The sequence below is a fragment of the Maribellus mangrovi genome (assembly GCF_037646455.1).
In the GTDB taxonomy this organism is placed as follows: domain Bacteria; phylum Bacteroidota; class Bacteroidia; order Bacteroidales; family Prolixibacteraceae; genus Draconibacterium; species Draconibacterium mangrovi_A.
On the sequence record NZ_JBBIXN010000008.1, the window covers coordinates 115,343 to 173,013 of the forward strand.

The 57,671-nt window shown below is 41.7% G+C and carries 45 protein-coding genes, 1 tRNA gene and 1 riboswitch (2 of these 47 running past the window's edge); of the genes, 18 read left to right on the top strand and 28 right to left on the bottom strand.

The annotated features are described in order from the left end of the window. Both WFY05_RS21135 and WFY05_RS21140 read right to left on the bottom strand, forming a co-directional pair. Positions 1–1,291: the 5' portion of an ABC transporter permease gene (locus WFY05_RS21135; protein ID WP_340114929.1), read on the bottom strand. Its footprint begins 1,052 nt before the window's first position; the window shows 1,291 of its 2,343 coding nt (coding positions 1–1,291); it begins with the start codon at positions 1,289–1,291; its stop codon lies off the left edge, out of view. A gap of 22 nt (positions 1,292–1,313) precedes the next feature. Next, complete coding sequence (locus tag WFY05_RS21140; RefSeq protein WP_340114931.1) at positions 1,314–3,689, bottom strand: ABC transporter permease; 2,376 nt, start codon at positions 3,687–3,689, stop codon at positions 1,314–1,316. Between the two features lie 290 nt (positions 3,690–3,979). Here WFY05_RS21140 and WFY05_RS21145 point away from each other — a divergent pair, with 290 nt between their 5' ends. Then, entirely contained in the window at positions 3,980–4,795 is an 816-nt protein-coding gene (locus WFY05_RS21145) for an SGNH/GDSL hydrolase family protein (RefSeq protein WP_340114932.1), read from the top strand. 2 nt (positions 4,796–4,797) lie between these two features. Here WFY05_RS21145 and WFY05_RS21150 read toward each other — a convergent pair whose 3' ends face one another. From WFY05_RS21150 to WFY05_RS21195, 10 genes are all read right to left on the bottom strand, one after another. Continuing rightward, positions 4,798–5,799 (bottom strand): DUF4097 family beta strand repeat-containing protein, encoded by a 1,002-nt coding sequence (locus WFY05_RS21150; RefSeq protein WP_340114933.1) that lies wholly within the window; start codon positions 5,797–5,799, stop codon positions 4,798–4,800. Positions 5,800–6,079: 280 nt separating this feature from the next. Continuing rightward, positions 6,080–8,482: an ABC transporter permease gene (locus tag WFY05_RS21155; protein WP_340114934.1), complete on the bottom strand. Its 2,403-nt coding sequence runs from the start codon at positions 8,480–8,482 to the stop codon at positions 6,080–6,082. A gap of 148 nt (positions 8,483–8,630) precedes the next feature. After that, positions 8,631–11,024 (bottom strand): ABC transporter permease, encoded by a 2,394-nt coding sequence (locus tag WFY05_RS21160; protein WP_340114935.1) that lies wholly within the window; start codon positions 11,022–11,024, stop codon positions 8,631–8,633. Positions 11,025–11,089: 65 nt separating this feature from the next. After that, positions 11,090–13,411, bottom strand: a complete 2,322-nt coding sequence (locus WFY05_RS21165) for an ABC transporter permease (RefSeq protein ID WP_340114936.1) — start codon at positions 13,409–13,411, stop codon at positions 11,090–11,092. Between the two features lie 17 nt (positions 13,412–13,428). Next, on the bottom strand, positions 13,429–15,777 hold the full coding sequence (locus WFY05_RS21170) for an FtsX-like permease family protein (RefSeq protein ID WP_340114937.1): 2,349 nt from the start codon (positions 15,775–15,777) through the stop codon (positions 13,429–13,431). Positions 15,778–15,861: 84 nt separating this feature from the next. Continuing rightward, the gene (locus WFY05_RS21175) at positions 15,862–16,560 is read right to left on the bottom strand and encodes an ABC transporter ATP-binding protein (protein ID WP_340114938.1); all 699 of its coding nucleotides are present in this window, start codon (positions 16,558–16,560) and stop codon (positions 15,862–15,864) included. A 142-nt stretch (positions 16,561–16,702) separates the two neighbouring features. Beyond that, positions 16,703–17,953, bottom strand: a complete 1,251-nt coding sequence (locus WFY05_RS21180; RefSeq protein ID WP_340114939.1) for an efflux RND transporter periplasmic adaptor subunit — start codon at positions 17,951–17,953, stop codon at positions 16,703–16,705. Positions 17,954–18,089: 136 nt separating this feature from the next. Continuing rightward, entirely contained in the window at positions 18,090–19,451 is a 1,362-nt protein-coding gene (locus tag WFY05_RS21185; protein WP_340114940.1) for a TolC family protein, read from the bottom strand. A gap of 141 nt (positions 19,452–19,592) precedes the next feature. After that, positions 19,593–22,022: an ABC transporter permease gene (locus WFY05_RS21190; protein ID WP_340114941.1), complete on the bottom strand. Its 2,430-nt coding sequence runs from the start codon at positions 22,020–22,022 to the stop codon at positions 19,593–19,595. Positions 22,023–22,254: 232 nt separating this feature from the next. Continuing rightward, the gene (locus WFY05_RS21195; protein WP_340114942.1) at positions 22,255–22,650 is read right to left on the bottom strand and encodes a hypothetical protein; all 396 of its coding nucleotides are present in this window, start codon (positions 22,648–22,650) and stop codon (positions 22,255–22,257) included. A gap of 258 nt (positions 22,651–22,908) precedes the next feature. Here WFY05_RS21195 and WFY05_RS21200 point away from each other — a divergent pair, with 258 nt between their 5' ends. Together WFY05_RS21200 and WFY05_RS21205 are read left to right on the top strand one after the other, a co-directional pair. Then, positions 22,909–24,273, top strand: coding sequence for a sigma-54-dependent transcriptional regulator (locus WFY05_RS21200; RefSeq protein WP_340114943.1), 1,365 nt, complete (start codon positions 22,909–22,911; stop codon positions 24,271–24,273). After that, entirely contained in the window at positions 24,270–25,622 is a 1,353-nt protein-coding gene (locus WFY05_RS21205; protein ID WP_340114944.1) for a sensor histidine kinase, read from the top strand. The genes WFY05_RS21200 and WFY05_RS21205 overlap by 4 nt, the downstream gene beginning before the upstream one ends. Positions 25,623–25,695: 73 nt before the next feature. Here WFY05_RS21205 and WFY05_RS21210 read toward each other — a convergent pair. Next, positions 25,696–25,770, bottom strand: a tRNA-Val gene (locus WFY05_RS21210). 99 nt (positions 25,771–25,869) lie between these two features. Then, complete coding sequence (locus tag WFY05_RS21215) at positions 25,870–27,165, bottom strand: bifunctional folylpolyglutamate synthase/dihydrofolate synthase (RefSeq protein ID WP_340114945.1); 1,296 nt, start codon at positions 27,163–27,165, stop codon at positions 25,870–25,872. 101 nt (positions 27,166–27,266) lie between these two features. Between WFY05_RS21215 and WFY05_RS21220 the strand changes: the two genes are divergently transcribed. The 7 genes from WFY05_RS21220 (at position 27,267) to WFY05_RS21250 (ending at position 35,589) form a co-directional block, all read left to right on the top strand. After that, a complete protein-coding gene (locus WFY05_RS21220) occupies positions 27,267–28,601 on the top strand; it encodes a PhoH family protein (RefSeq protein WP_340114946.1) in 1,335 nt (444 codons plus the stop codon). Between the two features lie 175 nt (positions 28,602–28,776). Further along, positions 28,777–30,081: a tRNA (N(6)-L-threonylcarbamoyladenosine(37)-C(2))-methylthiotransferase MtaB gene (mtaB, locus tag WFY05_RS21225; RefSeq protein ID WP_340114947.1), complete on the top strand. Its 1,305-nt coding sequence runs from the start codon at positions 28,777–28,779 to the stop codon at positions 30,079–30,081. 33 nt (positions 30,082–30,114) lie between these two features. Beyond that, on the top strand, positions 30,115–30,915 hold the full coding sequence (locus tag WFY05_RS21230; protein ID WP_340114948.1) for an inositol monophosphatase family protein: 801 nt from the start codon (positions 30,115–30,117) through the stop codon (positions 30,913–30,915). A gap of 34 nt (positions 30,916–30,949) precedes the next feature. Next, complete coding sequence (locus tag WFY05_RS21235) at positions 30,950–31,426, top strand: hypothetical protein (protein ID WP_340114949.1); 477 nt, start codon at positions 30,950–30,952, stop codon at positions 31,424–31,426. A gap of 6 nt (positions 31,427–31,432) precedes the next feature. Further along, positions 31,433–32,473 carry a glycosyltransferase family 2 protein gene (locus tag WFY05_RS21240; protein ID WP_340114950.1) on the top strand — a complete coding sequence of 347 codons (1,041 nt, stop codon included), beginning with the start codon at positions 31,433–31,435 and terminating at the stop codon, positions 32,471–32,473. Position 32,474: 1 nt separating this feature from the next. Beyond that, positions 32,475–32,900: an acyl-CoA thioesterase gene (locus tag WFY05_RS21245; protein WP_340114951.1), complete on the top strand. Its 426-nt coding sequence runs from the start codon at positions 32,475–32,477 to the stop codon at positions 32,898–32,900. Between the two features lie 70 nt (positions 32,901–32,970). Beyond that, a riboswitch (TPP riboswitch) is annotated at positions 32,971–33,068 on the top strand. Positions 33,069–33,108: 40 nt separating this feature from the next. Next, positions 33,109–35,589: a TonB-dependent receptor gene (locus WFY05_RS21250; RefSeq protein WP_340114952.1), complete on the top strand. Its 2,481-nt coding sequence runs from the start codon at positions 33,109–33,111 to the stop codon at positions 35,587–35,589. Between the two features lie 146 nt (positions 35,590–35,735). Here WFY05_RS21250 and WFY05_RS21255 read toward each other — a convergent pair whose 3' ends face one another. The 7 genes from WFY05_RS21255 to WFY05_RS21285 form a co-directional block, all read right to left on the bottom strand. After that, complete coding sequence (locus WFY05_RS21255) at positions 35,736–36,863, bottom strand: chorismate transformation FkbO/Hyg5 family protein (RefSeq protein WP_340114953.1); 1,128 nt, start codon at positions 36,861–36,863, stop codon at positions 35,736–35,738. Between the two features lie 80 nt (positions 36,864–36,943). Then, positions 36,944–37,624, bottom strand: a complete 681-nt coding sequence (gene deoC, locus WFY05_RS21260; protein ID WP_340114954.1) for a deoxyribose-phosphate aldolase — start codon at positions 37,622–37,624, stop codon at positions 36,944–36,946. Position 37,625: 1 nt separating this feature from the next. After that, the gene (locus WFY05_RS21265) at positions 37,626–37,850 is read right to left on the bottom strand and encodes a putative signal transducing protein (RefSeq protein WP_340114955.1); all 225 of its coding nucleotides are present in this window, start codon (positions 37,848–37,850) and stop codon (positions 37,626–37,628) included. An 18-nt stretch (positions 37,851–37,868) separates the two neighbouring features. Beyond that, positions 37,869–38,069 carry an exodeoxyribonuclease VII small subunit gene (gene xseB / locus WFY05_RS21270; RefSeq protein WP_340114956.1) on the bottom strand — a complete coding sequence of 67 codons (201 nt, stop codon included), beginning with the start codon at positions 38,067–38,069 and terminating at the stop codon, positions 37,869–37,871. Beyond that, positions 38,059–39,504, bottom strand: a complete 1,446-nt coding sequence (xseA, locus tag WFY05_RS21275) for an exodeoxyribonuclease VII large subunit (protein ID WP_340114957.1) — start codon at positions 39,502–39,504, stop codon at positions 38,059–38,061. The genes xseB and xseA overlap by 11 nt, the downstream gene beginning before the upstream one ends. Then, positions 39,505–41,139 carry a S8 family serine peptidase gene (locus WFY05_RS21280; protein ID WP_340114958.1) on the bottom strand — a complete coding sequence of 545 codons (1,635 nt, stop codon included), beginning with the start codon at positions 41,137–41,139 and terminating at the stop codon, positions 39,505–39,507. Positions 41,140–41,190: 51 nt separating this feature from the next. Next, positions 41,191–41,982, bottom strand: a complete 792-nt coding sequence (locus WFY05_RS21285) for a toxin-antitoxin system YwqK family antitoxin (RefSeq protein ID WP_340114959.1) — start codon at positions 41,980–41,982, stop codon at positions 41,191–41,193. Between the two features lie 367 nt (positions 41,983–42,349). Between WFY05_RS21285 and WFY05_RS21290 the strand changes: the two genes are divergently transcribed. The 5 genes from WFY05_RS21290 to WFY05_RS21310 all read left to right on the top strand — a co-directional run bounded on the left by WFY05_RS21290 (position 42,350) and on the right by WFY05_RS21310 (position 46,574). After that, positions 42,350–42,886, top strand: a complete 537-nt coding sequence (locus tag WFY05_RS21290; protein WP_340114960.1) for a YceI family protein — start codon at positions 42,350–42,352, stop codon at positions 42,884–42,886. 48 nt (positions 42,887–42,934) lie between these two features. Beyond that, complete coding sequence (gene ygiD / locus WFY05_RS21295; RefSeq protein WP_340114961.1) at positions 42,935–43,825, top strand: 4,5-DOPA-extradiol-dioxygenase; 891 nt, start codon at positions 42,935–42,937, stop codon at positions 43,823–43,825. Between the two features lie 155 nt (positions 43,826–43,980). After that, a complete protein-coding gene (locus WFY05_RS21300) occupies positions 43,981–44,574 on the top strand; it encodes a hypothetical protein (RefSeq protein ID WP_340114962.1) in 594 nt (197 codons plus the stop codon). A 157-nt stretch (positions 44,575–44,731) separates the two neighbouring features. Then, entirely contained in the window at positions 44,732–45,328 is a 597-nt protein-coding gene (locus WFY05_RS21305) for a MarC family protein (RefSeq protein WP_340114963.1), read from the top strand. Between the two features lie 223 nt (positions 45,329–45,551). Then, entirely contained in the window at positions 45,552–46,574 is a 1,023-nt protein-coding gene (locus WFY05_RS21310) for a zinc-dependent alcohol dehydrogenase family protein (protein ID WP_340114964.1), read from the top strand. A 122-nt stretch (positions 46,575–46,696) separates the two neighbouring features. On the opposite strand, the gene WFY05_RS21315 is transcribed toward WFY05_RS21310, so the two are convergent. Both WFY05_RS21315 and WFY05_RS21320 read right to left on the bottom strand, forming a co-directional pair. Continuing rightward, a complete protein-coding gene (locus WFY05_RS21315) occupies positions 46,697–47,209 on the bottom strand; it encodes an aminoacyl-tRNA deacylase (RefSeq protein WP_340114965.1) in 513 nt (170 codons plus the stop codon). 244 nt (positions 47,210–47,453) lie between these two features. Then, positions 47,454–47,909, bottom strand: coding sequence for a Dps family protein (locus tag WFY05_RS21320; protein WP_340114966.1), 456 nt, complete (start codon positions 47,907–47,909; stop codon positions 47,454–47,456). Positions 47,910–48,014: 105 nt separating this feature from the next. On the opposite strand from WFY05_RS21320, the gene WFY05_RS21325 reads away from it, so the two are divergent. Next, positions 48,015–48,956 carry a LysR family transcriptional regulator gene (locus tag WFY05_RS21325; protein ID WP_340114967.1) on the top strand — a complete coding sequence of 314 codons (942 nt, stop codon included), beginning with the start codon at positions 48,015–48,017 and terminating at the stop codon, positions 48,954–48,956. Positions 48,957–49,024: 68 nt separating this feature from the next. Here the strand turns inward: WFY05_RS21325 and WFY05_RS21330 are convergent, their stop codons facing one another. The 3 genes from WFY05_RS21330 to WFY05_RS21340 form a co-directional block, all read right to left on the bottom strand. Next, complete coding sequence (locus tag WFY05_RS21330; RefSeq protein ID WP_340114968.1) at positions 49,025–49,384, bottom strand: twin-arginine translocation signal domain-containing protein; 360 nt, start codon at positions 49,382–49,384, stop codon at positions 49,025–49,027. A gap of 122 nt (positions 49,385–49,506) precedes the next feature. Beyond that, positions 49,507–51,435, bottom strand: a complete 1,929-nt coding sequence (dnaK, locus tag WFY05_RS21335; RefSeq protein ID WP_340114969.1) for a molecular chaperone DnaK — start codon at positions 51,433–51,435, stop codon at positions 49,507–49,509. A gap of 273 nt (positions 51,436–51,708) precedes the next feature. Then, a complete protein-coding gene (locus tag WFY05_RS21340) occupies positions 51,709–52,971 on the bottom strand; it encodes a hypothetical protein (RefSeq protein ID WP_340114970.1) in 1,263 nt (420 codons plus the stop codon). 276 nt (positions 52,972–53,247) lie between these two features. On the opposite strand from WFY05_RS21340, the gene panB reads away from it, so the two are divergent. Then, entirely contained in the window at positions 53,248–54,063 is an 816-nt protein-coding gene (gene panB / locus WFY05_RS21345; protein ID WP_340114971.1) for a 3-methyl-2-oxobutanoate hydroxymethyltransferase, read from the top strand. A 75-nt stretch (positions 54,064–54,138) separates the two neighbouring features. After that, positions 54,139–54,849 (top strand): RluA family pseudouridine synthase, encoded by a 711-nt coding sequence (locus tag WFY05_RS21350; protein ID WP_340114972.1) that lies wholly within the window; start codon positions 54,139–54,141, stop codon positions 54,847–54,849. Positions 54,850–54,934: 85 nt separating this feature from the next. Here the strand turns inward: WFY05_RS21350 and WFY05_RS21355 are convergent, their stop codons facing one another. Continuing rightward, a complete protein-coding gene (locus tag WFY05_RS21355) occupies positions 54,935–55,417 on the bottom strand; it encodes a cytidine deaminase (protein WP_340114973.1) in 483 nt (160 codons plus the stop codon). Between the two features lie 117 nt (positions 55,418–55,534). Beyond that, positions 55,535–57,671 carry the 3' portion of a pectinesterase family protein gene (locus WFY05_RS21360; protein ID WP_340114974.1) on the bottom strand. It continues 3,374 nt past the right edge of the window, so only the last 2,137 of its 5,511 coding nucleotides appear in the window; its start codon lies off the right edge, out of view; its stop codon occupies positions 55,535–55,537.

Consider the following 57,671-nt stretch of genomic DNA (forward strand, 5'->3'; position numbering starts at 1 on the left):
AGACACTTGAGGTTAACAGCACAACAGAAAGTATAAACTGAAGATAAACCATAGCAGTTAATCCACGTACTTTCCCTTTGTTAAAAGAACCTCTACCTTTTAACACATTTACGGGCTTTAAACGCGAAATAAATAAGGCAGGGTAGCTTCCACCTATAAATCCGGTTACTACAACCGTTGCCAATAAAAACAGCACAAACAAAGGATTTTGCAGCAACTGAAGATCGATGTTTCGGTTTACAACGGTATTAAATAACGGCAGTAAAAGGTAGGCCAGAAACACAGCAAATGCCAGTGAAATAAGAGCAATTAAAATCGCCTCGGTAAGAAACTGCACCCGTAGAATGTTCCGGTTGCTACCCGACACTTTGCGAATACCAATTTCAACAGCCCGCATGGTAGAAAACGATGTGGTAAGATTCATAAAACTTACGCAGGCCAACAAAAGCGTTAAAATACCAATGAATGAGAAAAAGTAAATGATCGAACCACGATCATCGCGCACATATTCTTTCAAATGTAAGTTGCTTAATGGTTGCAAATATGCGAGCCGTTTCGATTCTTTATCGTATCGCATAATCACATCTTCTATTTTCTCATTCACAGTGCCAGCCGAAACACCGGATTTTAACAGCACAAAAATTTCGAACGAACTATTGTACCAGTTATCGTTGTAATTTTTTAACAGGTTAGCATTCGATCGAAAATAGGTGGCTGCAAGTGACGACTGCTCAGGAATATCCTGCATAATCCCGGTAACATGAAGTTCCTGTTTTTCTTCATCCAGAATAATTTTGCCCATCGCATCCTGACCGGGAAAATATCGTTCGGCCATCGTTTCACTCAGTACGATTGAATTGGGATCATCGAGCACATCCGCCTTATTTCCCCGAATCAACTTAAACGAGAAAAAATCAAAAATTTCAGAGGGCACAATCAGTCCTGTTTGTTCCTTAAAAACGCGCTCCTCATCGGGCGATAAATACTCGTTCCATATTTCGTTGGTAGCGATGGCATTCTCAACTTCAGGAACATTATCGCGGATGTATTTTGCCATCGGAACAACGGTTTGCCCGCTTTCATCTACTCTGTCGTTTATTTTATAGGATTGAACACGATAAATCCGGTCGAAATTGACGTTGAACTTATCGTAGTCCTTTTCGTACTGAACATAGCGTGCCACCAAAATAAAAGCTGCCAGTCCAACCGATAGGCACAAAATCTGAATAGCAGAAAGTGTTTTCCGTCTTCTGATATTTCGCCAGGCTATTAATATAAAATGTTTAATCATGGTCTTTATTTCTGTTTTCAGCTTACTCGTATCTTAAAGACTCAACCGGGTTTCGTGTGGCCGCCCGCCAGCTGTGCCAGGTTACTGTTATCAGTGCAATTAACAAAGCCAATACTCCTGCCAGTGCAAAAATCCACCAACTCATATTGGTTTTGTAGGCAAAGTTTTCGAGCCACTTGTTCATGGCATAAAATGCAAGTGGAGTTGCAATAACAAATGCAAAACCCACCCATTTTACAAAGTTCTGGTTTAACAAGCCCAATATTTCCGAAACTGTAGCACCGTTCACTTTTCGAATGCCGATTTCTTTGGTTCGCTGCTGCGAAATAAACAAGGCTAACGCACTGATTCCGATAATACTGATGAGTACCCCGATGGTTGAAAATGCAAAAAGGATGCGACTCAAAATAGTTTCCGCTTTGTATTGCTGAGCAATTTTTTCATCGATAAAAAAGTAGTCAAGTTCCTGACTGGGGTAATATTCATTCCAGGTGTTTTTTATTGCTTCCATGCCGGAATGCAGGTTGTTAATTCGTACGTGCGTAAAACGTGCCCGGTGTCCGCCTTCATCAAGCCAAAAAGCAAAATCTCCAATGCTTTCATGCGCCGAACTGTAATTAAAATCTTCAGCAACTCCGATATAATTAATACGTGTTTGTCCGGGCTCCAACGGCTGTGCATTTGAATAGGCCAAAAGATTTTCCATGCTGCCGTGTTTCTCCATCAATCGCTGGAACAAATGATTGTTGATCACCATTCCGCGCACGGTATCGGCATCCGGTTCTATCCAGTTACGAATGAGTTTTATATTCATGGTTTTGAGGTAGTCGTAATTGGCAAAAACAAATTCAGCAGTTCCTTCAATTCCCAATCCACTGAGCCGCATTCCCTGTGCAGGATAACCAAAATGTTGCGCCGTCATTCCTACCGAAACCACCTGGCTTTGTTTTTCCAATTCGCGGGCAAAAACAGCCGGATCTTTCGAGAAATCTTTCAGGTAGAGGACAACCACATTTTCCTTATTAAAACCGAGTGGTTTATTCAAAACAAAACTGATCTGCTTATTCACCAGCAACGTTCCTGAAATAAGGATAATAACAATTGTTACCTGCACAACGAGCAAAGATTTCAGCACATAACTGCCGGAAAAATTGTTGCGCCCCGACAAAATATCGATGGCCGAACTGCGCGCCAATAAAAATACCGCCACAAAAAAGGCAGTGATCAATAGACAGGTGACCAAAACCCCAATTATGGTGAGGTATACAACCGGCTCTGAAAAATAAATAGCGAATTCGATCTCAAATAAACGGTTGATCATTGGCTTTAAACTTTCAATCGCCAGTAATGAAATGCCAATAGCCAGCACACAAACCAAAAACACTTCCAGTAAAACCTGCTTAACCAACTGGCGTTTCGTTGCTCCTATCGATTTCTTTAGGCCCAGCTCTTTTGAACGTTTTATCAATTTAGCGATAGAAAGGTTAGTAAAATTCAACAAAGAAATGGTAAGAATGACAAATGAAATGAGGATAAACAGTCCAATATTTATCTTGCTTGAACTTTCGCGCAACTCAAAACGGTAATCCGATTTTAAGTGAATATTGTCCATGGGGAATAAGGCGAAACCATATTCCTGCGGGCCGGGTGTTGTTTTCAGACTGCTGTTATCGTAAAAGGCTGTCACTTTATCAGCGACCAGCTTTGGATCTGCATCTTTTTGAAGTTTGAAATAGTTATACGTCCATTGTATTTTTCGGGCGGGTAACGAAGCAAAACGTTCCTGCAATCCCCCCTTTTGAGAGATCAACAATTCGTACCTGAAATGAGTTTTAGGATGTGTATTTCTTACCACTCCACGAATCTCGTAATCGCCTAAATCTCTTGTATACTGGAGCGCTTCAATTTTTATGGTTTGCCCAACAGGATTTAAGTTTCTGTAGTATTTTCGAGCAAAATCCTCAGTTACAAAAACCGTATTTGGTCTCGAAATTTCTGACAAATTTCCCACTACCGGCTCCACCTCAAATAGCTCCATAAAAGCCTCATCAACCGACATAATATTCTTTTGTGTAAAGGACGTTTCGCCCATTTTTATGGTTCCCTCCTCGCAGTGCGAAAACTGGGTAGCCAACTTTACTTCAGGAATTTCTACTGAAGCCGCATAAACAATTCCCATACTACGCGCCCATACAGCATTATCTAGCCCTTCGGGAACCGAAGTTACTCGGTATATATTCTGGTGCCCGGTAAAATGTTTATCAAAACTTTTTTCGTTTGAAACATGAATAAACAAAACCAGAAATGACGAAATACCAATCACCAATCCAAAGATGTTGATCAGCGAAAAAGCCTTGTCTTTAAAAAGGCGCCGTATCGTAATTTTAAGGTTGTACATTTACTGGTTTTTAAGTGTCCGCTTTTTACCGGTAATTTTGTTTATTAGCCTATTAACCAACTTCGTGCCTGAATTACTACACGCTGTTGTATAGACACTTAACAAAGTTATGATTTTTATTGTGTCAATTTTTTTGACAAAAACTGTATAATTTCTTACCACATTAAAAATCAACGAGGAAGCTGGAACATTTGTAAAAATCAGATATTTACTACCCTGAGCAACTTTTGCGATACACAAATTAGTTTACTTTTATATCCACAAAATCAAATTCAGTTAAAATCTTTACGATGAAAACTTTAACCGTTACCATCCTTTTATTTTCAGCATTTCTATCGTCAGCTTACGGGCAAGAGATCAACTTTAAGGATTCTCAATGGAAAAACAAAAAGGTAGCTTTTTTAGGAGATTCGATGACGCAAAAATGGGAACGAGACAATACATCACGAACGGTTTACTGGGAATACCTGACAGAAATGCTGGGCATTGAACCGTATGTGTATGGAATTAGCGGAAACCAGTGGACAGGCATTTATGGACAGGCCTTGAAACTAAAAGAGGAACACGGATCGGATGTGGATGCCATCCTGATTTTTGCGGGCACTAACGATTACAACCATAACACTCCTATGGGAAGTTTTTACACCGAAACAGCCAAAGAAACCAATTTTAACGGGACAATGATTACCCGAAAATACCGGACGCTGAATGAAGATGATGTTACTTTTTGCGGTCGGATCAACAAAGTAATGGCCTTTTTAAAAGCCAATTATCCCGACCAGCAGATTATTATAATGACGCCTATTCACCGTGGTTTTGCAACCTTTAACGAAATGAATGTTCAGCCGGAAGAAAGTTTTTCCAACGATCTTGGTTTTTACATTGATGACTACGTTACGACCTTAAAAGAAGCGGCTTCAGTTTGGGCTGTTCCACTCATAGACCTTTATTCTATAAGTGGACTTTATCCAATGGAAGATTCGAATGTAAAGTATTTTATGAACGGCCAAACCGACCGTTTACATCCTAATTCAATGGGGAATTTCCGCCTGGCAAAAACAATTCAGTACCAGTTAATGAGCCTGCCGGCAACGTTTGTTGAATGATGCTAATCCTCGTAACTGATATTAACATTGCCTCCTGAAGCGTGGGCATAAACGGGGATTCCACCTCCGTTCATCTTGCCTTTTACCCGGTCTTTTTCAGAAGTACCCGTAAAGTTATGCAGATCAATATTCACTCTTCCTGAACGCAAATCAAGATCGAGTCCCAAATTTTCGCCGCCATGAATAACGGCAGAAACTCCTCCACCGCTGGATTGCAGGTATAACTCATCGCTTAAATTGCTAATATTAACCTTAACAGATCCGCCACTCGATTTGGCTTTAACCATTCCCGCTTCACCCTGCACATAAACACCGCCACCACTGCTACTTGCATCCACGTCGCCATTAATCTCTTCCAATTTTACACTGCCACCCGAACTGCGCGCATACACACTTCCTTTGGCTTTTTCAAGCGTTACACCACCGCCACTCGAACTCAGTTTAATATCTCCCTTATGTTTGTACACGTGAACACCACCTCCCGATGAGCTTGCTTTTGTTGTCCCACCGGTATTTTCCAGTTTTACTCCACCGCCGCTGCTTGAAAAATCATGCGTTCCTTTCACTCCTGAAATTTTCAGGCCGCCACCACTTGACGAAACATCACACGACATTTCTTCGGGCACAATTATGGTGAGTGAAATACCTACATTGTTTCTCCAGAAATTCATTCGCCCCTTGCGTTTAACAACCGCGGTAATAGTCGATCCGCTTTTTGAGAAATCGATATCAAAATCGTCTAAAACCTCATCCAACGAATTATCGGACGGGGATAGTACACTTCCGTTTTTTCGTACAAATGCCTGAATTATAACCTGCGACTGATCGTGTGTTTGCACTGTCACGCCACCCCCCGACGATGAAGCATTGAGTTTTCCCGGCTGGCTTAAATCAAAGGTTTTTGTTATGGTTGGCTGGCCGTCTTTTGCAAATCCATTCAACGAAAGCACAGCGGTTAGTACTGCAATTATCGCAAATAATTTGAGGTTCTTTTGAGTTTTCATGATTAGTTTGATTTAATTGTTTAATGTGATTATTAGTTATAAGACGACTTTCTCTCGGAATAGTTACTATTATTTTATTCGGTACCCCTAAATCCCCTGAAGGGGACTTATTTGAGCCTATTCTTCAAAATAATTTTTTCCCGCGCCAGTAGCTTTTGTGGTTCTTTCCTTAGGGAGTCAGAGGGTGCAAAAGCGAATACTTTACTCATACCTCAGTGCTTCAACCGGATTACGTGTAGCAGCCCGCTCCCGAGTACTCGGGACCAGCTCACCGTTAACTTCATTCATATCTTAAACTTTCAACAGGATTCTTAACTGCAGCTTTATAACTTTGAAACGAAACGGTTAAAAGCGCAATTCCCAAAGCCAGCACTCCGGCCAGAGCAAATATCCACCAACTTAAAGTGGTTTTATAGGCAAAGTTTTCCAGCCATTTATTCATGGCGTAGTACGCAACGGGTGTAGCGATCACAAAAGCGATGATTACCCATTTTACAAAGTCTTTGTTCAGCATTGTAAGTATTTCCGAAATTCTGGCGCCATTGACTTTACGGATGCCTATCTCTTTTATGCGTTTGCGGCTATCAAATAACGACAGAGCAAAAATGCCAAGACAGGAAATAAATATGGAGCTTCCGGCAAATAATGAAAACACCCGGCGGAACCGTACCTCGCTTTTGTACATTTCTCCAACGGCCGCATCCAAAAAGCTGATCTCAACCGGGTAATCGGGCGATATTGGCTCACTTACTGATCTAATTTTTTCGATTATTTTAATCAGATCTTCTGAAGGGTACGACTTTAAGTTAACCAGGAGATATAAGGACATAAACTCGTTGCGGGGACGATCGTTTGTAAGTACCAAAGGAACAATAGGCACATCAACCGCATTCAAATGAAAATCTTTCACAACCCCGATTATTTCATGATCAACACTACTGTAGTAAACTGTTTTACCGATCGGATTTTCAGAAAGTCCATGTTCCCTGACAAAGGTTTCATTTACCACAATCTTATTTCCTGATGCCGGATTATCAACCCTAAAAAAATCACCTTCAAGCAAATGAAGATTTAACACATCCAGAATACTTGCATCAGCATACATCCAGTGTACCTCAACTTTCTTGTTCGCATCACCTGCCCCACGTATTTCGCCACCATTTACATTAACTCCCGGCCTGCCCGGATAAAACCTTGTAAGCGAGGCATTGCTCACCTCCGGAAGGTTTAAAATCTGTTCCTTTAAGACATCGCTTTTTGAGTACAACTGGTTATTCAATTTAATGGCAATCCGGTTTTCGTCGTCGAAACCTACCGTTGAAAAACCAAATTTTATTTGTTTAAATACAAATAGTGTAAAAGCAATTAATAGAATAGCAATGGAAAACTGAACTGCTACATTTAGGCGTTGTAACGAAAATTTCCGCTTCCCTTTCGAAGTTATGTCTTTTATTAAATCGATTGATTTTACACTTGACTGCCGTATGGCCGGAACAACGCACACCAAAAATCCAATCAGAATTACTGAGAGCATGCTTGCCCCAATAAATAAAGGTGAAAGAAAGTTACTGACTTGAATGTCCAGTCCCATCAAATCAGAAATAAATGGTATTACAGCAATTGAAATAAGAAATGCGAGAATACTTGCCCCCAAAAAGACAAACTGCGCTTCAGCAATAATACCTGCAAAAATTTGCCTTCGGTTTGCTCCTATCAGTTTCTGCAAGCCGGTTTGTTTAGCGGTTTCCAAACGTTGCGAAGAAGAAATATTAATGTAATTGATGAGTGCAATAAACAGGATCAATCCGGCAACCACTAATAAAATAAAGAGTTGTGACCTGTTTCCTTGTTTTATGTATGGTAAGAATCCAAGCACTTTAGTTAATCCGCACACATGCAGATATACTTTTGAGATGGGCATTAATCTCATTGTTATGCGTTCGTGGTAGTCTTCGGGGAAAAGTGAAGTAATTTTGTCGGAAAGCTGTTCTGAATTGCTGTTCTTTTTAAGTTTCACGAAGGTTAAAAAATTTCGTTGTCCCCAATTGCTGTAATCCCCTTCGCTGTAATCGTAATTAACGATTTTTATGGTTGAAGACGGAGAAATAGCTTTTACGGACAAAAACGACTGGCTTTCGACAGGCTCAATAATTGCGGTAATAATTAAAGGGTATTTTTGATTCAGCAGAACTGTTTCTCCAACGGCTTTTGTGGTACCAAATATCTTTTCGGCTTCAGATTTTTCCAATACCAGCGACATCGGATCCCTCAACGCTTTTTCAAGATTCCCTTCCAAACATTTGTAGTTGAAAAAGTCGAAAAACGATTCATCGGCATAAACAAGGTCGGTTGTAATCGGATCGCGGCCTTCGGTATTAAAAGTTGCCGGCAGCCAGGAATTACGAATTCTGAGCGTATTCTGAACTTCGGCAACACTTAAATCAATATTTCCTTTCAAAACACCCGGTGTTAATCCACCGTAAGTATCAATTTGCTTTTCGTTGTACAAAAAATAAATTCGATCGCCGTCAATGTGGTGTGTATCTGCCGAAAATTCGGTGAAACAATAAACTGATAATATAAAAACCAATGTAAGGCTTACCGATAATCCGACAAAATTGATCAGGTAAGTTAAAGGCTTATTCCTGATGTTCCGAATTAATAATTTTATCGATTGTTTCATAACTCATTTTTTATTCGTTTTCAATTGTTTCTATCCCGACTATTCTGTTGGGATCTCCGCATTAAGAAACTATTCGTATCTTAATGCTTCGACAGGATTTCGGGTAGCCGCCCGCTCCCGAGTACTCAGTACCAGCTCGCCGTTAACTTCATTCATATCTTAAACTTTCTACAGGATTCTTAACTGCAGCTTTATAACTTTGAAACGAAACGGTCAAAAGCGCAATTCCCATGGCCAGCAACCCAGCCAGTGCAAATATCCACCAACTTAAAGTGGTTTTGTATACAAAATTCTCAAGCCATTTATTCATGGCGTAGTACGCAGTGGGTGTTGCAATTACAAAAGCAACTATAATCCATTTTAGAAAATCTTTATTGAGCATTCCCAGGATTTCCAACACATTCGCACCGTTCACTTTTCTGATCCCGATTTCCTTGGTTCGTTGCTGACTGATCAGCAGTGAAAGCCCCAGCAATCCCATTGAACAAATGAAAATTGATAAGAGTGTAAAAACTGATAGTAAGCGGGCCTGCAAAATCTCAGTTTTATAAACCTGCTTGTACATGGTACCCACATGTTCGTACGTGAAAGGGTAAGCGGGAAAAAACTTTGTCCAAACGGTTTGCATGTCCCCGATGGCTTCATCTTTCATGCCCGGGTGGTAAGCAACCACAAAATTGATCAGCCACAATTTTTCGCGTTTAAAAAATACCAACGGCCTTACCTTCTTTTTTATATTCGAGAGGTGAAAATCTTTAACAACACCCTTAATTATCCCTTTTGGAATGGTAATGCCCTGAACGGGAGAAATGAGCTGAAATTCTTTACCAACAATCAAATCCGGATCGGCGAATCGCAATTGATGCATTGCCGCTTCATTGATGATATATTCTCCTGAACCTTCATTATCTGCGTTATTCTCAGAAAAATTAGTACCACTTAAAAATGTCAGGTTAAAAAGCGAAGCAAATGAATAATCGCAGGGAAAAACACCCAATCTTTCCTGTGAATTTTCCTCTTGATCATATCCTTCCAGTTCAAAAGAGAACATGTCGTTGGCTTCTCCGCCGGGAGCTTCCATCATGGCCGACACCGATTCGATGGAATTGTATTTTAAAAGTTCAGTTTTGAAAACATCAAACTTTTGCTGAACACTGGCATGTACCGATTCGAAACAAACGATGTTGTCTTCCTGTACACCCAGCGAGCTTTTCATGGCAAAATTGGTCTGCTTCGTGATAATCAGAACAGCAACAATCAGTGCAATGGCAAAAGTGTATTGAAATATGATGATTCCTTTGTTTACTGAAATGCTGTTCGAGAAAAGTGGTTTTGAATTTCGTAGTGATGAAAATAACCGCCCAAAATTCTGTTTCAAGACAGGCTGCAAACCAGACAGAATACCCAACATGCTAAATTGGATTACAATCAGAATCACCGGGAACAGATTTCCACGCAGGAGATCGACTCCAAAATGATTTTGAATAACCGAATGCACAGGAATAGAAAACAGAAGAAACAACACAACAGACGCTGACACAATAAATAAACTCTCGGCAATAAAATACAGCAACCTGGTATGTTTTGACGCGCCCAGAATTTGATTCATTGTCATAAACTTAGCGCTAAAACCCGCCATTCCCAGGTTTAGGCTGGCATAATTACTCATTGAAATAAGCAGTAAGATCAGTGCTGCAATGGCCAACACATAAATGTTCGTCATGTTTCCGTTTGGCTCAATTTCGCGAAGCTTATCTGAATGCAAATGAATGTCGGTGATATTTTGCAAATGTGCCTCTGTCTTAATTTGATCCACCGGAGTATCGCTATTAGCTGCCAAAAATTCGGAATAGTGCGAAGTAATATAATCGGGACCTGCATTGGGAGCAAGCAAGAGGTAGGACCATGCCCAGCCCTGCATTTCACCCTGGGCTTTAGTAGCAATAAAATCGGGATGAAAATGACTGTTTTGTGGAAAGTCCTTCATCACACCTTTGACTGTATAATCGGTTTTATTGGCATAAAACTGCCCCGGCGGAATGGATATCACCTGACCTACCGGGTTTTCATTACCGAATATTTTTTGAGCAAACGATTCAGAAACAACCATCGAGGCCGGTGCCTCTAAAACAGTACTGCTGTTACCGATAAGCAGCGGAGCATCGAAAACACAATAGAAATTGCTGTCGCATTCAAAAGCTTCGTTTATGTCGTAATATTTTTCATCGTGCAAAACAACACCACCACGAACCGGAGCCAACCTGACAAACTCATCGATATCAGAAAAATAATCAGCGAGCAGTGGAATTTGTCCGGAATTGTGAAAACGGGCAAAATGACTGTTTCCCATAAACTCAGGATTCGAAATCGTGAAGCGATAAATCCTTTCTGAATTTTTATGGTAGGTATCGTAGCTTAATTCATTTTTCAGGAAAAGCGAAATAAATACTATACCGGTCAAAGCCAGTGCCAAGCCCAACACCTTAATTAAATTAAGAATAGGATGCTTTTTTAGGTTTCGTATGACAAAACGAATGATCATTGAATTCTATATTTTTATTCATATCTGAGTAGTGCTTCAACCCCGACGATTCTGTCGGGATTTCGTCACTCATATCTGAGTGACTCAACAGGATTTCGTGTAGCCGCCCGCCAACTCTGCCAGCTAACGGTAAGCAGTGCAATTCCCAAAGCCAACACTCCGGCCAGTGCAAAAATCCACCAGCTTAGTGTCGTTTTGTAAGCGAAGTTTTCCAGCCATTTATTCATGGCGTAATACACAATGGGTGTTGCAATTACAAATGCGATTACCACCCACTTTACAAAGTCTCTGTTCAGCATAGAAAGAATTTCCGAAACTTTGGCACCATTTACCTTGCGTATGCCAATCTCTTTTACCCGGTTTTCAACCATATTTAATACCAGACCTAATAAGCCGAGGCAACATAAAAACATGGCCAGGCCCGCAATTATGCTTATGGAGTCTGCCAGCCTTTGTTCCTTTTGGTACTGCTGTGCTATTAAATCGTCGTAAAACTGGTAATTAAAAGGATATTCAGGGAAAAACTCTTTCCATGAATTTTCGACGGAGGATAAAGTTTGAGGTATGTTGGCTCCATCTATCCGAAATGTTACATTTGAAATATAATCTCCAACGGGCCGAAACATAACTCCGCTTATTTCCTCGTGCATCGATTGACTATTAAAATCAGCCATCACTCCAACAATCCGGGTATTACCGATTTTTTCATTTAGCGGCTCATCGAAACCGCATTCTTTGGCAAGTTTCTCTGTTATAATGCAAACATCTTTGTCCGTCTCAAAAAATGATCTTCCCTCCACCAGATCCATATCCAAAACACTAAAGAAAGAAGCATCGCAATTAATGTCGTTGTATTTCACGTCGTGTCCGTTTACCTCCTGATCGCTGTATGAATGTATTCCCAGAGGTACCCCATCCGATAAACTCAATTTCAAGATATTCGGATTTTTCAATAACTCGCTGGCATAGGTTTTTATGGTCTGCGGATTTTTCACTGAATAATGAATGTCCTGCTTTATCAAATAAGTCGTATCAAACCCCGGATTTCTATTCTTCATGTAATCTATTTGCTTTAAAACCATGAGTACAGAAGCTATTAAAACAATAGCCGATGCAAACTGAAAAATGAGCAGGATTCTGGAAAAGGAACTGAGTCTTATTTTTCCGGCAATTTTACCCTGAAACAAGCTGATTGGGTTAATACTGGAAAACAACCATGCCGGATATAAACCGATAAGAAGAAAAAGAAGAACGATAACACCAAAAAACGGAATAAAATACGAGAGATCGGATAGAATTTCCAGTCTGATTTCGGAACCGATTAACTGATTAAAAGAAGGCAATAAACTAAGAGATAACATAAGTGCAATCCCAAAAGACAACATGAGTACCAGTCCTCCTGACAAGGCATATTGTTTGAACATATTGTTTCGTTGAGCCCCATTAACCTTAAGAATACTAACGGTTTTCGATTCCGCGTTAAGTTTCGACAAGCTCAGATTGATATAGTTTATTCCGGCAATAACTACAACGATTAGAGTAATCGATAGCAGAAGCCACAGCAGTGGTTTATTTAGGTGGCTGACACCGGCATCGCGATAAGTGTTATTGGGAAATATATCGGAAAGCGGCTGCATTTCGATGTTGGGAGTGAAACTATACCACGGAAAATCGTAGGTCGATTTTATCTGGGTAGCAACACTCGCCGTATCCGCATTTTTATTCAACAGCAAATAATAGCTGAAAAGTTTCACTTTAAACTTTCCGTTCTGATTCCAGAAATTACCGCCACTCCAGGGCAAATTTTCAGTATAAAGCGAAACGATTGCATCGGATTTGAAATGTGATTTCTGTTTCATATCTGCAACCACTCCCGAAACATAAGCGGTTGTAACCATATTAATGTTAACCGGCTTCCCAAGCGGATCTTCCTTCCCGAACAATTTTTCTGAAAGCGATTTTGTCAATACTATCTTATTGGGTGCATTTAAAAGGTACTGCTTTGAACCCGATAAAATGGCATAATCAAACAGGTCGAAAAAGGTTGAATCAGCAACAACAAGGTTATCTATTTTCTGTACGATATCATTAGAAGTTAACATCGATCCAAAAATGTTCAAACGGCAAGCTTTATCTATTCCCGTAAAACTGCTTAGCAAGGTGTTATAATATTGTTCGTCAAGTCTTACCTGATTTTTCGGCGTATTTACCAGCCTGTAAATCTGGTTATAATTACTTTGATATTTATCGGAGCTAATTTCATAGGCATAGTATGCCGAGCTAAGAACAACCAAGGTCAGACACACGGAAAGACTGATGACAGAAAAAATCAAAAATCGTTTTTGTCTTATAAGAACACGTACAACTAGTTTTAACAGGTTTTTCATAGTTAGTGAATTTACTTCTATTCGTACCGTAAGGCCTCAACAGGATTGCGAGTAGCTGCCCGCCAGCTTTGCCAGCCAACCGCCAGAAAAGCTATTAACAATGCAAAAGCAGCGCTGACCAGAAAATATAAAGGACTGATGGTAACGCGGTTAACAAAATGTTGTAACCACTGATGCATGGTAAAATAGCTGCCAACAAAAGCAATCGCAATCGCAATAAGAACCAGGATAAACGTTTCTTTTAACAACTCGCGAACAACCTGCGTTTCGGTACTTCCAATTACTTTTCGTATTCCGATCTCTTTTTTCCGTCGGTTTACATTCAGCACCGAAAGTGCCATTAAACCAATAAAACTGATGATGATCGCCAGTCCGGCACCGGTGGTAACCAGTTTTATCATACGCTCTTCGTTGGTATATTTATTGGCATAAACATCAGTCAATTGAAACTTGCTAACGATAAGTTCCGGCGAATAACTTTTAATCACCTCATCAATTTGTGCCAGCTGAACAGAAGTGGTTCCGGCTTGTGTTCGCACATAGAGGTTATTTACGTTGTTGGGTTTGTTTGTAATAACAAGAGGTTCGATAGGAGCCCCGGGATGATCGATGTAGTAAAAATCTTTTGCAATGGCGATTACTGTTAAGGGAACTTTGAACATTTGAACCAGGCTCCCAACTTTTACATCAGCTCCTAGCATTTTTGCAGCCGCTTCGTTAAGAATTACCGCATTCTTATCTGCTTCTGAATTATTAAAATAACGCCCATCAACAAGTTCCAGTTGCATGGTTTTGGCAAATCCGGGATGTACCCGATATTCATTTACGCTATTCAAATTTCCGGGATCGCCATATTTTTTTATTCCTTGTCCGCTTGAACCTTGCCCCATCCCATGATCAGAAAACGCAACATCTTCTACAAATGCCAGTTGCGACAATTCATCAGCAATAGACGCTGCACTTCGTCGCACCTCGTTATTCAGATTGGTAATCCCGATTACATTCTCAGGATTAAAACCAAGTGGCACTTCTTTCAAATGGTTCACCTGGGCAAAAACAATTACCAGCGCACTAATGAGAAAAACCGAAATGGAAAACTGCGAAATAACGGCAATTCGCGACAGTGTGCTTTTCCGTTTAACTTTACTTGATTTTCCTTTAAGCGCATTTACCAGGTTTAATTTCGACAAATAATAGCTCGGATAAGAACCGGAAACCAGTATTAAAACGGCGAGAATTCCCAACACCAATAATATTCCGGAAAAGGAAAACATGTCCGACAGCTCGATCTGGCTTTTCATTAATATAGCAAACGCGGGCTGAACAAGTGCTGTTAGTCCCAAAGCCAGCAAAAACGATAAAAGGCTGATCACAGATGTTTCGGTAAAAAACAAACGACTCAACGTGCTTTGTGTTGCTCCCAATGATTTTCGTGAAGCAATTTCGGCAATTCGTTTTTCGCCATGCAAAACATACAGATTGATGTAATTGACCATGGCAATAAGCAGTACCAAAAAGGCAATGCCTGCAATGATAAATATATGCGTTAAATTGGCTTTTGGCGAAAGATCGAAATCAACAACGGTATGCAGGTGCAGGTCTGCCAATAACTCTGTTCCACTTTCCACTGAAAGGTTAAATGTCTCACCCCACGATTTCATCAACTCGTTGTTTGCAACGGCTATTTTTTCGCCAACCGCAGCCAAATCGGTATTTTCATCAATTTTGAAATAGGTGTACAGTTCCAGTCCCCCCCAGTTTTCGGGATGAACCGTCTGCATCGACATCAGCAAATCGAAATTAAAGTGCGTGTTATTGGGTAAATCATTAATTACACCTGTCACTGTTGCCGGTTCCTCCGAAACATTCAAAACCCTGCCAACACAATCAACGGTATTGAATACTTTTAGTGCCGTTGACCGGGTAATTACCACGTTGTTTTCACCCACCAAAGCATCGTCGCTGTTTCCCTGAATCAGCTCCAGTCCGAAAACATCAAAGAAATCCTTGTCGGCAAACAATAGTTGCATATTGGGGAATTTTTGTTTCTCATATTCCGCTGTTGTTCCCCATCCTCTGTAAATTTGTGTGGCCGATAGTATTTCCGGAACTCTTGATGGAATTTCCGTGTACGCACTGCGTAAACAGATTCCCCAATTTGTAACATTGCCTTCTTCGGTAACTTTGTTGTAGAGTCTTAAAACATTGTTTTTTGTTTGGAAATGCTGGTCGTAACTTAACTCGTGTTTCAGGTAAACCGACAACAGCAATACTGCACTTAATCCAATGGCCAATCCGGGCAGGTTTACAAAAACCAATAAGGGATTCCGCCGAAACATTCTGAATATAAATCGTAAATTTTTCATGGCTTTTATTCTGTCAAGGGCAGAACGCAGAGAGCAGAGCGCTAATTTCACTCCCTGCTCTTGGCTCTTTGCACCATGCTCCTTTTATAGCAGGATCTCTCCCATTTCTTTTTTCACCTCTTCGGTAATGATCATACCGTCGAACAGGTTTACAACGCGGTGGGCAAATTCCGAGTCGTGCAGCGAGTGAGTTACCATTACAATGGTAGTGCCTTCGCGATTAAGTTCGGTAAGCAGGTTCATTACTTCCAAACCGTTTTTCGAGTCGAGGTTACCGGTTGGCTCATCGGCAAGAATCAGCTTTGGATTAGCAACTACTGCACGTGCAATAGCCACACGCTGCTGCTGACCACCTGAAAGTTGTTGCGGAAAGTGTTTGGCACGGTGCGCAATTTTCATCCGCTCCAGTACTTTTTCCACCATTTCTTTACGCTCGCGGGCTTTTAGTTTGAGGTAGATCAGCGGAAGTTCCACATTCTCGTAAACATTCAGCTCATCAATCAGGTTAAAGCTCTGAAACACAAAACCGATGTTCCCTTTGCGCAGCATGGTTCGGTTGCGTTCTTTTAGCTTTCCAACTTCTGCACCATCAAAATAATATTCACCACTGGTCGGATTATCCAGTAAGCCGATAATATTCAGCAAAGTAGATTTTCCACACCCCGAAGGTCCCATTATGGCAACAAATTCTCCCTTTTTTACATGCAGGTTCACCTTGTTCAACGCACTGGTTTCTATTTCTTCGGTGCGGAATACTTTTGTTAGATTTTCTGTCTTTATCATTATATCTTTATTTTTGTTGTTCTGTATATATTTTGTCATCTCGAAGGAGGAACGACTGAGAAATCTGGTTTTAAAAGATAGGGATTTATAATCCTTCGTCGTCGAAATGACAACCAACTTTTGCCTTTCTATTTTTTCCTTTTTACTTAAACACAATCTTATCGTTATCGCCGAACAAATCGTAGCTTGAAGTAATTACTTTCTCGCCCGGTGTTATACCTTCCAGCACTTCGTAATACTGTGGATTTTGTTTTCCGATACGGATACTGCGTTTTTCGGCTTCCGTTCCGTTATCGTTCAGCACATAAACCCACTGGCCACCTGTACTCTGAAAGAAACCACCTTTTGGAATTAACACCGCTTTTTCGGGTTGACCGAGCTGCAATTTTGTGTGGTAAGTTTGTCCCGTACGAATGTTATCCGGTTTTGGTCCTTCAAAGATCATGTCAATTTCAAACTGTCCTTCGCGCACTTCCGGATACACTTTTTTAACGGTGAGGTTGTAGTTTTCACCTCCGCGATCGAACGACGAATTTAATCCACGTCGCACGCGGTCGATGTAGTGCTCGTCGATAAGCGCGTTGATTTTAAAGTCGGTCAAAATATTCACCATTCCAATCCGCTGTCCACGGGCAATTGACTCCCCTATCTCAGCATTTAGTAATCCCAACTGACCATCTGCAGGCGCTTTGACATTCAGGTTATCCAAACGCAAGCGGGCCATTGCCAGGTTATCGCGCATATTTTCCAGACTTTCGTCCATGTTTTTCTTTTGGTTGGAACGAAAAATCGAATCCTGTTCAAACTTCAGGTAAGTCAACTCCTTTTCTTTTAGCGCCAGTTCGTAATCTTCTTTGGCTTGCAGGTATTCTTCGCGGGCAATCAGGTCATCATCGTACAAGGCTTCATATTGTTTGTACTTTCGTTCGGCCTGTGTTACTTTAAGATCGATCTCCAGCTTGGCGCGTTGATTACCGATCTGTTGTTGCTCAATAGCAATTTGTGTATTTCGAAGTTCGTTGGAATGGTAGGCCATATTCGACTCACTGTTCATGATGGTAGTGTTCAGATCGTTGTTTTTCAAGCGAAGAATTACGTCACCCTTTTTTACCATCTCACCTTCTTCAATGAAAATCTCTTCCACTTTTCCACCTTCTTCCACATCAAGGAAAATGGTGGTAATAGGCTCTACCTGGCCAATTACGGTAATGTAATCGTTAAACTCGCCGTCGGTTACGGTACTTATGGTCAGCTTGTCTTTCTCGGCCCGAAACACCGAACCACTGCTTCCCACAACCACTTTATACAACAAAAAGGCAAACGCTAATCCGCCAACAATCCAAATAATGTGCCTGGCTTTTAAGCCCTTTTTCTTTTCAATTTTTTTATCCATTCCCATATCTATGGTACTTTTAATATTTTTCGTTCTATTTCTGTTCTAATATTCTCTTCAAACTTGCTTAGTCACCGGTCATTCGTCTTTGGTTTTCTTCCTAATGACCAATGTCTAATGACTTTCTTCATTCTGCCTACTGAGACTGTAAACTTTCTTCCGTTTCCCAAAAGCGCTGTCCCCGGTAAAATTGCAGTACTTTCATTTTTATCTCCCACTGTGTGCGCGAGCGCAAAACCTGACTTTGAGTATTTGCCAAACGGTTTTTTGCAATGTAGTAATCGTTAATGTCGATCAGTCCCTGGTCGAATTTTTTTTCAGCGGCCCGAAAAGCCAGCTCGTCAACTTCGGTGCGCTTCACATACTGACTGTGTTCTTTGTACAAAGCTTCCAGTTCGGTAAGGTTATTCACCATTTCGAAAAACAGTTTTTGCCGCTCGTCGTCGAGATTATTTTGGGCACGTTCCAGTTCCAGTTTTGCCTTTTTTACTTCGGAACGATTACCCCACCGACTAAAAACCGGAATACTTAACGAAGCTCCCACGTACTGGTTCTTGTTGTTTTTCCACTGGTCGCCAAAAGCCACCGTATTTCCATCGGCATCGACATTGGTTTCGTAAAAACCGGTACTTATCGAGCCATTGGCATAAATCGACGGATAGAGTGCCGAGCGACTTAAGGCAAGTCCCTTTTCCGTAGCTTTCACATTGGCTTCAATCGACTGATAATATGGTGACCAACCGGTGTACTGCTCAAAAAGCTGTCGCGGTTGAGCAACTTGTTCGTTAATTACCACCGACGATTCATCCACCAGTTCCATTTCCTCAGCAGAAACAAGGTTCATCAACTGCTTTAGCCTTAAAGTTGCTGTTTCCAGGGTGTTTTCAATCTGAATTTTGTTGAGTTCTTCGCGCTCCAGGTTGGCTCGCATGTCCAGCAAGTCGGTTTTGGCTTTTAAACCAACTTCCACTTTCTTTTCTGTTGTTTTCAAACTTAGCTTTGAGGCTTCTACCTGCTCGTTGGCAATTCCGAGCATTCCTTTGAAATAAACCACATCAAAAAAGGCCACCATCACATTAAACGCCAAATCGTCGGTTGCATTTATCCGATTGTACTCCGAGGCCTGTTTTCTGAATTGCTGATATTTTATCTGGTTCTGAATACGGAACCCATTAAAAACAGCGATAGACGATGACAAACTGTATGAGTTATTAAAAAATTCCGTGTCCACATAATCATTCGTGTTGGGATCAATAGATCTACCAAAGCTCAATCCCGCACTCGTTGAAGCACTTATACCCGGCAACATATTGCGTTTGGCCTGCTGTGCGTCTTCCAGAGATAATTTTTCAAGAATCTCGTATTCCTTTAAATTAATGTTGTTTTCAATAGCATAAGAAATACATTGGCTCAGGCTCCATTTTTGTTGGGCCTGAATTGCATTTCCTATCATCAAATAAATAACTAACAAGAATAATATTTGTGTTTTCTTCATCATCGAATCGATTGTTTGCCTCAATCGTGCCAGAATAATGCCACAAACCTTTTGTCCTGATTTAGTGTGCCTTACAAATAACCCCTTATCAAAAACGTTAAAATTATTTACAGGAAATTGTAAAATATTTTTACATGATTAATTTTATTCAAACCTGAGAGTCTCTATAGGATTTCTGTTTGCTGCCTTCCAGGTTTTCCAGCCTGTTGTAGCAATTGCAACTAAGATTGCGAGTAAAAGGGACCCAGCAAAAATCCACCAGCTTAATTTTGTTTTGTACGGATAATTGATAAGCCATCTTGAGGCCAGATACCAGGCAACAGGAAGTGCAATCAGGCCCGACCATAAAATTATCTTCCCGAAATAATTTTGAATCAATGCCATGATATCCCAAACTGAAGCGCCATTTGCCTTTCTCAAACCAATTTCCCGCACCCTGCGGTGGATGGCATTGGCGGAAATACCATACATTCCAAGGGCAGCAATCAATACAGATAAAAGGGAGAACCATATAAACATTTCGCTCAGCTTTTCTTCGCTTTCGTATTGCTTGTTGTATAAGTCGGACAAATAGATTTCTTCCGGCACCCAATCCATATCAAAGACCTCTTTTGAAATTTTAGACAGATGGGCCTTTACTTCTTTGATACTACCCGGTATAAACCTGATAAGCAAATTATATCCTCCTTCGGGCCAATTCGTAATTATGGTTGGTGGTATGGGAAGTTTTAATGAGGAGAAATGAGAATCCCTGGCAATCCCAATAATTTCGACCTTCCTGTTGTTAACTGTTCCTATTGTCCCAACCGGATTTTTCAATCCATAAGCCTTAACAGCCGCTTCGTTTAATATTACCCGCAACGTTTGGTTGCCCGTAGATTGGTCTGCTTTATTCCCGGGAATAAATCCACGTCCTTCCACAATTGGTATTTCCAATAAGTCGAAAAGTTCCGGATAGCAATAAATCCCATAGGTTTCAACGGTCTTACCTTCAAAGTTGTACGTAACAAAGCCGGGCTGAAAATTAATTCCGGGAACAGTCATGGTATAAGAAACATTGGTAATAGCCGGGCACTCCAGCAAACGTTCTCTCCATGTATCCATTTTTTCTTTTTGTGAAAGAAGATAAGGATTATTATACTTAAGAACATTTGAGAGATTCATTCCGGTATCGCTGTTTTTCATATAGTTTGTTTGCTTAGCTACAAGAAGTGTTATGGAAAGCACAATTATGGTAATGCTATATTGCAAAACGAGCAACACTTTACTTGTAAAGTTCCCCCTTTTCGAAGTATATAATGCGAGATTTCTTAAAACAGCAACCGGTCTGCATGCCGATAATAACCAGGAAGGAACAATCCCTGTAAAGATAATCAGCAAAAGGAGACACCCGGCAATGGTAATCAGGTTATATAACGATAAAAGTTCCCTGAAATACAGTTGTGTGCCAATCAGGTTGTTGTAATATGGGAGAGCAATATAAACCAATGCAAGCGACAAGGACAGAACAAAAAGGCAGATGAGCGCAACCTCTCCTGTAAACTGGATAAAAATATGTTTCCTGTCGGAACCGGCAATTTTGCGGATTCCCGTTTCTTTTGTACGGAAAAATGTCCGCGTGGCATTCAGATTGATGAAGTTAATACCGGCAAGTAGTAATATTAAAATAGCAACTCCAATTAATCCTGCCATTAAACGGAAATTTCCATGCAACACATAACTAAATTCCTTTTCTGTCTTTCCGAAGAAATAGATGTTCTTTAAAGGCCTTAGGCGGTATTCACTCTGACTGTTATCAATATCCGGCCATGCTTTCCTAAACAGTTCATTACAATGAGCAGTGGCTTTCAGGCCAACATCCCGCGGGCTTACATTTTGGGATAGTAAAACATAAGTAGGATGAAAGAATGCACTCCAGGTATCCCACTCAATACTGGAATTCTTATAATGCTGCTTTAATGAACTAATAGGTATTACTGTTTGGAAAGGGATATGGAAATTATTCACATCTTTTATAACTCCGGTTACAGTCAGAGTCATATTATTCTGATTGGTAACCTGTTTCCCAATGGGGTACTCGTTATTAAACAGTTTTTTTGAAACAGATTCCTGCAACACTATTGATTGAGGGTCGAGCAATGCGGTTTTTGGATTGCCATAGATAAACTGAAATGGAAATACTTCAAAAAATGTACTATCAGCAAAGAAGAGGTGTTTATGCGTTACTTCTATTATCTCATCAGGATCCTGTCCTTTTTGATAAGACAATTTTCCCTGATATCCCATGTATTTTACTCTTACTGCTTTTTCAATCCCTACAATTTCGCGTTGCAGAATTGGCCCCAAAGCAAGAGCGTGTTCAGTCCAGCCACTGTATTCAGGCGAATAAAACTCAACCCTATACACGCGGTTTTCATGTCCACCGAACTTATCGAAGCTAAGTTGGTTATTTACCCAGAGAGAAATTAACAGAAATACTGTTAGACCGACTGCCAGTCCAAATATCTGAATATAAGTAACTACCTGATTTTTTGCGAAGTGGCGCCAGGCAATTTTAATAAAATTCCAAAACATGATCGAAAAAATTAAGGTTAGCAAATAAGGCAATGCCTGCAAATTCAGCCAGAAGAATAACTTCTGTTCTGTTATTCAAGTCTTAATTTCTCCGGTTTTATCTTCTCAAAAGGATTTCATATTAATACATACCAAACAGCAAGAAATACATTGTTTTGCATCTCCTGCCGTTGTAAGCTCTAATATAAACTATGTTTACGCATTATTTTATTTTCTGTTTATCGTAGCTGTTTTATTTCCAGTAACTTTCGTCAACCATCCAGTTTTCAATCTCAAGGACTTCTTCTTTATCGATAAGCATATAACTTTTTACAAAAAATTCCTCGTCAACCATCCAGTTTTCAATTTCCAGTTTTTCTTCATGTTCAACTTCCAAAAAATCGATGTAGCAATTGAAATAACTTTCATTTGTCATCCAATTTTCCACCTCCATTGGAGCTTCAGTCTCTTCCACTAAATATTCACTTATGTTACCCGCAACACTATTTGAATTAATTTCAGTTGCTACTGCCACATTAATTGCCAGTAAACTTTGGCTGTGATTGATTTTGGGTTGTGACCAAAGTCCCTGTCCATTTAATGAAGTGCACACCATAATCAAAGCGAAAAGAACAGTGATTCTTTTCATTAGCATGTTTTCTTGTTGCCTTTTTCTCAAATTGTTTTCTTTTGTTTTCATGACTTACTCCTCCATTCATTTTTCTTTCTTTTTTCTGTTCATTCCAGATTTTACCAAACCAATGCCAAAAAACACAAAGCACTGAATAACAAACTAATAACAATACCACACCTCAAACCTACGTAAAAAAACTTAACAACAACCTGTCAATTATTTTTACACAACATTGATTTTAAAACACACTCTCCGTAATTTTGGGTAAAAAAGATGGTCAAGGGAAACATTCTAATCGTCGACGACAACAAAAGCATCATCAGCACCCTGGAAATTTTGCTGGGGCAGGAATTCGATGCAGTTAAAGGAATTACCAATCCGAATCTCATCCCCAATGAACTCCGGACCGGCAACTACAATGTTGTTATTCTCGACATGAATTTTCAGGCCGGAATAAACACTGGAAACGAAGGCTTATACTGGCTCGAACAGATAAAAAAGAGTTATCCTGATATCTCGGTGGTGCTGATTACCGCCTACAGTGAAGTGGAACTGGCGGTAAAAGCCCTGAAACAGGGAGCTACTGATTTTGTGCCCAAACCGTGGGACAACAATAAACTGCTGGCAACCATTAAAGCGGCTGTCCAACTCAATTTCTCGAAAACAGAAGTTGGTAAACTCAGGCAAAAAGAAGCCGGATTAAAACAGGAACTCAACCGCGATCAGAAGTTTATAATTGGCTCGTCGCCACAACTTACGCAGGTGATGAACATGGTGCGAAAGGTGGCAAAAACCAATGCTAACATTCTGATTACTGGCGAAAACGGCACCGGGAAAGAACTGATCGCCCGAGAAATTCACCGCCTTTCGCAACGCCGAAATGAGGTTATGGTAAGTGTTGACATGGGCGCCATTAGCGAAACACTTTTCGAGAGCGAACTATTTGGTCACGTAAAAGGCGCCTTTACCGACGCCCGTGAAAACCGCGCCGGCAAATTTGAAACGGCACACAAGGGAACACTGTTTCTCGACGAAATTGGGAACCTATCGTTTCATTTGCAGGCCAAATTACTGGCCGCCATTCAAAACCATGAGTTTATGCGGCTGGGATCCGACAAACCAATTCCGGTTGATATCCGGCTGGTTTGCGCCACCAATAAAAAACTGGAAAATATGGTAGCCGAAGGATTGTTCCGCGAAGACTTGTTGTATCGCATCAACACCATTCAAATAGAAGTCCCGCCATTACGTCAAAGAGGCGACGACATTATTGTTCTGGCCGATTTCTTTCTGAAGAAATTTGCTGCTAAATACGAAAAACACGGATTAAAGATCAATCAACCGGCACAGGAAAAACTGCTGAAATACAATTGGCCCGGCAACATTCGCGAACTGCAGCATACCATCGAAAAGGCCGTGATCTTAAGTGATTCGATGGTGCTAAAACCTGAAGATTTTTTCTTTAAACAAGTATTCGCATCAAAGTTTGAAGATGAACTGCTGACCATTGAAGAAATGGAAAAACGAATGATCGTATCGGCCATTGATAAAAATGCAGGAAACATGAGTCTGGCTGCCGAAAAGCTCGGAATTACACGCCAAACATTGTATAATAAAATAAAAAAATACGGGCTATGATCAGTAAGAATCTATACGTCAAAATCCTTGTCAGAGTGTTGCTTATGCTGGCCGGCGCCCTCTTTTTAGGTTGGCTGATCTTCGACCAGCAAGCTTATGTTTTAGCCATCATCCCCTTCCTTTTTATTTTAGGAGTTACCATTAACCTCATCTATTTTCTGAACCACATCAACCGCCGGATATTTTACTTTTTCGATGCCATAAGAAACGAAGATTCAACGCTTCGATTCCCGAATAATGTCAGCAACAAGGTTATTAATGACCTCAACCAAAGTCTACAGAAAGTAAACTCACAAATACAACAAATTTACCTGGAGAACCAGAAGCAGGAACAGTATTTTCAGGCGCTTCTGGAACACGCTGCCACGGGCATGTTCACCTTTAACAGAAAAGGTTTTATTTTGCATTCGAATAAGCTGGCGAAACAACTTTTCGAGGTGGATGTTCTTACCCATATCAACCAGTTGGAGCGGATCGATCCTAAACTTTTTCAAACGATAAAAGAAATACAGCCTACAGAGCAACGCCTGATCACACTGCATTTAAAAAGCGGAATTTTTCAGCTGCTCATCAAGTCGAATTCATTTATTTCGGAGAAGGATGAGTTGATGCTGATTTCGGTTCACGACATTAAAAACCAGCTGGATGAAAAAGAGCTGGAATCGTGGCGTAAACTGATACGTGTTATGATGCACGAGATCATGAACTCCATCACTCCGGTTACCTCGTTGTCGGAAAGTCTGGCCGGATATTTTTATAAAGATGGTGCAATGGTTTCGCCGGAAGACATTAATACAAAAACGATTGAGACAACTATTCGCGGGTTGGAAGTGATTCGCGAACAAGGCAAGGGGCTGATCAATTTTGTAGAGTCGTATCGGAAGATCACACGACTTCCGGCTCCTGAAAAGAAAGTCTTTCAGGTGAGTAACCTAATCGATCATATTCGGATTTTATCCTCTTCGTTTGAAAATGCCGGTCATGTTGAATTATCGTGTAACGTTGAGCCTGCTGAACTGGAATTGCATGCCGATGAAAAGCAAATTTCTCAGGTGTTGATCAACCTGGTAAAAAATGCATATCAGGCCAACGAAGACAATGAAAATGCAAAAATTACGATCAAAGCAACTGTTAATGCAGCAGGACACCCAACCATTTCAGTCTCTGACAATGGACCGGGAATTTCAGATGAGCTGATGGACAAAATCTTTGTTCCCTTTTTCACCACGAAAGAAAATGGTTCGGGGATCGGGCTCAGCATTTCCAGGCAAATCATGCAGTTGCATGGCGGCAGCCTGAAAATGAGTTCCGTTTCAGGAAAATACACTGAAGCAGTTCTGGTTTTTTAGACATGCTATCTGAAAGACCTATTGAAGGATAATACTAGAAACAAAAAAGGCCGACTTTCGTCGACCTTTTCCGTGGGGAGTACTGGATTCGAACCAGTGACCCCCTGGGTGTAAACCAGGTGCTCTGAACCAACTGAGCTAACCCCCCCAATCTTGTTTTTGTTTCTGAACGTGCCTCCTTTTTCAGAAAGGCGCTGCAAATATATAAGCTATTTTTAGTTCTGCAAAAAATAAATAAAAAAAATCATCATAAAATTTCGGCCACTACAAATGTGCTTCCACCCACAAAAATCAAGTCGTGAAATCCGGCATTTTCTTTGGCTTTTTTGAGTCCTTCATTAACAGAATTATAACACTCCCCTTTCAATCCATGCAAGTTTGCCTGATGTTGAAGTTCATTTTCATCCATGCCCCTTTCAATATCTGCGCGAACAAAATAATATTCAGCTTCTCTTGGCAACAAGGCCAGCAATTTATCCGCATTTTTATCGCTAACCGTACCAAAAACAATGTGTAACTTTTTATGCGCCGTAGTTCTAATCTGGCCGACAATTGACCGCATGCCATCTTCGTTGTGGCCGGTATCGCATACAACCAGCGGATTATTACCTATCACTTGCCAGCGTCCCAGTAAACCTGTCAGTCCAACTACTTCCTTCAGTCCAATTCTGATGGCCTGCTCAGAAATGTCAAATCCTATTTCACGCAAAACATCTGCCGACTTTAGAACAGCCGGGATGTTCGCATGCTGGTAAACTCCCAGCAAATCTAATTTCAGACCGGGCAAAACAGCCTTCTCATTCTGCTGCACGTGCAGAATTTGTTTCCCATCCAGACCCTTAGTAGCATAAGTCACCTTGTACTCGTGATCCGCAAAATGTATGGGCGCATTTTCCTCCCTAGCCTTGTGCATGAAAACCGGAGTTGTTTCTTTTTGACTGGTTCCGATAACCGCCGGAACATTTGGCTTAATAATTCCGGCCTTTTCACCTGCAATTATTTCCAAAGTGTTGCCAAGTAGGTTTGTATGATCGAGACCAATGTTTGTAATGATACTGACTTCCGGAGTAACAATATTGGTCGAATCCAGACGGCCACCGAGTCCCACTTCCATAATTGCCACATCCACTTCCTGGCGGGCAAAATAATCGAATGCCAAAGCGACCGTCAACTCAAAAAATGAGGGTTCAATTTTCCACAATTCATTGTTAATTCGATACTGTTCAATCCACTCAACCACATCGTGTTCCGCGATCATTTCGCCATTAATTTTAATGCGTTCGCGGAAATCCTTCAGATGTGGAGAAGTATACAATCCTACTTTGTACCCGGCACTTTGCAAAATGGCAGCCAGCATGTGTGAAACCGATCCCTTCCCATTGGTGCCCGCCACATGAATAGTCCTGTATTTTTTATGTGGATGACCGTACAATTCACCCAGCTTCAGCGTGTTATCCAAATTGTTTTTGTAAGCCGCCGGACCACTGCGTTGAAACATGGGTAAACGCGTAAACAAATATTTTAAAGTATCGCTATAGTTCACGTAAAAAAATTATTTATTAACGATTGCAAGTTTATTAATTTTTGAGCTTCTAATCTCATATTCTCGCCGATTAATCTATATTTAAAAAATTCAATTTTTATATGCTAAGTAAGACAAAAAAGAGTAAAATTTTCGTTCTTGACACCAACGTAATTTTACACGATTACACTTGTATTTACCAGTTCCAGGATAACGATGTTATTCTTCCAATTACAGTACTCGAGGAGCTGGACAAATTTAAACGAGGAAACGATCTTATCAACTTTCAGGCACGCGAATTTACCCGTCTGCTCGATGAAATTGTTGGGGATGAACTTTTTAACGGTGGAAAAACACTTGGGCAGGGAAAAGGAAAACTCAGGATTGAAACCGGCAAACCTTTTTCTGATGAATTGAAAGCTTCTTTCAAGGAAGACATTCCCGACCACCGTATACTTTCTATTGCCGATTACATAGCAAAATCGTATCCCAGACGCAAAACGGTTCTTATAAGTAAGGACATCAACCTGCGCATGAAAGCCAAATCGCTGGGCATTCAGTCGGAGGATTACAAAACCGACCAGGTGACCGACGAACACATTCTGGATAAAACGGTAACTACCTTCGAAAACTTCAACGACACGCTGATTGACACCCTTTACAGCCAGGGATCGTTTGCTGCGAAAGATCTGGGAAAAGATTTTATTCCTGAAGCTAACGAGTGTTATATTTTCAGGGGAAATTCTTCGAGTGCGTTGGCACGTTTCGATCCGAAATCGGAACGCATTTACCGGGTGGAAAAGAAGTCGGCGTACGGGATAAAACCACGAAATGCGGAGCAAACATTTAGTTTGAATATGCTGATGGATCCGGAGGTGCGCTTAATGGCACTTACCGGTAAAGCAGGAACCGGAAAAACATTGCTGGCTCTTGCTGCAGCTATCGAGCAACACCGACAATACGAGCAAATTTTACTAGCCCGTCCGATCGTGGCACTAAGTAACCGCGACCTGGGTTATTTGCCCGGCGATGCCGACGAAAAGATAAATCCTTATATGCAACCCTTATTCGATAACCTGTCGGTAATAAAGCATACGTTTAATCCGCGCAGCAACGAATACCAGCTCATCGAGGAAATGGTGAAGGAGGAGCGTCTGAACATTACTCCCCTTGCCTATATCCGCGGCCGGAGTTTGTCAAATGCCTTTTTTATCATCGACGAGGCACAAAACCTGACGCCTCACGAAATAAAAACGATTATTACCCGTGCCGGCGAAGGAACAAAAATGGTATTTACCGGCGATTTGCAACAAATCGATTCGCCGTACCTCGATATGAAATCGAACGGGTTGGCCTACATGACCGACCGCATGCGCAACCAGGAATTGTTTGCACACATCAATCTGGTAAAAGGCGAACGTAGTTATTTAGCAGAACTGGCCAGCAATTTATTGTAAGAATGTTCGTCATGCTGAATTTATTTCAGCGTCTTCTGAGAAAGATTCCGAAACATCCCGATAATTATCGGGACAGAATGACGATCGAAAAGAATAATCAGTTCAAAAAGAAGTATTTGCATTAAGCAGCTTTTTTCTAACTTTGCAGCCTATTTAGAAAGATTACAGATTAGAGATGGATTACAAAGGGAAGAAAGCTGCTTTTTATACACTGGGTTGTAAACTCAATTTCTCGGAAACGTCGAGTATTGCGGCCTCATTTAAGGAGGTTGGTTTTGATCGTGTTGATTTTGAAGAGAATGCTGACGTGTATGTGATCAACACCTGTTCGGTAACCAACCAGGGCGACAAAGCCAGCCGAAATATCATTCGTAAGGCAGTTCGTCAGAATCCAAATGCAATGGTGATTGTTGTTGGATGCTACTCGCAGCTTAAACCCGAAGAAGTTGGTCATATTGAAGGAGTTGACCTGGTTTTGGGTACGCAGGAAAAATTTCACATTCCGGCGTACCTGAACGATTTACACAAAAACAGCACTACCCAAATCCAAACCACCCGTCTGGCAAATATTAAAAGCTACCACAAAGCATTTTCGTGGGGCGACAGAACCCGCAGTTTCCTGAAGATTCAGGATGGCTGCGATTATTACTGTTCGTTTTGCACCATTCCGTATGCACGCGGAAAAAGCCGAAACGACAGTATTATTAACACGGTTGCCGAAGCGAAAAAAGCAGTCGACAAAGGTTTTAAGGAAATCATCATGACTGGCGTAAATATTGGAGACTTTGGAAAATCGACCGGAGAAAATTTCCTCGATCTGCTTAAAGGACTAGAGCAGGTTGAAGGATTGGAAAGACTTCGGCTGGGATCCATCGAGCCTAATCTTTTAAAAGACGAGATCATCGAACTGGTGGCCGACTCCAAAGTAATTATGCCGCATTTCCACATGCCGCTTCAGTCGGGCTCCGATGAAATTCTGTCGCTGATGAAACGTAAATACTCCACCGATTTGTATCGCAAACGCGTAGAACGGATCCGTGAAATTGTACCATATGCCTTTATTGGTGTCGATGTAATTGCAGGAACAAATGGCGAAACCGAAGACTATTTTCAGGAATCGTACGATTTCCTAAATGAACTGGAAATTTCTCAACTTCATGCCTTTACATATTCTGAAAGAAGCGGTACACAGGCACTTAAAATCCCATGGAAAGTGGATGTAGAAGACCGTAAGCGGCGCACCCAAATGTACATCAACTTATCGGAGAAAAAACTACGCGCTTTCTACGAAAAAAATCTTGGCAGCGAGCAAAGCGTTTTATTCGAGGAACAGCAGAAAAAGGACAAAATGATGGGATTCACTGAAAACTACATCAAAGTGGAAGTTCCTTATTCCGAATCGCTGGTCAATCAATTGGGCACAGTAAAATTAAAATCAATTTTACCCAATGGTCATGTTGCTGTTGAAATGACCGCCTAAATTTTCCGTACTTTTACCTCAAACATCAATCGAATGGATTACAAAAAGCTTTGTTTCCAGGTTCAGGATATTGCGCGCGAAGTGGGTGCTTTTATCCGTGAGGAACAAAAGAAAATTACAGCTAAAAACATTGAAGTTAAAAGTGTTGCCAGCCTGGTAACCTATGTTGATAAAACCGCTGAAGAACGCATTGTTACTGCATTGAAAAAACTCATTCCTGAATCTGGTTTTGTAGCGGAAGAAGGAACAGCGGACTCCAATCAGGAAAAATTCACCTGGTTTATCGATCCGCTGGACGGAACTACGAATTACTTATTTGGCATTGCTCCGCATTCGGTTAGCATTGCCCTGGCCCAAAATGGCAAAATGGTACTTGGCGTGGTTTACGAATTGGGCGCCGACGAAATGTATTATGCATGGAAAGAAAGTCCGGCTTATTGCAACGGTGAAGAAATAAAAACGGCGAACCGTTCAAAATCGGAAGAAACACTGATCGGCACCGGATTCCCGTATTACGATTTCGATCGTGTGAATGACTACATCGATGCGATGCGCTACCTCATGAAGAACACCCTGGGATTGCGTCGTTTTGGTTCGGCAGCGGTCGATCTTTGTTATGTTGCTTCAGGCCGTTTCGATGCATTTTACGAACACGCCTTGCACGCCTGGGATGTGGCAGCCGGAGTTTTTATCCTTCAGCAGGCCGGCGGAAAGATCACCGATTTTAATGGCGGCGAAAACTGGCTTTTTGGTGGCGAACTCGTTTCGGCAAGCGGTGCTTATTTCGATGAGTTCTACAGCATAATTCACTGCTATTTGGGAGAAAAGCAGTAAAAAAATTGTATTTTGCCTTATTAATACAATTGCCATGGCCGAGAAAGAAATCGCTTTGTTAAAAGAACAGCTGGCACGCCTCGACGAAACCAAATTCGACCTGGATGCGTGGAAACAGCACACCCTTATTTTTCTGGAACGCATTTTCGGAAAAGACAATTCAAAATTGAAACTGATCAGGGAATTGCGTTACGATTATTCGAGCTGGAGTTTGCGCGATACTGCGGCAGCGGGTAAAACCAAAGACAAGGATCCGGTAAAAATGCAGGCACGCGAAATTCTCGAAGCTACCATCACCGAACTGGAACATCTGGGGCTTCCTTCTGATTCAACAGATGCCCAAAAAATTTGGGAGTTGTTGCAAGACGAACTCACCGGTAAGCAGATCAAAGAAATTGAGGCCCTCCTGAAATCAGACGATAAGGAAAAAGAGCAAAAAATTAGCGAATTGCTGGAAGGTCTTGGTAAGGAAAATCTTGCTACCATAATTGCCAAACTTTTACTGAACTAAACACGAATGATCCAACCTGGAAAAGTTGCTATCGTAATACTAAACTGGAACGGGGAAAAGTTGTTCCCCGATTTTTTACCCTCGATCATTGAACATTCGAAAGGCGAAAACACAGAAGTTATTGTTGCTGATAACGGCTCCACGGATAATTCGCTGGAGGTATTAAAAAAGGATTACCCGGAAGTTACACTGCTCGATTTGAAAACCAACTACGGCTTTGCCAAAGGCTACAATGTAGCTTTAAACCAGATTGAAGCCGATTATTTTGTGCTGGTAAATTCGGATGTAAAAGTGACTAAAAACTGGATACAACCTTGCATCCAACTATTTGAGAACGATGCGAAAGTGGCCGCTATTCAGCCAAAAGTTTTAAGTTATAAGGAACCCGGGTTGTTTGAGTATGCAGGTGCCGGTGGCGGATTTATCGATAAGTTTGGTTACCCGTTTTGCCGAGGACGAATTCTCGATCGTGTGGAAAAAGATGAAAAGCAATACAATAATCCGGGAGAAATATTCTGGGCTACAGGTGCCTGTATGTTTGTGCGCGCCGATGTTTTCAAAGCCAGTAGCGGCCTCGATGCCGATTTCTGGGCACACATGGAGGAGATTGATCTGTGCTGGCGGCTGAAAAACCAGGGATTCAAGATCATTTACGAACCACAAAGTGTGATCTATCATCTCGGTGGCGGAAGCCTGGAATACGGAAATCCACGCAAGGTTTATCTGAATTTCAGAAATAACCTTTACATGCTGTACAAGAACTTGCCGCAAGACAAATTCAAACGAACCATGTTTATTCGCATGATTTTGGATGGTGTTGCGGCAGCTAAGTTTTTGCTTGGATTTCAATGGAAGGCATTTAACGCCTTATTCAAAGCACATATTTCGTTCTACCAAAACCTTTCAGCAGTAAGAAAAAAACGAAATGCGTTAAAGCAACTGGTTACCACCAACGACCATCCCGAAATTTATCGGAAGAGCATTATGTGGAAATTTTTCATTCAGAAAAAAACCAAATTCTCAGAACTCGATTTTAAACTGAAGTAGCATGAAGAAACTAAAATTCGCCGAACCCATATATACCTATCATATCGACTTTGTAGGCCATGTAAACAACATTATTTATGTGCAATGGCTCGAAAATGCCCGTGTAAAACTTATTGAAGCCATGGGACTGGATATTCAGCACCTTTCGGTGGAAGACCAGATTTTGCCAATTATTACCGAAACTACCATCCAGTATAAAAAACCATTCTTCCTGAACGACACGGTGCAGGTTGAGGTTTGGGTATCCGAGATGTTTAATGTTTCTGCCAATTTTAAATTTCGCTTTTTAAACGGTAATGGCGATGTTTGTTCAACCGCTCAGCAAAAAGTTTTATTTATCGATAGTGAAACTCAGAAACCATCACGAAAAATCGTCAAGTACCGCAAAAACTTTGAAAAATATTACCTTCCTGCCGAGGAAAATTAAAGATTAATTTCTCCTTCTTTTTGGCCTATCATTTTGTGGGATTAAAATTCCCTTATAACTTAGCACCGACATTTACGCAATGGGGTGTCTCGAGTGCTCGGGACTGAGATTATACTCAAAGAACCTGATCCGGTTAGCACCGGCGTAGGGAGAGCGAAAGGATTTTTCCTGCCTCATTGGTTATTTTTTAACCAATACAATCAAAAAAATGAAAAAGTTTAGTTTAGTAATGCTGCTTCAGTTGTTGGCAGTATTGGCCTTTGGGCAAATCGAGTTAAGTGGAACTGTAACAGGAGACGGTGAGCCATTACTCGGTGCCAGCGTTGTAATTGCCGACAGTTATTACGGAATTTCGACTTCTGCTGACGGCAGTTTCAAAATGACCAACCTCGATGCCGGAGATTATACCCTAAAAGTTTCCTATATTGGATTCGAAAGCAAAGAACTCCAGCTGCAACTCACCTCGGATAAAAGCATTGAGGTGAACCTGGAGTCGGATGTAATTATGACTGATGAGATCCTCGTGTCGGCCACACGGGCAAACAACAAAACACCGATGGCTTACTCAAATGTTTCAGCCGAGGACATTGCCAGCCGCAACATGGGACAAGATATTCCTTACCTCTTACAACTTACACCAAGTTTTGTAACGACATCCGATGCCGGTGCCGGTGTGGGATACACCAATTTCAGAATTCGTGGAACCGACCTGAACCGTATTAATGTAAACATCAACGGTATTCCGCTGAACGATGCCGAATCGCACGGAACCTGGTTTGTCGACCAGCCCGATCTAGCTTCATCGCTCGATAATGTACAAATCCAGCGTGGAGTGGGAACATCAACCAACGGAGCAGCTGCTTTTGGGGCAAGTATTAACCTGCAAACCAATAGCCTTAGAAAAGATGCTTATGGCGAATTTAAAACCGCTGCCGGTTCTTTCCATACTTTTAAAAACACCTTATCGGCCGGTACAGGATTGATAAATGATCATTTCTCGATGGATGTGCGTTTGTCGAAAGTGAACTCCGACGGTTTTGTCGACCGCGCCTTTTCCGATCTGAAATCATTCTTTGTTTCAGGCGGATACTACTCTGAAAACACCGTGCTCAAACTCAATGTTTTTTCTGGATTCGAAGAAACTTACCAGGCCTGGTGGGGCGTTCCTAAAGTACGCCTGGAAAATGACATGGCAGGTATGCAACGCTACGAAGATCACTGGTTGTACACACCTGAGGAAACACAGCACATGATGAATTCCGACAGACGAACGTACAATTATTATACCTACGAAAACCAGGTGGATCACTATACTCAGGATCATTACCAATTGCACTTTTCGCACAAATTCAGTTTGGCATTTAACTTTAATGCGTCGTTACACTGGACACATGGTTACGGTTATTATGAGAATTACGAAGACGATGCTTCCCTGGAAGATTATCAGCTGGCGCCTATTGTTATCGGCGACGAAACCATTGAAACATCAGACCTGGTGAACCGCAAATGGCTCGACAATGATTTTTACGGAGCAACTTACTCGTTCAACTACTCTCAAAACAATTCGGATTTCACGGTAGGCGGAGGTTATAACGTTTACGACGGCGACCATTTTGGTAATGTAATTTGGGCGCGGTACCTCGGAAATAATCTTCCGGACAACAATTACTTTCAACAAACCGGAGTAAAAAGGACAAAACATGAATGGTACCGTGGAACAGGGCTGAAAAAGGACTTCAATGTTTTTGCCAAATACAACTGGCAGGTGGCACAAAAACTCAGCCTTTTTGCCGATCTGCAGTACCGACACATCAATTACGAAATTACAGGAATTGACGACGACCTTCGCGATATTTCACAGGATCATGCATTCAATTTCTTTAATCCTAAACTGGGTTTATTTTATCAGATTGCCAATAATCAGGAGCTTTACCTGTCGTATGCCGTTGCCAACCGCGAGCCCAACCGTTCGGCCTTTGTCGATTACCCGGCCGGATACGATTCTCCGGTTCATGAAACGCTGCAGGACTGGGAACTGGGATACAACTTTGCTTCGTCGAAGTTTTCGTTCGGGGCTAACTTCTATTTCATGAATTACAAAGATCAATTGGTACTTACCGGACAGATTAATGACGTTGGTGCCCCGATTATGGTGAACGTGGATAAAAGTTACCGGGCAGGTGCTGAGTTACAAGCCGGTGTTCAACTGGCAAGGAATTTCCGATGGAATGGTAATGCCACCTTTAGTTTGAACAGAATAAAAGACTTCACAGAATATGTCGATAACTGGGATACCGGTGGTCAGGATGCGATAGAACTGGGAACAAGCGATCTGGCATTTTCTCCAAATATTATCGGGAACAGTCAGTTTGTGTTTTCTCCGGGCAAAAAGTTCAGCATTGCCTTCATTTCAAATTACGTAGGCGAACAGTACATCGATAATACATCGAGCGATGCACGAAAACTTGATGCCTATTTTGTAAATAATTTAAAGGCTGATTACAGTTTTACAACCGGTTTATTCGAAGAAATCACCCTTCATCTAATGGTGAATAACCTGTTTAACGAGGAATACGAATCGAATGCCTGGGTATATTCTTACATCCTGAGTGGCGAACGTTACGAAATGGATGGATATTTCCCGCAGGCCGGAACACATCTTATGTTTGGGATAGATTTTAAGTTTTAGATGTGAGCCATAAGCTTTGCGCAGGTAGCTACAGACTAAAAACGGTTGTACTTGAATGTACAACTGTTTTTTGCTTTATTTAATATCATTCCCCAAAAAGATAGGAATCTTTATGCGATGAGATTCCCATTTTCATGGGAATAATTCTATTCCAAAATCACCTTCCCTTCAATTTCCACAAGCAGATCGTTCCGGCAAATATCGGCGATAATGTACACCACCGGAAGATTACCAAAATGCGTTTTGAATGTTTTCCTGATCACGCCAAAATCCATACGATTTTTTACATAAACACGTGCATGACCATATTTGGGTTCCAGGTTATTGTTGGAGATTTCCTGTAATATTTCGCTGGAATATAGGCTTTTTATGTTCTCGATCGTCACTTCGGTTTGCAGTGCTGGATCGTCAACTCCAATGGTCTTTTCACCACGAATAGATGCTGTTCCCGAAATAAATATCTGGTTCTTGTGATCGTAACTAAAATAACGTGCACGTTCGAATTTCGGAGTGGTTTTTAAGATACATTCGTCACCAACCAAAACTTTTTCACTGTAATGATGGGCTGAAATCTGTTGTGGATTATCGACAGCCTTGCTCACAAAACGGGGACCTTTAACCGCAACAAACTCGATGATCACTCCCCCGCGATTCATACCAATTCCTGTGGCTGCCGGGAATCCGTTTTCTATGAACGCATTGCCGTAAACTTCCGACCGAACATTATTGAATTCCTGGTATCGTTGCTCTTCACCATCAAAACCCAGAATATTTTCGAGGTAATTCCACTGCCTGACAATGTGTTTGATATCAAAATTACAAGCTGAAAAGATGGCTTTCAAATCGGCAAAAGCCAGGTTAGCATTTATTTTGCACGATTCATTGGTATTCGATTGTACATTACCAATCAGAATTTGTTCCTCTCCTTTTTGAAAAACTGTAGCCGATTGTCCATCACCAATTGACGTTTTTTCCCAAAACGCCGGATCGTAATAAAAGGCCTCCACAACAATTCTGCAGGTTAAAGGAGGTTGTGCAATAAATGTTTGAATAATAGTGTCGGGAAAGGATGTCGCTACCTGTACCCTTACCTTTTTCTCGAGCCTGGTATAATCATCCTGAGATTTTGTATCAACGAAGTAATTCAGCTTAAAAATCCGCCTCCCTGAATTGATCTTTTTCAGCTTTGTTAAGCAACTATCAATCTGTTCGTCGAGTGTTCCACAAGTACGCCCTGGTTTTATGTATATCCTGTCTCCGTTTAAAAAATACATTCCTTCCCCTATTCAATAAAACAGAAGCACAAATATGGTTGTTTTTTTGGGTGAAAAAAAATGAGCTTTGTAAATAGTTGTTAATAACCACCTTCTGCTTTGGCGCCGCTGAGCACTGCTTCGGTTGAACCGATTCCGAGACGGTGAGCCCCCTGTTCGAGGAATGCCACCGCGGTTTCCCAGTCGCGAATACCACCCGAAGGTTTTACCTGTGCTTTGCCGGCAACGGTTTTTAGCATAATATCGATGTATTCCGGCTTGGCACCACCCGGCCCAAAACCGGTGGATGTTTTAACGAAATCGGCACCGGCTTCCAGCGAGAGCTCGCAGGCTTTGGCAATTTGTTCGGGCGTCAGGAATCCACTTTCCTGGATCACTTTTACCAATTTCCCGTGCTGATGTGCCACTTCAACAACGGCTTTTATGTCATCCAGTACATATTCGTAATCGCCCGAAAGAAAGCGACCTATATTCATCACCATATCAATTTCGTCGGTTCCGTCTTCAATAGCTTGTTTCGCCTGGAATGCTTTTACCTGCGTAGCATCGGCGCCATGTGGAAAACTCAACACGCACGATACTTTAACATCGCTGCCGGCCAGTAATTCGGCTGCCATTTTTATATCGCAGGGTTTTACACACATGCTGAAAACCCCGTATTTGATGCACATTTCGGCATTGGCTTTTAAATCTGATACCGTTTGATCGGGCTTCAAAACCGCATGATCGATGGTTTTTGCTACTTGTTCTTTTGTATACATTTTATTCTTGTGTTATGGCCTGAACAGTTTCAAGTGCCTTTTCCAAATCTTTTTCATCGACATAAACCTCGATGGCCGACTGCACTCCTCCAACAAAGCCGGCCTGAATTCCTTGTTTAAATCCATCTTTAATCAGGCAATTTATGCCCTGTTGTTCCAGTTCCTGCTTTATCCGATTGACGATTATCTCATCACCGGTAAAAATATTCATAATACTGTCTGACATTATTTTTAATTTTTGGGATTAGTCTTCCATTTCTTTTAAGATCTGCTCCACCTGTTCGTTGGTTTTGGTGAGTTTATCCTTGCAGGTTTTCAGCAATACCGAAACCCGTTTTACTTTTTCCGCCAGCTCGTCAACATCCAGTTCTTCGCTTTCAATTTTTTCAAGTATTTCTTCTATTTCGGCCATGGCCTCGCTGTACGATATCTTTTTAGTTGCCATTTTCTGTTTTTTTAGTGATTTTACTTTTTACCTGCCCATCGGCAAATTTTGTGGTCAGTTCTTCCCCTTTTTCTATGTCGTTTATCGATTTTATGATTTTCCCGTCTATCAAAGTTAATGTAAATCCGCGTTTCAATACGTTTTCAGGATTTAATAAACGGATGGTGTTCTCGTTTAATTTGAGTCGCTCGTGTTCTTTAAACAGTTGTTTTTGCGATTCCGAGATCAGCAGATCCTGAACATGTTGCAGCTCACCATGCTTTTTCAGAACAGCTTCTCCGGCTACTCGTTTCAATATTCTTCGCTGTCGGTTAATGTGATTTTTAGTTTCCACAAACCACACCGAAAGTTCAGAATCGATCTGATGCCTTACGCGGCTCAATTCATCCTGTTTTTTATAGGAATAGGTACTCACACTCCGCTGAAGCTGATTCCCAGATTTTGAAATACCTTTTTGTTTTTGCTGAATAAAACCGGAAACGGAATACGACAATCCTTCCACCATTCGTTCGAGTTTGTTCTGCTGAGCTTCCAACACATCGCGGGCATAATTCACCACTCCGTTTTCGATCTCCAGCAAATGAGAATAAAAACGTTCCATTCCGTTGATCAGAAATTCGGCCACTGCAGTTGGTGTTTTCAGACGGGTGTGTGCTACCAGGTCGATGATGGTGTCGTCCTTTTCGTGCCCAATACCAGTAATTATGGGCAAAGGGAACTGGGTAATATTGATGGCCAGCTCGTAATTATCGAAGCTACTGAGATCGGCAGTGGCTCCTCCCCCGCGTATGATAACCACGGCATCAAAAAAATCTTCGTACTGAAAAATTTGTTCCAGTGCATGAATAATGGAATGCACCGCCTCCGCTCCTTGCATGTAAGCTTCAAAAAGATGCGTGTAGAATTTGAATCCAAATTCGTTGTTTTCGACCTGATTCATAAAATCCTGATATCCAGCCGCCGTTGCCGAAGAAATAACAGCGATTTTCTGCGGAACCAGCGGCAGTCCCAAGTCCTTGTTCATTTCGAAAACGCCTTCTTTTTGCAGGCGTTCGATGATCTCTTTTCGTTGCAACGCCATGTCGCCAACGGTGTATGTCGGATCGATATCTTTAATGTTCAGACTCAGTCCGTAAGCCGCGTGATATTCCACTGTGGCCAGAACCAGCACCTTAATTCCCTGCGAAAAAAGTTGTCCGGTGGTCGTTTCAAAATAGGGTTTCAACATGCGGTAGGTGTACGACCAGATAGTTGCCCTTGACCGAGCCACGATATTGTTTCCCTGCTTTTCCACCAACTCGAGGTAACAATGCCCACTTCGGTTTTCCTTTAGTTCACTCACCTCTGCAACCACCCACACCGCTCCCGGAAAGGCTTCCAATATGGCGTCTTTTATCTGTTCATTCAGTTCGGAAAGTGTGAGTTGCTGAACCATTTATTTTATTTTACGGAGCTTTACAGTTTCGCTAAACGATCCGGTTTCAATTTTCAGATAATATATTCCGGCACTCAGCCCGGGAAGATCGGTTAATTGAATTTGTTTCTTTATCGGTTTCTCCCATGCTTTTAAAACCGTGCCATCCATGGTGATCAGATGGAGTTTTACTTTCCCCTGACCAAGAGATGAAGCCTGGATCGTGAGACGATCTGTCATTGGATTTGGATATACTCTCCAGGAATCGTTTCGTTCATGCAATTCGGCCGCTAAAGGATCGAGAATAGCAGACGCCGTGCTCATATTAGGAATACCATACCCCAGTAACGAATCGGGCGAAAAATACTGATTTCCCGATTTTTGGAGTGCAACTTTAATTTCCACAGCCGTTTTATCAGGATATCGCTGCCATAAACAAGCAGTCATTCCGGCCAATATGGGCGACGAAAATGAAGTCCCGCTTATCGGGCCAATTGATCCTGAAGCAAGCTGGGCTGTAGCCCTAACTCCCATTGCCGACACATTTGGTTTTATCTCGCCATCGGAAGCCGGACCGGCAGAGGTAAAACTGGCCGGATAAAGATCTTTATCCACTGCGCCTACTCCAATTACTTTATCGCCATCAGATGGTGCAATTATCCGGAACCAGGGATCGTTCCGCTCGTTGCCCGCACTGGCAAATACCAATATGCCTTTGGAGGCGGCAATATTGGCCGCCTGAGTCACCCGGGTAGTGTGGCCATCCATATCGCCATAAGTATGATTCATTGCAGAATCATCAAATTCATAATATCCCAATGAAGAATTGATGATATCAACACCAACACTATCTGCAAATTCGGCAGCCGCAGCCCAGTTGTCTTCCTCAATCATGTATTCGGTAGCTGCATCTTCCGAACGCAACAACCAGTATTTTGCGTGTGGTGCAGTACCGATCAGCTGCCCGGGAATATTTCCTCCCATGGTCGATAATACGCTCATTCCGTGATAGTGTTCCGTATAAATATCGGATTCAGGATCCACAAAATCGTAGGTGCCAAGTATTTGGTATCCGGCCCACAAACTGTCGAAAGCTGCGAATTCGTCGGCTTTGTAAAAACCGGCATCGAGCACCGCTATTTGTAATCCTTCACCTCTGTAACCATTATTATGCAGAAACTGACCTTCAAGCATTCCCACCTGATTCACAGAACTTCCGTAAACTGAGGTATCAATTGGAGTAATATCAGAAATAGTTTCTTTTTCGAATTTACTGTGAGCACTTTTTGTAATAAGGTTTGGTTTGGTAAGCTGCACTTCTCTCACAAAAGACAATTCAGGAAATTGGATTTCCTCCAAATTGATGCGGCTTTTTACGGTAATTCCATTCAGCCATTTCGAGGCATGTACCAATTCAACATCTGCTGTTTTTAAAATCGAATCAATGTAAACGCGGTTAACCGGTAAGTCAAGCGAATCGATGGGAATACCTTGTTTATCGCGACGTTGAATGGCCCTCTGCGACAGGTAATCTTCAGGTGAGCTGAGCGAATATTCAATTCCGTTTTTATCGGTAAAACCGATCCAGTAGTAATTTTGTGCTTTTACCGATAGCGTAAGTAATACAGCCAGTGTGAGGACAACAAATCCCTTCATAAAATTCTTCAATTCCTTTATCCCGCCAAATTAACGAAATAAGAGGAATGTTCATCGGAACATCTTGCTTTTTCTCATGTATTCCGAAGGATCGTTCATAAATTTCTCGGGATCGGCCAGCATGTTTTTATTTTTTTCGAGCTCCTGTATTTTCAGGTTATCGATGCTGTCACGCACCTGTGGATTCAGAATCTTACCTTTATCATAAAATAAAGAATAGCTGTAATTTTCCTCCGGATCATAGAACTTCCATTCTCCATCGCGCAAACCGTTAACGTAAGCTCCTTCCCTTTCGGGCTGGCCGTTTTCATAAAATACCAGGAAAAGACCATGTCGCTGTCCTTCTTTCATTTTGCACTGCAGGTATGCTTGCCCGTCTTTATAGAACACTTCGTAGGCCCCATCCTTTTTACCATTTTTCCAATGGCTTTTTTCCATCACTTCACCAGTGTCGAAATACTGGTGGGCTACGCCATTTTTTACTCCGTCGACAAATTCTTCGTCGGCAGTTAAAAGCTCATTTTTATCGTAGATCTTCCAAACGCCTTGTTTCTTCTGATTCACATAATTGCCCTCGGTGAGTTTCTTGTGCCACACATCAAAAAGCCGGGTATGTGCAGTGTCGCCACGATAACTGATAATTGCCTTGAGTTGTCCACCCGGATGATAGCGTTTCCACTCGCCAACCGGTTTTCCATCCTTAAAATCACCTTCGTAGATCAAACGTCCGTTATCCTGGCGCTTTTCCCAGTGTCCCTGTCGCAGACCGTTGGCATCGGTCTGGTTGATCTGTGCCGATAAAAGATAAGGTAAAACCAGAAATATAATAATGAATCTTCGCATTACATGTTTTTCTATTAAAACGCGAATTTAGGGTTTTATTTTGCGCTGTACCAACGGAATTATAAAACTCATCAAATATTTATAATCACCCTGTATCCGGAGCAACATTCAGTATTTCTGATTATTCATTTCCTGTATTATTAAAGATGAAAATACACCTATTTAGTAAGGAAGCCGGAAGTCCCCTGATTGATAACCCGGGAGGCTCTGCATTTCTTAAACTTGTTTATTTTTTGTCAAATCTGTACCGCTTACATTTGTATTAAGATTTTAACATCTTGTTTTCCTTTTCTAAGACTATAATACCGCGGAAAACAAGCAGAACAACAACATTGAAAACATTATTAAACAACAAAATTTGAAGAAAATGACAACAAAAAAAACAGTTTGGACACTTGATCCAACACACAGCGAGATTACTTTTAAAGTAAAGCATATGATGATATCGAATGTAAAAGGTGAATTCAAAAACTTTAATGCCTTCGTGGAAGGCGATGAACTGGAAAAAGCCAAAATTAAAGCCACGATTAATTCCTCGTCAGTATATACTAATAACGACGATCGCGATAATCACCTGAAAAGTGCCGATTTTTTTGATGCTGAAAATCACAAGGAACTGACATTTGATGCCACTTCGTTTAAAAAAGTGGACAACGACGAATACAAACTTAACGGAGTGCTGACCATCAAAGGCGTGAGCAAAGAAGTGACTTTCGATGTAGAATTTGGCGGAACCAGTAAAGATCCGTGGGGAAATGAAAAAGCCGGTTTCTCGCTCGATGGAAAACTTAACCGTAAAGATTGGGGATTGAACTATAATGCTGTCCTCGAATCAGGTGGTGTATTGTTAAGCGAAGACGTAAAAATTCAGGCTGAAGTACAGTTCGTTAAGCAAACAGTATAAATTACGTGCAGCCGATAGTGTTAAAATAAACCTTTTAAAGCGGTATCTATGAAACGGAAACACTTTTTAAAAACCGTATCTTTATTACCATTAACAGGAACTGCAATGAAATTAAATGCTTTGAATAAGTTTTCCTCCGACTTGCCCGTCACCGACCCGTTGCCAGTGCTTTTTCTCGGGCACGGAAGCCCGATGAATGCTATCGAGGACAACGAGTTCACGCGTGGATTTAAAAACATCAGTTCCCGTTTTGAGCAGCCACGTGCTATCCTGTGTGTTTCGGCGCACTGGGAAACACGCGGCACCTTTTTAATGGCCAACGAACATCCGCCAACCATTCACGATTTTGGCGGTTTCCCACAGGAACTGTTCGATGTGCAATACCCGGCACCAGGAGCCCCCGAACTGGCCAAAGTCACACAGCAACTAATTACTAAAACAGAGGTTGGGCTAAGCGATAAATGGGGACTCGATCACGGCGCCTGGAGCGTTATTCGTCATATGTACCCCGATGCCGACATACCGGTTTTCCAGATGAGCCTGAACTATTTGGAAAGTCCACAATACCATTTCGAACTTGGACAGGAACTCGCGGCGCTTCGCCGTAAAGGAGTGCTCATCATCGGTAGCGGAAACCTGGTGCACAACCTGCGTATGGTGGCCTGGGACAAGCTCGACACGGCTGGCTTTGCTTTTGATTGGGCGACAGAAGCCCGAAGCAAAATGAACCAGTGGATCATGGAGGGCAACTACAAGGCGCTTATCGACTATCAAAAACAAGGCAGCGCTTTTAAACTGGCTATTCCAACTCCCGATCATTACCTGCCTTTGCTTTATGTGCTGGCATTGATTGAAGGAAAAGACGATGTTTCGCTTTTTAACGACAAAGCAGTTGGTGGTTCGCTCACCATGACCTCAGTTTTCGCAAGCCAGAAATAGCAACAAAAAACACATTAACACACTCCTGTAAAAACAAATACACTATTTGTATTTTCTTTTTTCGAGCGGAATAAGCAGGTGTAAAATATTTCTTTCTGAAACTGAACAATCAATCATTCTTTGCAATAAATTTGCATGCCATTTTAAAAATAAGAATGAATATACAGCAGAAAGTTCGGGCGGTTGAGAAACTATTTAAAATGCTCGATAAAGATGTTCAGAAATTACAGAACGCAACCGGCATCCATTGCATCGGGAACTGTATTAATTGTTGTACCACGCCTCGAATTCAGGCAACAGCTCTGGAGTTTTATCCTCTGGCTTATCACCTTTTTAAAACAGGACAGGCAGAAAATATTTTGAGCACCATCGGGCAGATCAACAATCCAACCATTTGTCCGAATCTTAGTTATCTATCCGCTGAAGGCAGTCGCCCCGGTTGCGCTAACTACGATCATCGCGGACTTATCTGCCGCTTGTTTTCTTATAATCATGCGACCGACAAATATGGCCGCCGCCGAATTAGTGCTTGTAAACCTATTCGATTAGCACAACCTCAGGAGCTTGAAAAAGCAAACCAGATACTGCAGAAAAAAGCTTTAGGCCCCAAAGCCGGTAACTACTATTCGCGCTTACAATTTATCGATTTTAATGAAGCCCAAAAGTTTTACCCGGTAGGCGATGCCATTAAAATTGCGCTTGAAACAATGGCCACCTATTTTCACTACAGCGGTAAACGTGCCATCTAGCATCCATTTCTTAGGTCACCTTTAAAATATCAACTAAAATTTAACTTTAATTGCTTGGAAAAACATTTGAAAGCATGAAATTTGCATTAAAAATACTTTAACCGGGTTGCTGATAAACGAAGTATTTTTGAATAAAAAAATAAGAACAACTATGTTAATGTCAATCGTAGAACTCATTGTAATGCTTAACCCTTTCGCCCTCTTTTTATACCTTGAGCCCATCAGAAAGGACCTGGATCACAAACAGTTTATACGCGTCATTTTAAAAGCCAGTTTCATCTCGTTAATGATCTGCTACGCTTTCTTTTTCTCGGGTGAGTTTTTATTTGATAAGGTGTTTGCCATCGATTTCGAGTCGTTCCGGGTATTTGGCGGCATTATTATTTTCTCATACGCCTACTTTTTTATTGTAAAAGGTCAGCGGGCTCTGATCATGATAAAAGAAGACCTCGACAACCTGGCTTCCGAGATCGCGCTGCCGTTTATGGTTGGGGCCGGCACCATTTCCTTAACCATTTTAACCTCGTACAGGCACTCCACCTGGATTGGAGTTTTGGTCCTGCTGATCGTTTTTAGCATTAACTTTATTTCCATCTATTTGTTAACCATCTTCCGAAACGCGATTGAAGGGAAACGCCTGAAAACAGCCTACGATAAAAACATGGAAATTCTACTGCGGCTGAATGGATTTTTTATCGGTGCCATCGGAATTAATATGATCCTAACCGGAATTAAGAACATGTTTGGGCTTTAGATTGAATAAGTTCCCTGACCTGTTTCGGAAGTTCAAATTAATGACAAAATTGAAACAAAAACCAATATTGACCCAAACGCTTCAAATATTGATGCCGTAATTTGACAGGATGCACTGATCATTTTCAACTAAAAACAGGTTATCAGAATCCATCCTTTCAAGCGATCTCCTTGCAATCCTTCTTCTTAAATTATAACTTTAAGAGAACTCCAAAATTTAAAGTATGAAAGCCTGGGTAATCGATAAAATAAGCGATTTAAAAGAAGTAAACGAACCTTTATCACAGGTCGATCTTCCAAAGCCGGCTCCAAAAACAGGTGAGGTACTGCTAAAAGTAAAGGTATGTGGCGTGTGCCATACCGAGATCGATGAAATTGAAGGCCGCACTCCCCCACCTACTTTTCCAATGGTTCCGGGGCACCAGGTGGTTGGAATTGTGGAGGAAACAAAAGCTGATGGAGCAATAAAAATTGGTGATCGCATTGGAGTTGCCTGGATATTTTCAGCTTGCGGAAAATGCGAATTTTGCCAATCGGGGCAGGAAAACCTGTGTCCCGATTTCCTGGCTACCGGCCGCGACCGCAACGGCGGTTATGCTGAATACATGGTGGTTCCCGAGAAATTTGCTTATCCCATCCCCGATTATTTCAGCGATGCCGAAGCGGCCCCGCTTCTTTGTGCAGGTGCTATCGGTTACCGCTCGCTGGTGTTGTGCCAACCCGAAAACGGGCAAAACATAGGGCTCACCGGATTTGGAGCTTCAGCACATCTGGTGTTAAAACTGATCCGTTTTCTCTACCCTGATAGTAAAGTGTACGTTTTTGCAAGGAGCGAACACGAACGGCAGTTTGCTATAGAACTAGGAGCGGCCTGGTCGGGCGATACTACTGAGCGGCCGCCGGTTTTGCTGCATTCCATTATTGACACTACTCCAGTGTGGAAACCTGTTATTCATGCCCTCGAATGCCTGAAGCCGGGCGGACGACTGGTGATCAATGCCATCAGGAAAGAAGCGCACGACACCGACTATCTTTCACGACTGGATTACCCGACGCACCTGTGGATGGAAAAAGAAATTAAAAGTGTGGCCAATGTTACCCGCCACGATGTGAGTGAGTTTATACGAATTGCTGCTGAAATGCAGTTTAAACCAAATGTGCAGACCTACCCTTTTAGCGACGCCAACCGCGCTATCATGGACATAAAAAACCGCAAAATTAAAGGGGCAAAAGTGCTGGTTATTTAATATTAAAGTAGATAATTGCAGAACGCGTCATTCCGAATTTATTTCGGAATCTCCTACGACCAAGGATGCAGAAATAAATTCAGCATGACGAAAAGCAAATGGATTCTGTAGTCTAATATAAATCAATAATCCATCTCCCAACGCTCGCTCGGATCGCCGGGCATGCTTACTGTTTTCCATGAAAACTTCAGCACCTGCGGATGAACAAGGCGGGCAAAATCCTCGTACCTCATTTGGATCATTTCAGTGTGGGTACCTGCGTTAAAGGCGATCATTTCATCTTCGGCAAGCGTTTGTGCCACATACACTTCCAGGTCGTATAAGTTTCCGAATGGCGGCATGGCACCTAATTCGCAATCGGGAAACATGAATTTGAATTCCTCCTCGGTTGCCAGTGAAATCTTCACCGTACCAAAGGCTTGTTCCAGCTGTTTAAAATCAATCTGATAAGAAGCCGGCAACACAGCCATTGCAAATTTCCCTTCAATTTTAATGATGATGGTTTTGGCAACTTCCTTTCCCGAGATATGTGCTTTTGAAGCAACTTCCTGTGCAGTGTAGGCACTGGAATGTTTGATTGTTATGTACTTGACGTTGTATTCGTCGAGTACAGCCTTTAATTTTTTCGCTGGCATGATAAAATATTTTATTGGTTAAACGTTATTACTCTTCCCCGTAGATTTTATTGTACAGATTTCGCAGCGGGAATGTTTCAGAATTTGGTGAAAATCGAATGGATCGGGATCTGAGAGTGCACAATGTTCAAAACTTACTTTTCCTCCCTTATCAATTGGAGTTGAGTGTTCTATTTTGAGAACACAAAAAGCTCCCCATCAAAATGATGAAGAGCCTCTGGTAAATTGATTTTTAGAATTTTGCTTATGCAAGATAGGATTCCAACATCCAGATACGTTTTTCGGTAATACCGATCCAGTCACTCATCATTGTGGCCGTTCCTTCGTCGTTGTTTTCGCCTGCAATTTCGAGTAATTCTTTAAAACTTTCCAGGAAGAATCGATCAGCTTTCAAAACGGCTTCAACTGCTTCTCGTCCATCAGAAACATTCTTTACTTCTTCAAGAGTAGCTACTTCCAGGTATTCTCCAAACGAATGCAGCGGCTGTCCGCCCAGCATTAAAATGCGCTCGGCAATTTCATCTACCACCTCAGCTGCTCCGTTATAAAACTCTTCGAATTTCTCGTGTAAGGCAAAAAACATCTGACCTTTAATGTTCCAGTGCAGTCCTCTCAGGTTTTGGTAAAAGATCTGATAATCGGCCAGTAACTTGTTTAATTTCTCTGTTGTTTCTTGATTTTTAGTATTTATATCTTTCAATTTTTGTTGATTTATAATTCCCTTTTCTTTTGTTTTATTTTATAGTTCAAAGATACCATTAACAATATTTATTATTTTTATATTGTCATTACTATTGTTTATACTATGAACTTTTCACAACTTGAATATTTCAGAGAAATTTACCTGACCGGCAGCTTTTCAGGCGCAGCCAAAAAACTAGGAATTACACAACCTGCACTAAGTCTTCAAATTCAGAAACTGGAGGAGGAACTGGACTTTAAACTCCTCGACCGTACGCATCGCCCGTTGAAATTAACACAGGAAGGTGAAGCCTTTTACCAGAAGTCGGTGGAAATTTTGCAGCAAATTGAACAGTTAAAAGATGTAGCACTCGATCTGGTGGAAGAAGTAAAAGGAACATTGCGTATTGGCATTATCCCAACTCTATCGCCTTACCTGGTGCCGCTTTATGCCGGGCTCCTGAAAAAAGAATATCCCGCGCTGCAGACTGAAATATTCGAACTAAAAACAGAGTACATTATTAGCGAGTTAAAGATGGGGCAACTCGATATCGGAATAATTTCAACTCCTATTTCGGAGAGTAACCTGAAAATTGAGCCCATTTTTTACGAACTGTTTTTTGCCTATGTTTCCGAAAAACACGATTGGTTCAAAAATAGTACAATCAATCTTGATGAACTGGATGAAAATGACATTTGGTACCTCGAGGAAGGGAATTGTTTTCAGAATCAGGTAAACTCGATCTGCAACATTACACAAAAAAAACAAAGCGGACGAAACCTGCTTTACCGGTGCAATTCGATCGATTCACTTCGTCGGATCGTTGAAAACGAGAGTGGTATTACTTTTATCCCCGAGCTGGCTACGATTAATATTCCGTCGGAACAGGAGGAAATGATCAAAGATTTTGAGCAGGTTCAACCGGTACGCGAGATCAGCATCATCACCCTGAAGAAACATACCAAAGAGCGGCAAATCGGGGCACTAAAATCTGCCATTATATCCAGCATTCCGAAACGCATGTTAATAAAACCGGATACCTGGATTGTAGATACGCAGCTATAAAAAAGCCCCTCCGCCCCATATACATAGGAAGGAGAAGCTTCAAAGAACTCCGTCTCTCGATGATTTAATTAATAAATTTCTTTTGTCATTCTTTCGGTGGCGGTCATATAATAACGTGCAAAGTTATCGTCTTCCATAAAACCGGTAAGCTCTTCACGCCAGCTTTCGGCTTCTTCAGAAAGTTCGGCAATGCGTTTTTTTGCCACTTTATCTTCCGGATTGGCACGAAAATCTTTGATTACGGGAATAAATTCATCCATCCAGTCTTCGTACCTATCCATTAAGTTTTGTTGTTCGTTGGTCAGCGGGAATTCGGCCTTGCTGTTCAGAACCTTTGCCGATAATTTTTCACCACCAACAGCACCGGCACCAATGGCCAGTCCCAGTTTGGTAAGAAATCCCCTTCTTGATTCTTCGTACTCGTTCATTCTCTATGCTTTTTTATTCCGTACTTCACAAACACAACTTGGCATATAAAGTTTAAACAACAAAAAAAAAAGCCCCTCCGTAAACCGGAGAGGCTCTGATATTCAGTATATCTGAAAAGTGATTATTTTACTTCTTCGAAGTCAACATCGGTAACTTCGCCGTCGTCTTTTTTATCGCTTCCGCCACCTTGTGCCTGTCCTGCACCGGCGTCAGCCTGCGGACCACCTTGCTGGCCATCCTGAGCCTGCTGCGACGCATTGTACATTTCCTGCGAAGCGGCCTGGAATACAGTATTCAGCTCGTTCATGGCTGCATCGATAGCTGCCAGATCTTTTGATGCGTGAGCTTCTTTCAGCTTTTTCAGTGCATCTTCGATCGGTTGCTTTTTGTCGGCCGGAAGTTTGTCGCCAAATTCTTTCAATTGCTTTTCAGTCTGGAAGATCAGACTGTCAGCCTGGTTGATCTTATCGGCAGTTTCCTTAGCCTGTTTGTCAGCCTCGGCATTAGCTTCAGCTTCAGCTTTCATTTTTTGGATTTCATCATCACTCAAACCTGATGAAGCTTCAATACGGATCGATTGTGATTTTCCGGTAGCTTTATCTTTGGCATTTACATGCAGGATACCGTTGGCATCGATGTCGAATGTTACTTCAACCTGTGGTACACCACGCGGTGCCGGCGGAATACCGTCGAGGTGGAAACGGCCAATTGTTTTGTTTCCTGAAGCTATCGGACGTTCTCCCTGCAAGACGTGTATTTCAACTGAAGGCTGATTATCAGCGGCAGTAGTAAATGTCTCCGATTTCTTCGTCGGGATCGTGGTATTTGCCTCGATCAATTTGGTCATTACACCGCCCATGGTTTCAATACCCAGAGAAAGCGGAGTTACATCGAGTAACAGTACGTCTTTCACTTCTCCAGTTAAAACACCCCCCTGAATAGCAGCACCAATAGCAACTACTTCGTCGGGATTTACGCCTTTCGATGGCTCTTTTCCGAAGAATTCTTTTACCTTCGACTGAATGGCAGGTATACGTGTTGATCCACCAACCAGAATCACCTCATCAACATCTTCTGCTGACAATCCGGCACTTTTTAATGACTTACGACATGGCTCAATTGTAGCATTGATCAGGCTGTCAGCCAGTTGTTCGAATTTCGAACGACTTAAAGTTTTTACAAGGTGCTTTGGAATACCATTCACCGGCATGATGTACGGCAGGTTAATCTCGGTTTGCGTAGAACTCGACAACTCGATTTTGGCCTTTTCGGCAGCTTCTTTCAAACGTTGCAAAGCCATTGGGTCTTTACGCAAATCGATACCTTCTTCTTTATTGAATTCATCAGCCAACCAGTCGATAATTACCTGGTCGAAATCGTCACCACCAAGGTGAGTGTCACCGTCGGTTGATTTTACTTCGAATACACCGTCACCTAATTCAAGAATTGAAATATCGAAAGTACCGCCACCAAGGTCGAATACCGCGATTTTCATGTCTTTATCCTGTTTATCCAATCCGTAAGCCAGCGATGCAGCAGTTGGTTCGTTGATAATACGACGAACCGTTAAACCGGCAATTTCTCCGGCTTCTTTGGTAGCCTGACGTTGCGAGTCGCTAAAGTAGGCCGGAACAGTAATTACCGCTTCGGTCACTTCCTGTCCAAGGTAATCTTCAGCAGTCTTTTTCATTTTCTGCAAAGTCATTGCTGAAATTTCCTGGGGCGAATATTTACGATCGTCGATTTCAACACGCGGAGTATTGTTATCGCCTTTTATTACTTTATAAGGTACTCGAGCAACTTCTTTGCTAACACGGTCGAATGTTTCACCCATAAAACGTTTGATAGAGTAGATCGTTTTTGTTGGGTTGGTAATCGCCTGACGTTTTGCAGGATCACCGACTTTACGTTCTCCGTTTTCAACAAAAGCTACAATAGAAGGAGTTGTACGTTTTCCCTCGCTGTTAGGGATAACTACAGGTTCGTTACCTTCCATTACAGAAACACACGAGTTTGTGGTTCCTAAGTCAATTCCAATAATTTTTCCCATTGTTATATGTTTTAATTTTTATTGTTCCAAAAATTTACGCCTACAACTAATCAATGACTGTGCCATTGGAAAATGTGGAAAAATGAGCGAAAAACTGACACACTTAAACCAAAAACAGGTTGAGATTATGTCAAAACCGGTGACAAAACGACAGAAATGCAGGATGAAATCTGTGAATAAAAGTTTAGCTGAGCAGCTTGGTAATAGCTCCACTCGATTCCCTCAACTTCTTAAATCATAGTTAGTCTGAGGTGCGTGCTAATTTCAAAGGATTTAATACTGACTCCGGTAAATGGCCAGCGAAAAATTAGGCCCCGGTGTAACAAACCTTTCACCGTCGGTAAAACGCCAGGCAAAATCGAACCGTACTCTAGCTTTCGAGTTCAGCTGCGTGTAATAGGCCAAATATGGGATGACGTTGTGGCTGAGAGGACCAACGTCTTTGAAAGCATTGAGTTCTAATCCGGGGACATATTTAACTCCAAAATCAAACTGGCTCTTCAAATTCGCATAATAACTCCAGCCCAGATCCACATTACAGAGCAACCAATCGCGATGCGATATATCTGCCCCCAGTTTAATGTACTCGTCTTCATCCTCAGAATCATCTACCGACTCCTCTGGTTTTTTGTAACGACTGTAAGTGATGCCGGCACTAAAGTTTCTGTTCCGTTTTACATTCTGATATTTGTGCCAGTCGAACTGCATAAAGCCACCATATATAAAATCGGGCTCCCTATTGTAATATTGAAAAAACGGTCCCAGTTCAAAACGTTTCCCTTCATAACGCGGATCAAACTCACCATATACCCAGTCTTCTCCCATTGCTCCTACTGATTCGAGCAGCAAAGTTTTATTTACAAACCCGGAAACCAGTTCCATTTCTTTTTCAGCAATATGCGGTGTTTGAACTTCGCGGTTGTTTTTAATATCGGCAATTATCTGGGCAAACCGGGCAATTTCATAATCGGAAAAAATTCGTCCGGGATAGTATTTCTCCAGTAAATAATGTGCCGTCATCAAATGGTTCATCGGGCTTAAACGACCATATCCCCAACCGGCTTTTGCATTAAATCCAAAACGAAACTTACTTTTTAAATCACTTTCATCGATAGGAGTTACTTCCCCCAGCGAATCAATCGATGTACCATCGAGATTTTGCTGGTATAAATCATAGCGTCCCCAGAGACTAACATCTAGAATTGTATAATTCTTCGGATCGTAATAATACCGGTTTAAATATGCAGCATTTAATGAAGTGCGAATTCCATAAAGATTTTCATCGGCTTCATTGTTGGCCACTTTCGAACTGTCGATCCAGTTGCCAAAACCTGCATAAGGTCCTATATCAAACGAAAACAACAATTCTTCCTGCATGTAGTCTTTAAGGTTCCACAATGTACTGCTCAAATTAAAACTACCTGTTACAGATGTTTTATCCTCGAAATATCGGGTGGCATCAGTTCGTAGTTCTTCACGCTCCCGGCCAAGGTCAAAAAGAAATCCTTTTGTTAATTCCTTTTTTGTGAATGACACGACTTCATTATTAATGTCGTTGGATTGGGAAAAACTATGCAGTGCAGGAATTAAAACGATCAGTATCAAAATAAACAAACTGAAAATAGGTCTCCGGTTTCTCATTATCTGTTTCGTGTAAATAAACCGCAAAGAAAACAAACCTTCTGAAATTTCAAGATCTTGAGGTGGTTAATAAAAGTTAATCAGGGTGTTTGTATTGACGTAATAGCTATTGGTTTTTGGGCATCACAAATGCTTTATCTAATTTTGTTGCATCACTAAGAAATTAAAAACATGTCAGTACATAACGAAGTACGTAAGGTAACCACCCACCGTTTGTCGGAAATGAAATTGCGGGATGAAAAGATTTCGATGCTTACTGCCTACGACTATAGCATGGCACAATTGGTAGATGAAGCCGGAATTGATGTGATCCTGGTCGGCGATTCGGCCTCGAATGTAATGGCCGGACACACAACTACTTTGCCTATCACTCTGAATGAGATGATCTATCACGGAGCTTCGGTTGTGCGTGCTGTAAACCGTGCATTGGTGGTGGTCGATCTGCCATTTGGAACCTACCAGGGGAATTCGCGCGAGGCCTTAAATTCTGCCATTCGGATAATGAAAGAAACGGCTGCTGATGCTGTTAAACTTGAAGGTGGCGAAGAAGTGCTTGAATCGGTAAAACGAATTCTGTCGGCCGGAATACCAATTATGGGCCACCTGGGTTTAATGCCCCAATCCATCCATAAATTCGGGACTTACTCCGTGAGAGCCAAAGAAGAAGCGGAAGCTGAAAAACTGATTAATGATGCCAAATTGCTGGAAGACGCCGGATGTTTTGCTCTTGTTCTTGAAAAAATTCCGGCCGACTTGGGAAAGAAAGTAGCCGAAGAACTTAAAATACCGGTGATTGGAATTGGTGCAGGAGGAGGCGTCGACGGACAAGTACTGGTACTACACGATATGCTGGGGATTACACAACAGTTTTCACCGCGCTTTTTAAGACGCTATCACAATCTTGCCGCCGAAATAAAAGGATCGGTCGGTAATTACATTAACGATGTGAAATCGAAGGATTTCCCGAACGATAAAGAACAATATTAAGGAAGACAGAAGCGAGAAGTTGAAGTTGAGAAACAATCTTCTTTCGTAAGGCTAATAAAAAGCCAGTAACGAACCATGAAAGTCATATACGAAGACAATCATATAATTGCCATTAACAAAGCATGCGGCGAAGTCGTTCAAAGCGATAAAACCGGCGACGAAACCGTTATGGATAAGGTGAAAGAATTCCTGAAGGTAAAATACAATAAACCCGGGAATGTGTACCTGGGGCTTCCGCACCGCCTCGACCGCCCTACCAGCGGACTTTTGATTTTAGCTAAAACAAGCAAGGTGCTTCCACGACTCAATAAGCTTTTTCAAAGCAAAGGAGCAGTTCATAAAACCTATTGGGCGGTAGTAGATAAACGGCCTCCCAAATATACCGACACACTGGAGCACTACCTCATTAAAAACCAGGAGCGCAACAGAAGTTATGCTTACAACGAACCAAAAGAAGATGCCAAGTTTGCCAGTCTGACTTATCGTCATGTTGCCAGTATCGATCGCTATCATTTGCTTGAAATAGAACTACATACCGGGCGACATCACCAGATCAGGGTGCAGTTGCGGCAGATCAAATTGCACATTAAGGGAGATCTTAAATACGGTTTCCCACGGTCGAATAAAGACAAGGGCATTCATTTACACGCACGAAAGATCGAATTCGTTCACCCGGTAAAAAAAGAACCACTCACCATTATTGCCGATCCGCCAAAAGATCCGGTGTGGGATGAATTTTTGAAAATGTTTCATGCCGGGAAATTCAGTCCGGTAAATCCAGTGTAGCGTAAATTCAGGTTTAAGGGATTAAACGTTACAGGTCAATCTAAATTTTCTAACTAAAATCAGACTCTGAACTTTAAACGTTGTACTATTTCAGTGCATTCGGTTTGAAAGCCAGTGGCAACAAGTTTTCGGCACCGTCGAGAATGTGGATTCCATCGCTACCATCGAGAATTATACGAATTGGTTTTTGGAAACGCACTTCGGTTTCTACCATCACCTGGCGGCACGATCCGCAAGGCTGTGCAGGTTCTTTCACCTGTCCAGTATGGTTTTGCGCACTCACGGCAAGAACGGCAACCGGTATATCGGGGTAACGGGCATGCGCATAAAAAAGGGCTACCCGTTCGGCACACAAACCATCTGTAAAATCGGCATTTTCCTGGTTGTTGCCTTTAATAACTTCGCCATTTTCAAGCAGTACAGCAGCTCCAACCTGAAATTTAGAATACGGTGCATAAGCATTTTTTGCAGCAGATCGTGCAGCCTGAACCAAATTCTTATCGGCCGCTGTTAACTCATTAATATTATCGTATTCGGTATATTTTATCCTGATTTCCTTTGGACGCATAGCTCAGATTTTTATCAAATGTACAATTTAAATCCAATTTCAATACCAACTAGAATTCTTTGAGCCATAAAAACCCCGGAGAATATTCCCCGGGGTTTACTTTTTATTTCTGCTGTTTTATTGCACGAAAACTTTGACTGCTAATGTTCCCTTTTCGTCAGCTAACCTAACAACGCAAATACCTTGTTTTGCTGGAAGAACAGTATCCTCGTTAACTTCATGAATTTGCAATAATGAACCATTCAGACTGTATACCTTAACATGAGTCTCTGAGTGAACATTAACTATATGCAATTCTTCTCTACCTGCAAATACTCTTGCTGCAGGTTCCGTTTGCGGTGTGAAATGAATACCTGTTTCATTATCCTTTGCAATGAGGTCTGGTAATGGATCCCAACTGTCATTTCCTCTCGTAAAGTTGAATGTAGTAATATCGGTTCCATCAGAAAGTTTAGGCTCGGTTAATACTGTTGACCAAGAGGCACGGCTTGAAGAATTGTCTTCGCCTGATTCTTCAATAGTACCGAATTCGTACATGTATGGAGACTCTCCACCCAAGGTGCTTTTCCATCCTTCAGGACTGATCAGCGATTTATTTTCATATCCCGGATAATTCGACGTTTCCACCATGGTATTGTAAAACACCACTTCGCTTGTATTGGCCTGCCATGGTCGTCCAAAATAACCGGGCTTTGACAAATATTCCGAGGCCGTTTCCACACCCGGCTCAGGAGAAGTAACGGTACATTCATACATCAGATATCCTCGCCCGCTATTATGCTGGGCAGCGGTCAAATAGGAAGCGTCGGAGCTTGCATCGCTGGTATTCATCACAAGATCAGTTTTATAAAAAACTGCCAACATAGCACCGAACAAATAGTCAACAGCTCCCATCATGGCACCTTTATAAGCTACAACCCGGGCAGGACCACTTCCGTAAAATGAATCCTGACGACCAACTACGCGACATTTATTCAAGATCACTTTGTCAGCACTTCCTGTAAGTGCAATTGCTGCAGCACGCTCAACAAAACTTCTGTCCTGAACCGCAGTGTTTCCTTCGTCAGTCGGACGTTCTCCTTTACCTCCCGATTCCCACATCACAATAATGTCTTCTGATTCTTTTTTGGAAATGTATTGATTAAAGGAATTTTCGAAAATAATATGATCGGCCTCGAATCCCGCGGCAGAAATAACTACAGTTGCATTCCAATAAGATCCGTTGGTTGTTCCGGCACCTTTATTTACGTAAGTGAAATAACCATTTTCCTTGTTTACACGAAGTACTTCAGCATTCCATTTCTGATCGTCGTTCATGCTATAGTAACTGTATCCGTGTCCGTAATATGAAGTTACCCGCACAGCATTAGCTGAGATATCCACTCCTTTGTTCAACAAGTCAATATCAGGATCAGCTGCGGCATTGATCAGGCTTACATTTGGCACATCCACAACTAACATCTCTTCATAATTTCCCGGATCGACCATAATTTTTACGCGCTCGTCATTCGGACGATTCATGATTCGAACAGCTTCGAGTGCTTCATTAATCGTTTGGTAATCCTTATCGACACCCACTGTAATTACCGATGCAAAATCGACAACACTTCCCACTAATATATTAGTAAAATAAGTTGTACCGGAACCTAGTGTTATAGTAACATAACCATCTTCCGAACCATTATAAATGTACTCAGTCGATTCAACAGTACTCGTGCTTCCGCTGGAAGTGGTGATCGGATTACCGCCTTCGATAGAAAAGTTAGCTGAATAATAATAACTTACAATTACCTTTTCGCCCGCCTGAACAGGAACCATAATGGTAGCATCTGTTTTGGCGGCCAGATGACCTTTCGCAACTTCGTTGTAAACATCGCCTGTAAACTTTAATCCTTTGTATGCCGGATCTCCATTTGAAATCACTTTGTCATTAAATGCCCAGTTTTTCACCCTTATGAATTCCAAATCTTTCGAAGTTTCCATGCCATCAACAGTTAGATTGGAAGTCAACCCGAGTTCTATCGGATAATCATCCATCCCACTATAAGCAATACTGTAAGTTCCATCGCGAAGCAGAACTGAATCAACATTTTCAAAAGTATATGAATAGCCTTCTTCATACAGATTTGTAAAGGTCAGACCAAGATTGGCAACTTGCTCTTCACTCAATCCGCTTGCGTTAATGGAAACTTTATAGTTAGGTTTAAGCTCGAAAACAATATCAGAACTTGCATCTGCAGGATCAATACTTATC

Excerpts from the sequence above, each read along its gene's own strand:
- WFY05_RS21140 (WP_340114931.1), bottom strand. The coding sequence starts at position 3,689 with ATGTACAACCTTAAAATTACGATACGGCGCCTTTTTAAAGACAAGGCT.
- WFY05_RS21145 (WP_340114932.1), top strand. The coding sequence starts at position 3,980 with ATGAAAACTTTAACCGTTACCATCCTTTTATTTTCAGCATTTCTATCG.
- WFY05_RS21150 (WP_340114933.1), bottom strand. The coding sequence starts at position 5,799 with ATGAAAACTCAAAAGAACCTCAAATTATTTGCGATAATTGCAGTACTA.
- WFY05_RS21155 (WP_340114934.1), bottom strand. The coding sequence starts at position 8,482 with ATGAAACAATCGATAAAATTATTAATTCGGAACATCAGGAATAAGCCT.
- WFY05_RS21160 (WP_340114935.1), bottom strand. The coding sequence starts at position 11,024 with ATGATCATTCGTTTTGTCATACGAAACCTAAAAAAGCATCCTATTCTT.
- WFY05_RS21165 (WP_340114936.1), bottom strand. The coding sequence starts at position 13,411 with ATGAAAAACCTGTTAAAACTAGTTGTACGTGTTCTTATAAGACAAAAA.
- WFY05_RS21170 (WP_340114937.1), bottom strand. The coding sequence starts at position 15,777 with ATGAAAAATTTACGATTTATATTCAGAATGTTTCGGCGGAATCCCTTA.
- WFY05_RS21175 (WP_340114938.1), bottom strand. The coding sequence starts at position 16,560 with ATGATAAAGACAGAAAATCTAACAAAAGTATTCCGCACCGAAGAAATA.
- WFY05_RS21180 (WP_340114939.1), bottom strand. The coding sequence starts at position 17,953 with ATGGATAAAAAAATTGAAAAGAAAAAGGGCTTAAAAGCCAGGCACATT.
- WFY05_RS21185 (WP_340114940.1), bottom strand. The coding sequence starts at position 19,451 with ATGATGAAGAAAACACAAATATTATTCTTGTTAGTTATTTATTTGATG.
- WFY05_RS21190 (WP_340114941.1), bottom strand. The coding sequence starts at position 22,022 with ATGTTTTGGAATTTTATTAAAATTGCCTGGCGCCACTTCGCAAAAAAT.
- WFY05_RS21195 (WP_340114942.1), bottom strand. The coding sequence starts at position 22,650 with ATGAAAAGAATCACTGTTCTTTTCGCTTTGATTATGGTGTGCACTTCA.
- WFY05_RS21200 (WP_340114943.1), top strand. The coding sequence starts at position 22,909 with ATGGTCAAGGGAAACATTCTAATCGTCGACGACAACAAAAGCATCATC.
- WFY05_RS21205 (WP_340114944.1), top strand. The coding sequence starts at position 24,270 with ATGATCAGTAAGAATCTATACGTCAAAATCCTTGTCAGAGTGTTGCTT.
- WFY05_RS21220 (WP_340114946.1), top strand. The coding sequence starts at position 27,267 with ATGCTAAGTAAGACAAAAAAGAGTAAAATTTTCGTTCTTGACACCAAC.
- mtaB (WP_340114947.1), top strand. The coding sequence starts at position 28,777 with ATGGATTACAAAGGGAAGAAAGCTGCTTTTTATACACTGGGTTGTAAA.
- WFY05_RS21230 (WP_340114948.1), top strand. The coding sequence starts at position 30,115 with ATGGATTACAAAAAGCTTTGTTTCCAGGTTCAGGATATTGCGCGCGAA.
- WFY05_RS21235 (WP_340114949.1), top strand. The coding sequence starts at position 30,950 with ATGGCCGAGAAAGAAATCGCTTTGTTAAAAGAACAGCTGGCACGCCTC.
- WFY05_RS21240 (WP_340114950.1), top strand. The coding sequence starts at position 31,433 with ATGATCCAACCTGGAAAAGTTGCTATCGTAATACTAAACTGGAACGGG.
- WFY05_RS21245 (WP_340114951.1), top strand. The coding sequence starts at position 32,475 with ATGAAGAAACTAAAATTCGCCGAACCCATATATACCTATCATATCGAC.
- WFY05_RS21250 (WP_340114952.1), top strand. The coding sequence starts at position 33,109 with ATGAAAAAGTTTAGTTTAGTAATGCTGCTTCAGTTGTTGGCAGTATTG.
- WFY05_RS21255 (WP_340114953.1), bottom strand. The coding sequence starts at position 36,863 with ATGTATTTTTTAAACGGAGACAGGATATACATAAAACCAGGGCGTACT.
- deoC (WP_340114954.1), bottom strand. The coding sequence starts at position 37,624 with ATGTATACAAAAGAACAAGTAGCAAAAACCATCGATCATGCGGTTTTG.
- WFY05_RS21265 (WP_340114955.1), bottom strand. The coding sequence starts at position 37,850 with ATGTCAGACAGTATTATGAATATTTTTACCGGTGATGAGATAATCGTC.
- xseB (WP_340114956.1), bottom strand. The coding sequence starts at position 38,069 with ATGGCAACTAAAAAGATATCGTACAGCGAGGCCATGGCCGAAATAGAA.
- xseA (WP_340114957.1), bottom strand. The coding sequence starts at position 39,504 with ATGGTTCAGCAACTCACACTTTCCGAACTGAATGAACAGATAAAAGAC.
- WFY05_RS21280 (WP_340114958.1), bottom strand. The coding sequence starts at position 41,139 with ATGAAGGGATTTGTTGTCCTCACACTGGCTGTATTACTTACGCTATCG.
- WFY05_RS21285 (WP_340114959.1), bottom strand. The coding sequence starts at position 41,982 with ATGCGAAGATTCATTATTATATTTCTGGTTTTACCTTATCTTTTATCG.
- WFY05_RS21290 (WP_340114960.1), top strand. The coding sequence starts at position 42,350 with ATGACAACAAAAAAAACAGTTTGGACACTTGATCCAACACACAGCGAG.
- ygiD (WP_340114961.1), top strand. The coding sequence starts at position 42,935 with ATGAAACGGAAACACTTTTTAAAAACCGTATCTTTATTACCATTAACA.
- WFY05_RS21300 (WP_340114962.1), top strand. The coding sequence starts at position 43,981 with ATGAATATACAGCAGAAAGTTCGGGCGGTTGAGAAACTATTTAAAATG.
- WFY05_RS21305 (WP_340114963.1), top strand. The coding sequence starts at position 44,732 with ATGTCAATCGTAGAACTCATTGTAATGCTTAACCCTTTCGCCCTCTTT.
- WFY05_RS21310 (WP_340114964.1), top strand. The coding sequence starts at position 45,552 with ATGAAAGCCTGGGTAATCGATAAAATAAGCGATTTAAAAGAAGTAAAC.
- WFY05_RS21315 (WP_340114965.1), bottom strand. The coding sequence starts at position 47,209 with ATGCCAGCGAAAAAATTAAAGGCTGTACTCGACGAATACAACGTCAAG.
- WFY05_RS21325 (WP_340114967.1), top strand. The coding sequence starts at position 48,015 with ATGAACTTTTCACAACTTGAATATTTCAGAGAAATTTACCTGACCGGC.
- WFY05_RS21330 (WP_340114968.1), bottom strand. The coding sequence starts at position 49,384 with ATGAACGAGTACGAAGAATCAAGAAGGGGATTTCTTACCAAACTGGGA.
- dnaK (WP_340114969.1), bottom strand. The coding sequence starts at position 51,435 with ATGGGAAAAATTATTGGAATTGACTTAGGAACCACAAACTCGTGTGTT.
- panB (WP_340114971.1), top strand. The coding sequence starts at position 53,248 with ATGTCAGTACATAACGAAGTACGTAAGGTAACCACCCACCGTTTGTCG.
- WFY05_RS21350 (WP_340114972.1), top strand. The coding sequence starts at position 54,139 with ATGAAAGTCATATACGAAGACAATCATATAATTGCCATTAACAAAGCA.
- WFY05_RS21355 (WP_340114973.1), bottom strand. The coding sequence starts at position 55,417 with ATGCGTCCAAAGGAAATCAGGATAAAATATACCGAATACGATAATATT.